This is a genomic window from Gordonia sp. NPDC003504, assembly GCF_053587995.1.
In genome coordinates, this window is sequence record NZ_JBSFPC010000002.1 from 458,039 (window position 1) to 515,709 (window position 57,671).

At 66.8% G+C, this 57,671-nt stretch carries 51 protein-coding genes (2 of these 51 running past the window's edge); 27 read left to right on the top strand and 24 right to left on the bottom strand.

All coding sequences use genetic code 11. From position 1 onward, the window contains the following. Positions 1 to 563: the 5' portion of a dihydrolipoyl dehydrogenase gene (lpdA, locus tag ACWDPV_RS06345; protein ID WP_348805151.1), read on the bottom strand. It extends 823 nt beyond the left edge of the window; the window shows 563 of its 1,386 coding nt (coding positions 1-563); the start codon lies at positions 561 to 563; the stop codon falls past the left edge of the window. A 121-nt stretch (positions 564 to 684) separates the two neighbouring features. Here lpdA and ACWDPV_RS06350 point away from each other — a divergent pair, with 121 nt between their 5' ends. The 4 genes from ACWDPV_RS06350 (at position 685) to ACWDPV_RS06365 (ending at position 6,364) form a co-directional block, all read left to right on the top strand. After that, positions 685 to 1,263, top strand: a complete 579-nt coding sequence (locus ACWDPV_RS06350) for a TetR/AcrR family transcriptional regulator (protein ID WP_348805152.1) — start codon at positions 685 to 687, stop codon at positions 1,261 to 1,263. Beyond that, on the top strand, positions 1,260 to 2,480 hold the full coding sequence (locus ACWDPV_RS06355; protein WP_449742207.1) for an oxidoreductase: 1,221 nt from the start codon (positions 1,260 to 1,262) through the stop codon (positions 2,478 to 2,480). Before ACWDPV_RS06350 ends, ACWDPV_RS06355 begins: the two co-directional genes overlap by 4 nt. A 67-nt stretch (positions 2,481 to 2,547) precedes the next feature. After that, a complete protein-coding gene (locus tag ACWDPV_RS06360; RefSeq protein WP_348805154.1) occupies positions 2,548 to 3,915 on the top strand; it encodes a hypothetical protein in 1,368 nt (455 codons plus the stop codon). An 814-nt stretch (positions 3,916 to 4,729) separates the two neighbouring features. Next, a complete protein-coding gene (locus tag ACWDPV_RS06365) occupies positions 4,730 to 6,364 on the top strand; it encodes an HNH endonuclease (protein WP_449742208.1) in 1,635 nt (544 codons plus the stop codon). A gap of 319 nt (positions 6,365 to 6,683) precedes the next feature. Here ACWDPV_RS06365 and ACWDPV_RS06370 read toward each other — a convergent pair whose 3' ends face one another. Further along, positions 6,684 to 9,233 carry an excinuclease ABC subunit UvrA gene (locus ACWDPV_RS06370; protein ID WP_449742209.1) on the bottom strand — a complete coding sequence of 850 codons (2,550 nt, stop codon included), beginning with the start codon at positions 9,231 to 9,233 and terminating at the stop codon, positions 6,684 to 6,686. Between ACWDPV_RS06370 and ACWDPV_RS06375 the strand changes: the two genes are divergently transcribed. Further along, positions 9,232 to 11,301 (top strand): prolyl oligopeptidase family serine peptidase, encoded by a 2,070-nt coding sequence (locus ACWDPV_RS06375; RefSeq protein ID WP_449742210.1) that lies wholly within the window; start codon positions 9,232 to 9,234, stop codon positions 11,299 to 11,301. The two genes, ACWDPV_RS06370 and ACWDPV_RS06375, sit on opposite strands and share 2 nt — an antisense overlap. A gap of 10 nt (positions 11,302 to 11,311) precedes the next feature. Here the strand turns inward: ACWDPV_RS06375 and grpE are convergent, their stop codons facing one another. Continuing rightward, positions 11,312 to 11,782, bottom strand: coding sequence for a nucleotide exchange factor GrpE (grpE, locus tag ACWDPV_RS06380; protein WP_449742211.1), 471 nt, complete (start codon positions 11,780 to 11,782; stop codon positions 11,312 to 11,314). Between the two features lie 77 nt (positions 11,783 to 11,859). On the opposite strand from grpE, the gene ACWDPV_RS06385 reads away from it, so the two are divergent. From ACWDPV_RS06385 to ACWDPV_RS06400, 4 genes are all read left to right on the top strand, one after another. After that, positions 11,860 to 13,536, top strand: coding sequence for an Hsp70 family protein (locus ACWDPV_RS06385; protein WP_449742212.1), 1,677 nt, complete (start codon positions 11,860 to 11,862; stop codon positions 13,534 to 13,536). Between the two features lie 5 nt (positions 13,537 to 13,541). Continuing rightward, positions 13,542 to 15,539 (top strand): hypothetical protein, encoded by a 1,998-nt coding sequence (locus ACWDPV_RS06390; protein ID WP_449742213.1) that lies wholly within the window; start codon positions 13,542 to 13,544, stop codon positions 15,537 to 15,539. Positions 15,540 to 15,646: 107 nt separating this feature from the next. Next, complete coding sequence (locus ACWDPV_RS06395; protein ID WP_449742214.1) at positions 15,647 to 16,408, top strand: TerD family protein; 762 nt, start codon at positions 15,647 to 15,649, stop codon at positions 16,406 to 16,408. 186 nt (positions 16,409 to 16,594) lie between these two features. Then, positions 16,595 to 17,764 (top strand): lipase family protein, encoded by a 1,170-nt coding sequence (locus ACWDPV_RS06400; protein ID WP_449742215.1) that lies wholly within the window; start codon positions 16,595 to 16,597, stop codon positions 17,762 to 17,764. Here the strand turns inward: ACWDPV_RS06400 and ACWDPV_RS06405 are convergent. From ACWDPV_RS06405 to ACWDPV_RS06435, 7 genes are all read right to left on the bottom strand, one after another. Next, positions 17,682 to 18,425, bottom strand: a complete 744-nt coding sequence (locus ACWDPV_RS06405; RefSeq protein WP_449742216.1) for a rhomboid-like protein — start codon at positions 18,423 to 18,425, stop codon at positions 17,682 to 17,684. The two genes, ACWDPV_RS06400 and ACWDPV_RS06405, sit on opposite strands and share 83 nt — an antisense overlap. A gap of 16 nt (positions 18,426 to 18,441) precedes the next feature. Next, positions 18,442 to 19,263: a Trp biosynthesis-associated membrane protein gene (locus ACWDPV_RS06410; RefSeq protein ID WP_449742217.1), complete on the bottom strand. Its 822-nt coding sequence runs from the start codon at positions 19,261 to 19,263 to the stop codon at positions 18,442 to 18,444. 52 nt (positions 19,264 to 19,315) lie between these two features. Beyond that, on the bottom strand, positions 19,316 to 20,263 hold the full coding sequence (ppk2, locus tag ACWDPV_RS06415; protein ID WP_348805165.1) for a polyphosphate kinase 2: 948 nt from the start codon (positions 20,261 to 20,263) through the stop codon (positions 19,316 to 19,318). Between the two features lie 109 nt (positions 20,264 to 20,372). Next, positions 20,373 to 20,870 (bottom strand): DUF6764 family protein, encoded by a 498-nt coding sequence (locus ACWDPV_RS06420; RefSeq protein ID WP_449742218.1) that lies wholly within the window; start codon positions 20,868 to 20,870, stop codon positions 20,373 to 20,375. 223 nt (positions 20,871 to 21,093) lie between these two features. Next, complete coding sequence (locus ACWDPV_RS06425; RefSeq protein WP_449742219.1) at positions 21,094 to 21,534, bottom strand: SRPBCC family protein; 441 nt, start codon at positions 21,532 to 21,534, stop codon at positions 21,094 to 21,096. A 17-nt stretch (positions 21,535 to 21,551) separates the two neighbouring features. Beyond that, on the bottom strand, positions 21,552 to 22,229 hold the full coding sequence (locus tag ACWDPV_RS06430; RefSeq protein WP_449742220.1) for a DUF4166 domain-containing protein: 678 nt from the start codon (positions 22,227 to 22,229) through the stop codon (positions 21,552 to 21,554). Between the two features lie 145 nt (positions 22,230 to 22,374). After that, complete coding sequence (locus ACWDPV_RS06435; protein WP_449742221.1) at positions 22,375 to 22,980, bottom strand: TetR/AcrR family transcriptional regulator; 606 nt, start codon at positions 22,978 to 22,980, stop codon at positions 22,375 to 22,377. 43 nt (positions 22,981 to 23,023) lie between these two features. Between ACWDPV_RS06435 and ACWDPV_RS06440 the strand changes: the two genes are divergently transcribed. Then, the gene (locus tag ACWDPV_RS06440) at positions 23,024 to 23,500 is read left to right on the top strand and encodes a PaaI family thioesterase (protein WP_449742222.1); all 477 of its coding nucleotides are present in this window, start codon (positions 23,024 to 23,026) and stop codon (positions 23,498 to 23,500) included. A 20-nt stretch (positions 23,501 to 23,520) separates the two neighbouring features. Here ACWDPV_RS06440 and ACWDPV_RS06445 read toward each other — a convergent pair whose 3' ends face one another. Further along, positions 23,521 to 25,239, bottom strand: a complete 1,719-nt coding sequence (locus ACWDPV_RS06445) for a protein kinase domain-containing protein (protein ID WP_449742223.1) — start codon at positions 25,237 to 25,239, stop codon at positions 23,521 to 23,523. Positions 25,240 to 25,600: 361 nt separating this feature from the next. Further along, the gene (locus tag ACWDPV_RS06450) at positions 25,601 to 26,404 is read right to left on the bottom strand and encodes a tyrosine-protein phosphatase (protein WP_449742224.1); all 804 of its coding nucleotides are present in this window, start codon (positions 26,402 to 26,404) and stop codon (positions 25,601 to 25,603) included. Positions 26,405 to 26,582: 178 nt separating this feature from the next. Between ACWDPV_RS06450 and ACWDPV_RS06455 the strand changes: the two genes are divergently transcribed. Then, positions 26,583 to 27,461: a TetR family transcriptional regulator gene (locus ACWDPV_RS06455; protein WP_449742225.1), complete on the top strand. Its 879-nt coding sequence runs from the start codon at positions 26,583 to 26,585 to the stop codon at positions 27,459 to 27,461. A gap of 173 nt (positions 27,462 to 27,634) precedes the next feature. Next, positions 27,635 to 28,480: an SDR family oxidoreductase gene (locus tag ACWDPV_RS06460; RefSeq protein WP_449742226.1), complete on the top strand. Its 846-nt coding sequence runs from the start codon at positions 27,635 to 27,637 to the stop codon at positions 28,478 to 28,480. A gap of 45 nt (positions 28,481 to 28,525) precedes the next feature. On the opposite strand, the gene ACWDPV_RS06465 is transcribed toward ACWDPV_RS06460, so the two are convergent. Genes ACWDPV_RS06465 through ACWDPV_RS06475 form a run of 3 tightly spaced genes read right to left on the bottom strand, consistent with a single transcriptional unit; the run spans position 28,526 to position 30,159 of the window. Continuing rightward, complete coding sequence (locus ACWDPV_RS06465) at positions 28,526 to 28,672, bottom strand: hypothetical protein (RefSeq protein ID WP_449742227.1); 147 nt, start codon at positions 28,670 to 28,672, stop codon at positions 28,526 to 28,528. After that, positions 28,665 to 29,321, bottom strand: coding sequence for a DsbA family oxidoreductase (locus ACWDPV_RS06470; protein ID WP_449742228.1), 657 nt, complete (start codon positions 29,319 to 29,321; stop codon positions 28,665 to 28,667). The genes ACWDPV_RS06465 and ACWDPV_RS06470 overlap by 8 nt, the downstream gene beginning before the upstream one ends. Positions 29,322 to 29,364: 43 nt before the next feature. Beyond that, positions 29,365 to 30,159 carry a tyrosine-protein phosphatase gene (locus ACWDPV_RS06475; protein ID WP_449742229.1) on the bottom strand — a complete coding sequence of 265 codons (795 nt, stop codon included), beginning with the start codon at positions 30,157 to 30,159 and terminating at the stop codon, positions 29,365 to 29,367. 99 nt (positions 30,160 to 30,258) lie between these two features. Between ACWDPV_RS06475 and ACWDPV_RS06480 the strand changes: the two genes are divergently transcribed. After that, entirely contained in the window at positions 30,259 to 30,450 is a 192-nt protein-coding gene (locus ACWDPV_RS06480) for a hypothetical protein (RefSeq protein WP_449742230.1), read from the top strand. A gap of 313 nt (positions 30,451 to 30,763) precedes the next feature. Here the strand turns inward: ACWDPV_RS06480 and groL are convergent, their stop codons facing one another. Both groL and ACWDPV_RS06490 read right to left on the bottom strand, forming a co-directional pair. Continuing rightward, positions 30,764 to 32,389 carry a chaperonin GroEL gene (gene groL, locus ACWDPV_RS06485; RefSeq protein ID WP_348805187.1) on the bottom strand — a complete coding sequence of 542 codons (1,626 nt, stop codon included), beginning with the start codon at positions 32,387 to 32,389 and terminating at the stop codon, positions 30,764 to 30,766. 202 nt (positions 32,390 to 32,591) lie between these two features. Continuing rightward, positions 32,592 to 33,818, bottom strand: coding sequence for an alkaline phosphatase family protein (locus ACWDPV_RS06490; protein WP_449742231.1), 1,227 nt, complete (start codon positions 33,816 to 33,818; stop codon positions 32,592 to 32,594). Between the two features lie 145 nt (positions 33,819 to 33,963). Here ACWDPV_RS06490 and ACWDPV_RS06495 point away from each other — a divergent pair, with 145 nt between their 5' ends. Beyond that, complete coding sequence (locus ACWDPV_RS06495) at positions 33,964 to 34,548, top strand: Hsp20/alpha crystallin family protein (RefSeq protein ID WP_449742232.1); 585 nt, start codon at positions 33,964 to 33,966, stop codon at positions 34,546 to 34,548. A gap of 300 nt (positions 34,549 to 34,848) precedes the next feature. Further along, positions 34,849 to 36,546 carry a protein kinase domain-containing protein gene (locus tag ACWDPV_RS06500; protein WP_449742233.1) on the top strand — a complete coding sequence of 566 codons (1,698 nt, stop codon included), beginning with the start codon at positions 34,849 to 34,851 and terminating at the stop codon, positions 36,544 to 36,546. A 17-nt stretch (positions 36,547 to 36,563) separates the two neighbouring features. Here the strand turns inward: ACWDPV_RS06500 and ACWDPV_RS06505 are convergent, their stop codons facing one another. Continuing rightward, a complete protein-coding gene (locus ACWDPV_RS06505) occupies positions 36,564 to 38,258 on the bottom strand; it encodes a class I adenylate-forming enzyme family protein (RefSeq protein WP_449742234.1) in 1,695 nt (564 codons plus the stop codon). Positions 38,259 to 38,344: 86 nt separating this feature from the next. On the opposite strand from ACWDPV_RS06505, the gene ACWDPV_RS06510 reads away from it, so the two are divergent. The 3 genes from ACWDPV_RS06510 (at position 38,345) to ACWDPV_RS06520 (ending at position 41,969) form a co-directional block, all read left to right on the top strand. Beyond that, the gene (locus tag ACWDPV_RS06510) at positions 38,345 to 39,190 is read left to right on the top strand and encodes a TetR family transcriptional regulator (RefSeq protein ID WP_449742235.1); all 846 of its coding nucleotides are present in this window, start codon (positions 38,345 to 38,347) and stop codon (positions 39,188 to 39,190) included. Positions 39,191 to 39,339: 149 nt separating this feature from the next. Further along, entirely contained in the window at positions 39,340 to 40,305 is a 966-nt protein-coding gene (locus tag ACWDPV_RS06515; protein WP_449742236.1) for a cyclase family protein, read from the top strand. Further along, positions 40,302 to 41,969, top strand: a complete 1,668-nt coding sequence (locus ACWDPV_RS06520; RefSeq protein WP_449742237.1) for a class I adenylate-forming enzyme family protein — start codon at positions 40,302 to 40,304, stop codon at positions 41,967 to 41,969. The genes ACWDPV_RS06515 and ACWDPV_RS06520 overlap by 4 nt, the downstream gene beginning before the upstream one ends. Before the next feature lie 86 nt (positions 41,970 to 42,055). Here the strand turns inward: ACWDPV_RS06520 and ACWDPV_RS06525 are convergent, their stop codons facing one another. Continuing rightward, a complete protein-coding gene (locus ACWDPV_RS06525) occupies positions 42,056 to 43,690 on the bottom strand; it encodes an HNH endonuclease (protein WP_449742238.1) in 1,635 nt (544 codons plus the stop codon). A 210-nt stretch (positions 43,691 to 43,900) separates the two neighbouring features. Further along, complete coding sequence (gene lppU / locus ACWDPV_RS06530; protein ID WP_449742239.1) at positions 43,901 to 44,452, bottom strand: LppU family putative lipoprotein; 552 nt, start codon at positions 44,450 to 44,452, stop codon at positions 43,901 to 43,903. A gap of 150 nt (positions 44,453 to 44,602) precedes the next feature. On the opposite strand from lppU, the gene ACWDPV_RS06535 reads away from it, so the two are divergent. The 5 genes from ACWDPV_RS06535 (at position 44,603) to ACWDPV_RS06555 (ending at position 49,185) form a co-directional block, all read left to right on the top strand. After that, the gene (locus tag ACWDPV_RS06535) at positions 44,603 to 45,823 is read left to right on the top strand and encodes a sensor histidine kinase (RefSeq protein ID WP_449742240.1); all 1,221 of its coding nucleotides are present in this window, start codon (positions 44,603 to 44,605) and stop codon (positions 45,821 to 45,823) included. A gap of 15 nt (positions 45,824 to 45,838) precedes the next feature. Next, a complete protein-coding gene (locus tag ACWDPV_RS06540; RefSeq protein WP_449742241.1) occupies positions 45,839 to 46,627 on the top strand; it encodes a LytR/AlgR family response regulator transcription factor in 789 nt (262 codons plus the stop codon). Then, positions 46,624 to 47,022 (top strand): hypothetical protein, encoded by a 399-nt coding sequence (locus ACWDPV_RS06545; protein WP_449742242.1) that lies wholly within the window; start codon positions 46,624 to 46,626, stop codon positions 47,020 to 47,022. Before ACWDPV_RS06540 ends, ACWDPV_RS06545 begins: the two co-directional genes overlap by 4 nt. Next, positions 47,019 to 48,758 (top strand): sodium/solute symporter, encoded by a 1,740-nt coding sequence (locus ACWDPV_RS06550; RefSeq protein ID WP_449742243.1) that lies wholly within the window; start codon positions 47,019 to 47,021, stop codon positions 48,756 to 48,758. Before ACWDPV_RS06545 ends, ACWDPV_RS06550 begins: the two co-directional genes overlap by 4 nt. Before the next feature lie 127 nt (positions 48,759 to 48,885). After that, entirely contained in the window at positions 48,886 to 49,185 is a 300-nt protein-coding gene (locus ACWDPV_RS06555; protein ID WP_348805203.1) for a GlsB/YeaQ/YmgE family stress response membrane protein, read from the top strand. A 35-nt stretch (positions 49,186 to 49,220) separates the two neighbouring features. Here the strand turns inward: ACWDPV_RS06555 and ACWDPV_RS06560 are convergent, their stop codons facing one another. Further along, a complete protein-coding gene (locus ACWDPV_RS06560; RefSeq protein WP_449742244.1) occupies positions 49,221 to 50,165 on the bottom strand; it encodes a dipeptidase in 945 nt (314 codons plus the stop codon). A gap of 164 nt (positions 50,166 to 50,329) precedes the next feature. On the opposite strand from ACWDPV_RS06560, the gene ACWDPV_RS06565 reads away from it, so the two are divergent. Beyond that, entirely contained in the window at positions 50,330 to 50,719 is a 390-nt protein-coding gene (locus ACWDPV_RS06565; protein ID WP_449742245.1) for a DUF485 domain-containing protein, read from the top strand. After that, positions 50,716 to 52,344, top strand: a complete 1,629-nt coding sequence (locus tag ACWDPV_RS06570) for a solute symporter family protein (protein WP_449742246.1) — start codon at positions 50,716 to 50,718, stop codon at positions 52,342 to 52,344. Before ACWDPV_RS06565 ends, ACWDPV_RS06570 begins: the two co-directional genes overlap by 4 nt. 121 nt (positions 52,345 to 52,465) lie before the next feature. Here ACWDPV_RS06570 and ACWDPV_RS06575 read toward each other — a convergent pair whose 3' ends face one another. Further along, entirely contained in the window at positions 52,466 to 53,581 is a 1,116-nt protein-coding gene (locus ACWDPV_RS06575; protein WP_449742247.1) for a linear amide C-N hydrolase, read from the bottom strand. Between the two features lie 360 nt (positions 53,582 to 53,941). Here ACWDPV_RS06575 and ACWDPV_RS06580 point away from each other — a divergent pair, with 360 nt between their 5' ends. Continuing rightward, on the top strand, positions 53,942 to 55,198 hold the full coding sequence (locus ACWDPV_RS06580; protein ID WP_449742248.1) for a threonine/serine ThrE exporter family protein: 1,257 nt from the start codon (positions 53,942 to 53,944) through the stop codon (positions 55,196 to 55,198). A 224-nt stretch (positions 55,199 to 55,422) separates the two neighbouring features. On the opposite strand, the gene ACWDPV_RS06585 is transcribed toward ACWDPV_RS06580, so the two are convergent. Together ACWDPV_RS06585 and ACWDPV_RS06590 are read right to left on the bottom strand one after the other, a co-directional pair. Further along, a complete protein-coding gene (locus ACWDPV_RS06585; RefSeq protein WP_449742249.1) occupies positions 55,423 to 56,838 on the bottom strand; it encodes an amidase in 1,416 nt (471 codons plus the stop codon). Positions 56,839 to 56,881: 43 nt separating this feature from the next. Further along, positions 56,882 to 57,463, bottom strand: a complete 582-nt coding sequence (locus tag ACWDPV_RS06590) for a TetR/AcrR family transcriptional regulator C-terminal ligand-binding domain-containing protein (protein WP_449742250.1) — start codon at positions 57,461 to 57,463, stop codon at positions 56,882 to 56,884. Positions 57,464 to 57,552: 89 nt separating this feature from the next. Between ACWDPV_RS06590 and ACWDPV_RS06595 the strand changes: the two genes are divergently transcribed. Continuing rightward, a protein-coding gene (locus ACWDPV_RS06595; protein ID WP_449742251.1) for an MFS transporter crosses the window boundary here: on the top strand, positions 57,553 to 57,671 show its start. Its footprint extends 1,180 nt past the window's final position; the window shows 119 of its 1,299 coding nt (coding positions 1-119); the start codon lies at positions 57,553 to 57,555; its stop codon lies beyond the right edge, outside the window.

Sequence of the window (57,671 nt, forward strand, 5' to 3'; positions counted from 1 at the left end):
TTGGCGAGCACGTACCCGAACTCCATGCCGATGGCGCCGGCGCCGACGATGACGATCGAGGAGGGCAGCTCGCGGGTGAGGATCTGCGTCTCGTAGGTCACCACGTTGTCGGACAGCTCCACGCCGGGCAGCAGTTTGACGGTGGAGCCGGTGTCGATGATGACGTTGTCGAAGGTGATCTCGCGATCGCCGACGGCGATGGTCTTGGCGTCGGTGAAGACGCCGTAGCCGTCGATCTCGGTGATCTTGTTCTTCTTCATCAGGAAGTGGACACCCTTGACGATGCCGTCACTGACCTTGCGGCTGCGGTCGAACGCCGAGCCGAAGTCGAAGGAGACGTCACCGGACATTCCGAAGGTCTTCGCCTGATGGTTGAAGATGTGGGCGAGTTCGGCATTGCGGAGAAGCGCCTTGGATGGGATGCATCCGACGTTGAGGCAGACACCGCCCCAGTACTTCTCTTCGATGACGGCAGTTTTCATGCCCAGCTGGGCGGACCGGATCGCGGCCACGTACCCACCTGGACCAGCACCCAGGACAACTGTTTGAAAGTGTTCAGCCACGTCGACCACCCTACGTCGGTGCCTGATCATCGCGCATGACGTCCCCGGTACCGGCCGGTAACCGAAACAGGTTTCAATCAATGATTGAAACGGTGATGGGGATGTGTTTGGATCAGTTGCCATGGCCCCGACACGTTCGGCGACGACCCGAGAGCGACTCCTCACCGCCGCCGAGACCCTGTTCCTGTCCGACGGGTTCGAGACCGTGTCGGTGCGGGCGATCTGCTCGGCGGCCGGAGCCAATCCCGCTGCGGTGCACTATCACTTCGGCACCAGGGACGACCTGGTCACCGCCCTGCTGGAGGATCGTCTCGGCCCGATCTGGGCCGACCCGCTCGATCACCTCGATCCGTCGGCGACGAGCATCGCCGCGATCGTCGAGCTCATCATCGACCCACTGGTGCGCCTGCAGGCCGATCCGACGGGGCACCTGCATCTGCGGTTGCTGACCCGCTTCGTCGACGATCATCCCGAGGCCGGATGGTCGCGCCCGTGGTTCCGGCTCGACGACTGGACCGATCTGCTGCTGGCGATCACTCCCGGTCTGGACCCGCGCGCGGCCCGGCGACGCTGGGCCCTGGCCTTCACCCTCATTCTCACGCGTTTCGGCGGTGCGCAGCCCCTGTCGCCGGACGCGGTCACAGCCCTCGCGGGCTTCGTCGTCGCCGGACTCGGCGCACCCATCGAGGAGACACCATGAATGCCGTTCCCGATCCCTTCGCTCCCGCCACGCTCGGCCCCCTGCGTCTGCGGAACCGGGTGATCAAGTGCGCCACCTTCGAGGGCCGCACCCCCGATGCGCTGGTCACCGACGACCTCATCGATTTCCACCGGGAGGTCGCCGCCGGCGGGGTGGCGATCAGCACCGTCGCCTACTGCGCGATCTCCCCCGAGGGCCGTACCGACCGCCATCAGATCTGGTTGCGCCCCGACGCCGCCCCGGGACTGACGCAACTGACCGGCGCGATCCACGCCGAAGGTGCGTTGGCCGCCGCCCAACTCGGACATGCCGGACCGGTGGCCAACTCGATCTCCAACGGCGCCAAGGCCCTTGCGCCCTCACGGATTCCGGCGCCGATGGGGATGTCGATGACGCACGCGCCGTCCGTCGAGGACATCGCCGGACTGCGTTCGGTGTTCCGACGCGCCGCCCGTATCGCGGTGGACTCCGGCTTCGACGCACTCGAAATCCATTGCGGCCACAACTATCTGATCAGTTGTTTCCTGTCGCCGATGCTGAATCGACGACGCGACGGATACGGTGGTGCGCTGGTCAACCGGGCGCGTTTCGCCCGGGAGGTTCTCGAATCGGTCCGCGAGGAGGTCGGCAGCGAGGTCGCCGTGTGGGCGAAACTCAACATGTACGACGGGGTCGGCGCGGTGGGCGCGCCGGCGCGCAGGTGGCGCGGCTTCAACGTCGACGAGGCCTGTGAGGTGGCCCGGCTCTTCGAGCAGGACGGCTTCATCGACGCCATCGAACCGACCGCGGGCAGTTCACTTCTCAATCCGATGTACCTGTTCCACGGTGAGGCACCGCGGGCCGCATTCGCGAGTGCCTTCCGGGGTCCGATGAAGTGGGGGCTGCAGGCGGCCGGACCGTTCTTCCTCAAACGGTACGAGTATCACCCGGGTTACCTTCTCCCACTGGCCCGGCGGCTGCGCGAGGCGGTGGATCTGCCGATCATCCTGCTCGGCGGCATCACCGACCGGGCGACGATGGATTCGGCTCTCGCCGAGGGATTCGACCTCCTCGCGATGGGCCGCGCCCTGCTTCGTGAACCCGATCTGCCCCAACGGATTCAGGCCGATCCGTCGACCACGTCGCAGTGCATTCACTGCAACCTGTGCATGCCGACGATCTACACGCGCACCGAGTGCCCGGTCCGCGAAACGGCCGGGGGTCTCTCCGCCGGGTGAACCGCCTCTCCGTGACTCATCCGATCCGGATGGTGTGCGCCGATGCACCGCGTGGGATCGTCGACGCATGACCCTGGAGGAGCCACGTCCCCTCGACCCTGACGAACGTGCCGAACTCGAGCGACTGCGGGCTCAGGTCGCCGAGTTGGAGGAGACGCCCACCACGGTTCGGAAGGGACCGTCCGGACTGCTGTGGCGCCGGATCGGTTCGGGCATCCTGCTGCTCCTGGTGGCGGTGTGCGCCATCCTGTCGGTCACCACCCACTTCGTGCGCAGCCAGATCCTCGACACCGATCACTACGTGAACACCGTCGCGCCGCTGGCGTCGAATACCGCGGTGCAGAACCAGGTCATCACCATCGTCACCGATCAGATCAACGATCAGGTCGACATCGAGGGGACGACGACGGCGGCGCTGCAGCAACTCGTCGATCTGACCCCGGCGGAGCGCCCGCACCTCGACAATGCGCTGGTCGGGCTCGCGCCGGTCATCGCCTCGCAGGCACAGTCGTTCGTTCACCAGACCGTCACCGATTTCGTCCGGTCGCCGACCTTCCGGGATCTGTGGGTCTCGGCGAACCGCGCGGCCCATCAGGGTGTGGTGGCGGCCGTGACCGGCAACACGAATCGCGACGCCGTCGAGATCGACCCCGACGGCACCATCAGCATCCAGCTCGGCCCGATCATCACCCAGGTGCAGGACCGGCTCGAGCAGCGCGGTTTCGCCTTCGCCACGAACATCCCGAACGTCGACAAGGAGTTCGTGATCTTCCGGTCGCCGGAGCTGGCCAAGGCCAATCGCTGGGTGAATGCGCTCGACAAGGTGGCGACGGTGCTGCCGTGGATCGGCATCGCCTGCGCCCTCGCCGCCATCGCCCTGATCGGTTCGGGCCGGCGACTGCGGATGACCGCCATCGTGGGTCTCACCATCCTGTTCAGCATGCTGCTGCTGGCGATCGGCATCCTCGTCGGCCGGACGATCTACCTCAACGAGGTTCCCGCCGACGTCCTGGCCCCCGACGCCGCCCAGGCGATCTTCGACACCGTCATCGCGCCGCTGCGATTCGCCCTGCGCGCCGTCGCGGTCCTCGCCCTCGTCGTGACGATCGCCGCGTACCTCGCCGGCGGCTCCCGTTCGGCGCTGGCCACCCGACGCGCCTTCACCCGTGGTGTCGGCGCCCTCGACTCGAAGCGTACGCAGCGGCCCCCCAACGCGTTCGAACACACACTCTGGCAGGCACGAATCCCGTTGCGCATCACGGTGGTCGCCGTCGGCGCCCTGATCCTGATGTTCTGGAACTACCCGACCGGTCTGGTCGTCATCTGGACCGTGGCGATCGCGATACTGGTGCTGATCGTCCTGGAAGTCACGATGCGGCCCGCGCGGCGCGAGCCCCCGAACATCGAGACCACCTCGACCGAGTTGGTCGAGTAGCCGCCTCTTCCCGCTAATCAAGCCGCCTCTTCCCGTTGGTCGAGCCGGTCCACTCTCCGTTGGTCGAGCCGCCCCCTTCCGTTGGTCGAGCCGGTCCGGAGCGATAGCGGAGGACCGAGTCGAGACCTCCGCAACCGACAACGCAACGCACGCAGCAGCTTCCCCGCTGGTCGAGTGCCGACGAGCTTGCGAGTCGGTGTATCCGCCGGGCCGAGCCTGTCGAGGTGGAGGCCACCTTCGCAACCCCCGCTGGTCGAGTGCGCCGCGCGAGCGAAGCGAGCCCGTCACGTATCCGCCGGGCCGAGCTTGTCGAGGTCGAGACCACTTCCGCAACCCGACAGCGCAATACCTCCCCCGCTGGTCGAGTGCGCCGCGCGAGCGAAGCGAGCTCGTCGCGTATCGAGACCACTCCCGCATGCCGAAAGCTCGACCCAAGCAACAGCTTCCACTCACGTGGCCTCGATACGGGGCTCCGCAAGCTCCGACCCACTCGGCCAGCGGTGGGCAACACCCGCTGGCCGAGTGCCGACGAGCTTGCGAGTCGGTGTATCCGCCGGGCCGAGCTTGTCGAGGTCGAGGCCACCTCCGCCACCCCCGCTGGTCGAGTGCGCCGCGCGAGCGAAGCGAGCTCGTCGCGTATCGAGACCACTTCCGCATGCCGAAAGCGAAACCAGCCGAGCGACAACCGAAGCCAACCCTGCGGGAACCGACAGCGTTCATCCCCACCACATTCCACGCCGGAAGAACTTGTCGGTGCCCCTCGCTACACTTGACTCAGTTCAGTTGGAGCGACCGAGCAGAGGAGGTGAACACCATGGCCGACACTATGATTCAGACCAATCAGGTCCCGCAACTGTCGATGACCGCCGACGACGCCACCATGATCGATCACCTCCCCGTCGAGGCGGCCACCGCACTCGCCCGACTGTTGCAACGCCAGGAACGACAAGTGATCGCACGGAAAGTGTTGTCGGCGGCGCGGATCGGGCACACCGTATACGACGAGATGCTGCTCTCGGGCCATCAGACCAACGTGCACACCACCGGTGCCGTCGACAAAGCCGTCACCGGCAAGGTATCGACCACCCTGGGTGTCTCGGTGCCGCAAGCCACCGCGTGGATGACGCTGAGCTTTCTGCTGTCGACGCTCCCGACGGTGACCGCCGCGTTCCTGGACGGTGACCACGGCCTGGAACGTATCCGCATCATCGCCAACGAGATCGGCGTCCTGTCCGACGACGATGTCCGCGCCTTCGCCGAAACCCGTGCACTGCAGCTCGCCGAACGCAATCAGGCGGATACGACATTGCGGGATCAGGTCGTCGAGATGGTGATCGCGCTGGATCCTGACGGTGCCGCCGACCGGCGCGAGGAAGCCGCCGCACGCGATCAGAACGTGCGGGTGCGTCGGGATACCAACGGGCACTGCAGCATCTCCGTCTACGCCCCCGGCGAGATGGGTGCCCACCTGGCGGCGCGGATCGCGAAGATGATCAGTGAGCGGATCTGCCCACGTGATCCGCGTCGTCAGGGTCAGGTGCAGGTCGCGGCATTCGCCGAAATCCAAGGACTGCCCGGCGCGCACCTGTCGTGCGAATGCGGGCGAGGCGACTGCTCCCGGGCGATCCCCTTGCCGGAGGAGCCGAGTGGTCTGACCGACCTCGACATCGACGTCGACGAGACTGATCCGTCCGACGATGTCGATGCGGACGCCGACGTAACCGACGATCTCGAGACGACCGACGATGCACAGTCGGACGCTGATGGTGACGCCGATGTCACCGACGATGCCGAGACGATCACCGACGACGACGCTGACTTCGATGCAACGGATACCGAAGAGGCGCAACCCGACACCGACACCGAAAGCGATTCGCAGTTGTCGCTGTCGTTGATCACCGATCCGTCCGGGCAGCGGGAGGCCCGGTTGGAGTACTTCGGCGTGATTGACAACTCCCACGCCCGATCGCTGATCAGCTCGGGACAGCTGGTCACCGTGAGCGAGTTTCCCACCCTGGACATCCCCACCATCAACACCGCCACCTCACTCGATCGGATACCCGCGGCGTGGCGTCGCCTCGACGATCCGTTCCCCGCGGCACCGATCGACCCCACCGGACACGGCGGACATCTGCTCCCACCATCGGGTGCGTTGACGTATCGGATACCGGCATGGTTGCGGGAGAAGATCATCGAGTTGGATGGCACCTGCCGGTACCCGCATTGCGGCCGCCCGGCCAGTGAATGCCAGATCGATCACCTGGTGAAATTCGTGCACCAGGATCCGATAACCGGTGGCTGGACCGTGGAATTCAACCTGATGCCGCTGTGTACCCCGGACCATCAGAGAAAGCACATGGGATTGTTGATCCCCACCATGCTGTCGGATCGGGCTGTCATCTGGCGCGACCCGGTCACCGGGGAGACCATCACCACCTATCCGCGGTAGGTCACTGCCGTCGGGTGATGTTGCGCTGCAATCGGTTTCCAGCTCCATGTTGCGTGGTCTCGACACGCCACGGGCTCGCAAGCTCGCACGAGGCGGCTCGACCGGCGGGATGGGCCGCTCGACCGGCGGGAGTAAGGTTGCGCTGCAGTCGGTTTCCAGCTTCGGGTTGCGTGGTCTCCTTGCGTTGAGCTCCGTCGAAACGACCTCGACAAGCTCGGCCCGGCGGACACGCCACGGGCTCGCAAGCTCGCACGAGGCGGCTCGACCGGCGAGCGGGTGGCGGCTCGACCGGCCCGACGGCACGTCGGCGGGACTCGGCCTACGGCCCCGTCAGGTGCTGGTACAGGTATCGTCCGGTCACCGAATCCGGGTTCTGTGCAACCTGTTCCGGTGATCCCACCGCGACGATGCGTCCGCCGTCGGTGCCACCACCCGGGCCCATGTCGATGATGTGATCGGCGTTGGCGATCATGTCGAGATCATGCTCGATGACGATGACGGTGGCACCCCGGTCGGTCAGTCGGGTCAGCACCGCCAGCAGGGTGCGGACGTCGAGCGGATGCAGCCCGACGCTCGGTTCGTCGAGGACGAACACGGCATCGTTCTGATTGCGGTGCAACTGATTCACCAGCTTCAGGCGTTGCGCCTCCCCACCGGAGAGCGCCGGGGTCGCCTCGTTGAGCGTGAGATACCCCAGGCCGAGTTCGTCGAAGGCGCGCAGCCTCCTGGTGACCCGCGGCAGTCCCGTCACCACTCCCACGGCGTCCCGGATGGTATGGCCGAGCAGATCCGGTAGCGCGAGGCCGTCACGACGAAAGTCCTTGGCCCGTGGCCCGTAACGGCTTCCGTCGCAGTCCGGGCAGACGATGTCGACATCCGGCAGGAACTGCACGTCGAGCGATACCTGACCGGTACCGTCGCACCGCGGGCACGCCAATGATCCGGTGTTGTGGGAGAAGTCGGACGCGGTCAGCCCCGCAGCACGGGCCTCATCGGTGGCCGCATACGCATCACGCAGATCGTCCATCACCTTCGAGTAGGTCGCGACTGTCGAGCGGACGTTGATGCCGATCGGCGTGGCGTCCACGACATGCACCCGGATCTTCTTGCCGGATACGGGTTCCGGGACATCGAGGCGACGCACGTGGCCCGGCATCCGAGCGGCCTGGCCGGCGGCGTGTGCGGTGAGCGCCGGCACCAGCGAATCCAGGACCAGCGTCGTCTTGCCGGAACCGGACACCCCGGTCACCGCAACCAACCGTCCCACCGGGATGTCGACGGCGAGGTCGTGCACGGTGTGGATGGCCGTCGTCTCCAGATGAAGCGTACCGAGGTCGAAAACCGTATCCGGAGAGCACTTCTCCCGGATCACGACGGGTTCGTCACCGGTCAGGAACCCGGCGAGCCGCGATGCCGGTTCGGCGGCGAGTTCACGCACGCCGCCCTGTGCGATGACCCGTCCACCCTCGGTACCCGATCCCGGGCCGATTTCGATCAGCCAGTCGGCACGACGGAGGATCTGCACGTCGTGGTCGACGAAGACCACCGAATTGCCGTCGACGAGAAGATCATCCATCACACCGAGGAGGCCGTCGATGTTGGCCGGATGCAATCCGATCGACGGTTCGTCGAGGACGTAGAGCACCCCGGTGGTGCGGTTGCGCACGGCGCGGGCCAGCTGGACGCGTTGCCGTTCACCGGTTGACAGCGTGGCCCCGGCACGATCCAGGGTGAGGTAGCCGAGTCCGAGTTCGATGAGTCGCTGCGCCATGCCGAGCAACGTGTCCACCAATCCCTGCGCCATGGCCTGCATCTCGGTGGGCAGCGCCGGCGGGATCGTCGGCGCCCAGTCGAGCAGATCATCGAGAGACAGTGCGGTGATGTCGGCCAGGTTCTGCTCGCCGATGCGCGGGGCACGGGCCGCCTCACTCAGGCGGGTGCCGTGACAGTCGGGGCAGACACCCTCGGTGAGGAAGCGACTGACCCGCGCCAGCCTCTTTTCTGTGTCAGCACGTTTAAGTTCCTCGGTGACGGTCAGCCGCGCGTTGCGGAAGGTGAAGTCCAGGTCGTGGATACCTTTCCGAGAAGCGAAGGTGATGTGCTTCTTCTCCTCCGGGCCGTCGAGCACGATCTCCCGTTCGGCGTCGGTGAGATCGCGCCACGGGACATCGGTGCGCACCCCGAACTCCCGGGCGATGGTCGGCTGGACGTTGAAGCCGAACATGTTCCACGGGACCACCGCGCCCTCGTCGAGGGTCTTCCCCGGATCGGGAACGAGCGCGGCGTCGTCGACGGTGCGGACCACGCCGGTGCCCGAACACGTCGGGCAGGCCCCGCCCGAGTTGAACGCCAGGGCTTCGGCGCCGGGCGCGTCGACCTGCGCCCCACACTCCGGGCAGAAGAACGGGACCTCCGCGGCGACGTCGATGGAGGGCGGCACGTAGTGCCCGTTGGGACACCGGTGCGAGGCCAGTCGCGAGAACATCAGTCGCACCACGTTGAGCAGCTCGCTGGAGGTGCCGAAGGTCGAGCGCACGCCCGGCACGCCGGGTCGCTGCCGCAACGCGAGGGCGGCCGGCACGTGTTCGACGGAATCCACCGCGGCCCGCGGCGCGTGCGCCATCCGCCTGCGGGTATAGGTCGAGAGCGCCTCGATGTACCGCCGCGCGCCCTCGGAGTAGAGCACGCCCAGCGCCAGGGAGGATTTCCCCGACCCGGACACCCCGGCGATCCCGACCATCGTCCGCAGCGGGATGTCGACGTCGACGTCACGCAGGTTGTTGACGCGCGCACCACGTACGGCGATCTCCTCGGGTGCGGCGTGCTCGGCGCGTCGGGTCACCGTGTCCAGAGTAGGTTGGGCGGTCATGAGCAGCAATGAGTTCGATACCGACCCATACTTGTGGCTGGAGGACGTCACCGGCGACGACGCCCTGGAGTGGGTGCGGGCGCACAACGAACCGACGCTGGCCGATCTGACCGACTCCGACCGGTTCCGCGAACTCGAGTCTCAGGCACTGGAGGTGCTCGACACCGATGACCGCATCCCGTATGTCCGGCGGCGTGGCGGGTTCCTGTACAACTTCTGGCGCGATGCGACGCACCCGCGGGGACTGTGGCGACGCACCACCCTGGAGTCCTACCTGACCGACTCCCCGGACTGGGACGTGCTCATCGACGTCGACGCCCTCGCCGCCACCGACGACGAGAACTGGGTGTGGAAGTCCGCGACGATGAACTGGCCGGACTACGACCGCGCCCTCATCTCGATGTCGCGGGGCGGTGCCGACGCCGCGGTGATCCGCGAATTCGATGTCGCCGCCCGCAGTTGGGTCGAGGACGGCTTCGCGCTACCCGAGAACAAGTCGTCGATCTCCTGGATCGACCGCGACACCGTCTACGTCGGAACCGATTTCGGCCCGCAGCCCGACGGCGCGGGATCGCTGACGACGTCCGGGTATCCGCGGATCATCAAACGCTGGACCCGCGGCACCGCACTCGACGACGCACCGACGGTGTACGCCGGGGAGGTCACCGACGTCGCCGTCAGTGCCGTCTACGATCATACCCCCGGTCACGAACGTCACTTCGTGGGCCGCGCCACCGACTTCTTCAACGAGCTCGCCTACGAGTTGCGAGAGACCGAAACCCATGGCGCCGAAAACCATGGAACCGAAACGATTCTCATCGACATCCCCACCGACGCACACTTCGTCGTGCACCACGACGCGATGTTCGTGCGCCCCCGCACGGACTGGGAGGTCGACGGCGTGGTGCGCGCCGCGGGCACTCTGCTGGTGTTCGACTACCCGGCCTTCCTCACCGGAAACCGCACGCACACAGTGCTGTTCACCCCGGACACGCACACCAGCCTGCAGTCGTTCACCTTCACCCGCTCACACCTGATCATGCTCACCCTGCATGACGTGCACACCGAGGTCACCGTCCTCACCCTGGGTGACTGGACGCCCGTCGAGCAGCGAGGACTGCCGGATCTGGCCACCGTGTCGGTCCTCGACACCGACCCCGACCACAGCGACGAGGTGTTCTGGTCGGCGACGTCGTTCACCGAACCACCGAGCCTGCTGCACGGCGAGTCCGGCGGCGAGACCACCGTCATCAAGCACACTCCGGCCTTCTTCGACGCGGATAAGGTTGTCGCCGAACAGTTCTTCGCCACCTCCGACGACGGCACCGCCATCCCCTACTTCGTCGTTCGCCGCACCGACGTCACCGCCGGACCGACCCTGCTCTACGGCTACGGGGGCTTCGAGAACTCGCTCACCCCCGGCTATCTCGCGCTGGCCGGACGCAGCTGGATCGCCCGCGGCGGCATCTACGTCATCGCCAACATCCGGGGCGGCGGCGAGTACGGGCCGTCGTGGCACACCCAGGCACTCAAGGCCGGACGCCACCTGGTCTACGAGGACTTCGCCGGCGTCGCCAAGGATCTGGTGTCCCGCGGCCTGACGACACACGAGCAGTTGGCCGCGCAGGGTGGCTCCAACGGCGGATTGCTGATGGGTGTGATGCTCACCCGGTACCCGGAGTTGTTCGGTGCCCTTGTCTGCCAGGTCCCGCTGATCGACATGCGTCGCTATCACCTGCTGCTCGCGGGCGCCTCCTGGATGGCCGAATACGGCGACCCCGACAACCCCGACGAGTGGGCCTATATCAGCGAGTACTCGCCGTATCAGAACCTCGCGAAGGACCGCACCTATCCACCGATCCTGGTGACCACGTCGACCCGCGACGATCGGGTACACCCCGGACACGCCCGCAAACTCGTTGCGCGACTGGAGGAGTACGGCCACACCGTGTCGTACTACGAGAACATCGAGGGCGGCCACGGCGGTGCCGCCGACAACAAGCAGTCCGCCTTCAAGACCGCCCTGGCCTACGAATTCCTGTGGCGCACGATCGGAACCGCCGAGTAGGCAACGGGACTCAGCGGTACACGACGACCGCCGCCGGCCGCACCGACCGCTCCCCGACACGCAGTCCCGGACGCAGCAGTTGCGCGACGGTGCGCGACTGCGCGTCACCCTCGGTCGGGACGGTGTCGACGGCGTCCATGGTGGCGACGTCGAACGCATCCCCGACGCGCGGCACCACGACGAGGCCGCCGCGGCCGACGATCAGCCGATCGAGCCCGTCACGCAACGCGGTGAACGCCGCCCGATCGGTCTCGCCGTCGGCCCCCTCGGCGCACGCCGCGGCATCGGAGTACAACGCCAGCAACTCGACGAGCAGCGGCAGGTCCGCAGTGGCGGCGCCCGCCCGTTTCGCGTCGGCGTCGACGAGCCGCTCGATCGTCTGCGCCTGACGCGCGATCACCCGGGCCAGATCGGACACCTGCTCGTCGAGACTGCGGAGCTGCTCGGCGAGCCCGCCCCCGTCTTCTGCTCCTGTGGTCATCCGCGTAGCGTAATCACACCGCCCACCCTCGCTCGACCACCCTCGGGGCGCCTTGGTCGCTGTTACGATCGCCGACCGTGGGCGTATACGGGATCGACCTGGGGACGACGAACTCTGCCATCGCGGCGATGGATGCCGACGGCAGGCCGTCGGTCGTCGCCGACTGGAACGGTTCGCCGACCACCCCGTCGGTGATCCTGCTGCCCTCGGCACACGACCACATCGTCGGCGAAGCGGCCCGCCGGCAGGCGCGACTCGACCCGGACAACGTGTGCACGCTGGTCAAACGGCGGATGGGCGACGCCGACTGGCGGTTCGTCGCGCACGGTCAGAGTTGGTCGGCGCCGGCCATCTCTGCGTTCATCCTCAAGTCGCTGGCCAGTAGCGCGGAGTTCGCCGGTCAGAAGGTGGAACGGGCCGTCATCACCGTGCCCGCCTACTTCGGCGACGAGGAACGCCGTGCCACCATCCAGGCCGGCACCTATGCCGACATCGAGGTGGCCGGCGTGTTGTCGGAGCCGATCGCCGCGGCCCTGTCGTACGGATTCAGTCGTTTGACCGACGCCCTGGCCAAGGGCACACCGGATGAGACCGTCCTCGTCTACGACCTCGGCGGCGGCACCTTCGACGCCACCGTCATCGAACTGGCCGACCGCCGGATCTCGGTACTCGCCGTCGACGGTGATCACCAACTCGGCGGCGCCGACTGGGATGAACGCCTCGCCCTGCACCTGTCCCGGGCCTTCTGCGCCGAACACCCCGATGCCGAGGACCCCCTGGACGACTCGGCCGGTTCGCAGTCGCTGATCCTGGCCGCCGAACGCGCGAAACACGAACTGACCGAGGCGGAGTCGACGTCGGTGATCGTCTCTCACGACGGCCAACGGTCGGTCATCACCGTCACCCGCGCCGAACTCGAGGACCTCACCGCAGGGCTGCTGGCCCGCACCATCGATCTCACCAAGGCCTGTCTGGCCGCTGCCCGCGACCGCGGCGTCACCCGCGTCGACCGCATCCTGCTGGTCGGCGGTTCGTCCCGGATGCCCGCGGTGGCACGCGAACTCACCACCGCGCTGGGCATCGTCCCGGAACTGTCCGATCCGGATCTCGCGGTGGCCAAGGGCGCCGCCATCTACGGCGAGAAACTCGAGATCGAACGTCTCGTCGCCGCCGACCTGCAGACCCGCGGGCGCCTGCCCGCGCACGGTGGCATCTTCGACGCCGACCCGGCCGATGTCGACGCCGCCGCATCACGGGTGGCGCGTGCCTTCGCGATGCCGGTGGCCGGCGTGCGGCGGATGCTGGAGATCTCCGTCGACACCGTCGTGTCCCGGGGTTTCGGCATCCTCGCCGTCAGCGGCCGCAGCGGTGACCTCGAGGTGACGTGGCTGGTGCACCGCAATCAGCCGCTGCCCATCCGGGTCCGACGCTCCTTCGGCACCGTGCGTGCCGATCAGCGACGCATCGAACTGACCGTGATGGAGCAACTCGGGCAGCAGGCCTCCCCACTCCCGCAGGATGCGAAGGTGCTCATCGAGGGCGCCATCGACGACATCCCGTCGGGCTACGACGAGAACAGCGAGGTGCGGGTGACCTTCGAGATGGGATTCGACGGTGTCCTGATCGTGACGGCCCACCACATCGACGCCGACCTCCCGCTGCGTCTGACCGCGAGAACCGGTGCGACGCTGTCACAGTCGGAGGTGGCCCGCGAGCTCGACCAGGTACACCGCAGCCGGCGCCGGGACGGTTGAGCGGTATGCAGCCGTTCGTCGGGAACGACTACCGCAAACGCGTCCTGGCCGCGGTCGAACGCCGCGGCGGAGTGGACGAGTCGGATTCCTTTGAGCTGTACGACCTTCCGCTCGAGCAGGCCGCCGATCTCACCGACGACGCGGTCCGCATGCGACTCGACGAGGTGTGGGCGTTCTGGCAGAAGCATCGCGATCACCCCAAGTACCGGGTCCTCGTCGAGCAACTCGTCGCCGAACATCCGCAACGCAGCGCACCGCTGCGGGAATCCGCGTCCCGGCTCGCCGAGGCCCGGATGATCACAGACCGTCGTCGGCGCCGCGACGAGGATCGATATGCGTTGCTCGACAACGCGATCGAGCGCCTGATCGGCCGCTACGGCGGCATCCCGACCAGCAAACGCGGCGGGCTCGACGAGATCGGTGCGATGGGCGGACTCAGTGCCGACGAGGTGGCCACCCGTGTCCGCCGGCATCGGGTCATCGACGATTCCCCGGCAGCTCCGCCGGAGACCACCGCGCCCGCCGCCCCGGCCCTGTCGGCGCACCGGCTGGCCCAGATCACCGAACTGCTCGCCGAGTTCAGTCGACGCGGCAGCGGCCCCGCCTCACACACTCTGCTCGCCGTGCTCGGTCTCGACACCGACGACGCCACCAACCTCACCGAGATCACCCTGCGCGCCGAGGCATTGCAAAGCCGTGCACGGGAACTCCCGGCCGGGCGGATGCGGGCGCTGATCGACGAACTGCTGATCACCATCAACGATGTGTTGCTCGGCGGCCCCGCGCTCGCCGACGCCTACCTGGCCTCGGTACGGGAATCGGTGGGCGCACACCTGCGACCCCGGATTCGCGCCGCCATCCTCGTCGAGGATCGTCTGCACCCCGACGACCGTCAGTACATGCTTGAGGAGGCCCGCGACCTCGGCCTCGGCACCCGGGATGCGCGGCGCCTCATCGACGACATCACCCGGGAGTTCGGCGGTGAGGTTGACACCGCCGGCGAAGCACCGCCACCACCCCCGACACCGAAACGACCGGCACCAACACCGACACCGACACCGACACCGACACCGACACCGACACCGCCCCAGGGTGACTGGCAACGGTCCCTCCGCTCCGCACGGCAGGCCCTGCGCAAGGGCAACCTCGACGATGCCCGCACACGATGCGATCAGGCCCGGTCGTTCGCCGGTGACGACGACGCCGCGCGACGCCAGATCGAGGCCGTGGCCGACGAGATCGCCCGCGCGTCACGCGCGCCCGCAGCACCGGCTCCCGCGACTCCCTCTGCCCCACAAACGAATCCGGCCGACGTATCCCCCACACCACCGTCGAATGTGCACGCGGCCTTCGCCAACGGGGCGGTCGTCGTCGCATGGGAACCGTCGCCGACGCCGGGTGCGACCTACCGCGTCACCCGTGTCGATCGCACCGGCCGCCGACAGGTGGTGGGCCGCACCGCGACCACCGAACTCGAGGACGGTGGCACCCGCCCGTCGGAGGGGCTGCCGAGCTACGAGGTCACCGCCTCCGTCGACGGGATGCACTCGGCACCGGCGGTGTCGTCGGCCCGCGCACCCGAAGACCGATCCGCGAATTCACCCGCCCCCGCCCACACCGCACCGACCACCCGCACACCCCCATCCCGCATCCCACCACCACCCGCGCCGCCGTCGCCGACCCCACCACCGGCCCCGACCGCCGATCTCCCCGACATCACCGACGTGGCGGTGACCGGTGATCTGCTGACGTTCACGTGGCCGGCGGGTGTCACCGAGGTGATGGTCGTCATTCGGTCGGATGCACCTCCGGAGAACCCGCGGGACCCGGCCGCGGTGAGCAAGAAGGTCACCAACACGCGATACGAGATCGACGGCGGCTACCGGATTCCGGGCTCCGCCGCACGTCCCGCGCATGTCGCCGTCGCCGCCTGCCGTCGTGTCTCACCGGAGACCCTGACTGTGGCCGCACACTTCGGCCCGGCGGCACGGGCACGGCTCTGAGCCGACCCCCACTCCGCGTTCACCGCGTTTCGCTAGGCTGGGCCACACTCAAATCGGACAGCAGTGATCATCGAGGATTCGACGACGATAGGGGTCGAGGGACTTCCATGGGTATCGACTACACCAAGCGACCGAAGGCGCAACCTGCCGCGCAACCATATCCGGCACAGCCGGGCCAGCAGCCGTATCAGCAACCGCCGCAGGCACAGCCGTATCAGCAGCAGCCGCCGGCACAGCCGTATCAGCAGCAGCCGCCGGCCGCACCGCCGGTCTCGCTGTCCAAGGTGACGCTGACCAAGTCGGCGCCCAGCGTCTCGCTGACCAAGCAGGGATCGGCGACCGGGCAGGTGCGGATCAACCTCAACTGGACCTCCAGCAAGGGCGGACTCTTCCGTCGCGCGGCCGGCGTCGACCTCGACCTGGCCTGCATGTGGGAGTTCACCGACGGCAGCAAGGGCATCGTGCAGGCACTCGGCAACGCCTTCCAGGCGCCGTACGAGGGCCGCCCGATCATCTGGCTCGACGGCGACGACCGCTCCGGGTCGAATACCGGCGGCGAGAACATGTACATCGACCTGTCGGCGTCGAATCAGATCCGCCGCATCCTGATCTTCGCCTACATCTACGAGGGCGCTCCCAACTGGGCCGCCGCCAACGGCGTGGTCACCCTGTTCCCGGCCAACGGCCCGCAGATCGAGGTGCATCTCGACGAGGCCGATCAGAGCGCGATCTCCTGCGCCATCGCGATGCTGGAGAACCGCGGCGGCGAACTCGTCATCAACCGTGAGGTGCGCTACATCCGCGGGTCGCAGTCCAAGGTCGATCAGGCCTACGGATGGGGCCTGAACTGGAAGGCCGGTCGCAAGTAGCCCTACCCGACGCACCCCGGCAGTTATGCCACCACTCACACCGGGGTGCGTCGATGACCACCGATCACGTAGCGTGAGCGGTTGTCATCGCACTCAATCGGGGGATTGTGCACCGTGTCTGCTGTTGGTTCGTCTGTTCGCTTCTCTGTTCGTCGTTGTCTCGCTTACACTTTCGCGCTCATTACGGTGGCCGTCGGGGCACTTCTGATCCCGGGTCCGGCGCATGCGGCGGCCGATCCGTTCTACGCCACCGCGCCACCGCCACCCGACGCCCGCCTCGGCTCGATCGTGCGGATCGAACCGACGCCCGGGGCCGGCATCGCCGAGAAGGTTCCGGGTACTCGCAGTTATCGGCTGCTGTATGTCACCACCGGCCCGCGCGGGGGCCGCACCACCGCGAGTGGCTCGTTCTTCATCCCGCCGGACGCCATGACCGCGAGCACTCCCGACGGGCACCGCTCCCTGATCGGCATCGGGGTCTCCGACGAGAGCATGGGCGCCTACTGCCGGCCGACCACCACACTCACCCGTGATTCCGTGCTCGACCGCGCCGTCGGCATCGCACCGGTCAACTCGACGGTGGCGGCGCTGCGGGCCGGCCACGCGGTGTTCGTCGCCGACCTCGCCAGTGACGGCGTCGCACCGGCCCCCACGTTGCTGCCCCGGTTCGACGGGCACTCGATGCTCGACGGTCTGCGGGCCGCCCTACAGATCCCCGGGTCGGGACTGACCGCGTCGAGCACCATCGGCATCTTCGGGCCGTCGGGCGGTGGCAGCCAGGCCGCCGCGGTGGCCGCCGAACAGGCCGCGACCTACGCCCCGGAACTGCACATCCCGGCGATCGTCATCGGGCAGATGGTGCCCGATCATCGAAACTTCATCCGCGCCAACGACGGTGGGGTCGGTTCCGGTTTCGCCTTCGCCGACCTGCTGGGCCTCGAGGTCGGGCATCCCGAGATGCGCATCGACGAAAAACTCACCCCGGTGGGTCGCGGCATCGCCGAGGTCTTCCGCTCCGGATGCGCGACACCGACGTACATGACCCTGGGTGGGGTGCCGTTGAGTGCGCTGTTCCTGTCGGGCCATTCGCCGTATGACGACCCGGACTTCCAGCCCGCCTTCGCCGCCGCGGCGTTGGCGACGCCGACCTCACCGTCACCGACGGCGGCGCTACGGATGACGCGGTGCGATTCCAACGTCTCACCGATCGCGGTCACCCCGGTGGACGATCTCCGGCGGGCCGTGGACACCTACCGGGCGGCGGGCGTCGAGGTCAGTGATCGGGTCGCCGTGTGCCTGGGCGGTCCGCGCGACATCTACGCAGCGGACCTGCCGTGGCTGCTGGCCCGCGTCTGAACCGCCGCAGGCTCACCACCGGATCCCATTGTGCGCCAGGGCGTCCCCGGGTGATCGGATACCACGCGAGACCGATGAGGACCGACGAGGCGTGCCCGATCCCGGTGAAGGTGATCTGCTCGGCCAACGGCAGCCCGTAGACGAGCGCCACACCGGCGAGGTACACCCATCGCCAGGGCCGCACGATTCGGTAGGCCAGCACACCCACGATCGCGGCCAGGAAGTAGCTGACCCCGACGTCGAGCACGTTGACCATCGACGGGCTGCGCAGTCCGGCGTCGATGGCGCGGTCCAGTGCGCCTTCGCTGAGGAAGGTCGCGGCGACGTGGGCGCTGAATCCGACGACGAACCACCGCACCGACCCCAGCCATTGCTCGGCGGGCCGATGAAACACCAGGAACAAGATCAGGTACGGGAACCACCACTGTCCGTCGATCCAGAACAGGCTGGCGACGAGGACGTGGAAGGCCTCCAGCGGATCGCTCGTGAGGTGCGCGATGTTGGTCGAGCGGTCACCTAGGGCGTCGTCGAGTTCTCTGGGGGTCAACGAATGCTGGATGGACGTGGTGACGAACAGGATGATCAGCCAGCCGAACGTCAGCGGAGCGCCGCGGACCTGCCGCCACGCCGCGCCCGCGACTCGCCTCGTCCATGCGCTCACGTCTCACCCCGCAGGTCTACATGCGGGCGGGGCCGCGGAACGCGACACGGGCGATGAGACCGAGGACCATCACCACGGCCCCGGCGATCGCCGCGATCACCGACCACTGTGTGAGGTCATCGGCGAGGGCGTCGGTGGTCAGGCGTACAACGGTGTTGTCCGACCCGGACGAGGAGACCTGCCGGTCGACGATGGTGGTGGCGTTGAGCGCCACCAGCCAGCAGGCCAGCGCGGCCAGCAACGCACCGATGCCCAGCCAGATCAGCACGGTACCCCGACGTCGCGCGATGATCAGCGCGAGCACTCCGGCGACCACCGCGACCGCCACGGAGACGTATCCGATGGTGGTGATCTGGGTGCCGATGAGGTGATATCGCCCGGCCTCGAGGCCGCGCTCGGTCATCTCCACCTGGATCGGTCCGTCGACGCTCACCGTGAACGGCAGGTTGGCGCCCTCGAGTGCCCGGTTGACCATCGCGGTGATGTCCAGCTGCATCGTCTGGTCGGCCGAGCCGCTCGGCGCCGGGTCGAAGAGCCAGTCATGTTCCTGGCGGACCAGGTCGGTGAAGTCCGCCGGGAACTGCGCACTCTTGGTGTAGTTCTGCGCGACCGGCGCGATCACCGCCGACGCCCCGGGGAAGCTCACCCGCGAGGACACCTGCGCGGTGATCTCGTCGGCGATGTAGTCCTGAACCTCGGCGTCGTGGGCCAGCGGCGCCACGACGGAGACGAAACCGTCGTCGTCGACGATCCGCTGCGACACCCACATCGAGGGCAACGCGACGACGATCGCGGCCATCGCGATCAACGTCAGCAGGGCACTGAGAAACGTTCGCACCGGGACGAGGCTACCGGTCGGCGCGGACCGTCACCGGCGAGCGCACGCCGCGTCACTCATCGACGAGGTCACGTGCCCGCCCGACGATCCGCGGGTCCGGGGTGCCGACGAGTTCATGGTTTTTGCCCTTGTACTCGAACAGGCTCAGGACGTGACGCATCGCGTTGATACGGGCACGTTTCTTGTCGTTGCTCTTGACCACGGTCCACGGGGCGATGTCGGTGCTCGTCTTCTCGAACATCGCCTCCTTGGCCGCGCCGTAGGAGTCCCACTTGTCCAGCGATGCGAGATCCATCGGCGACAGTTTCCACTGCCGGACCGGGTCGATCTGGCGGATGGCGAACCGGGTGCGCTGCTCGAGCGGGCTGACCGAGAACCAGAATTTCACCAGGTTGATGCCGTCATCGACGAGCATCTTCTCGAAGGCCGGGACCTGATCCATGAACTGGTCGTACTGCTCGGGTGTGCAGAAACCCATGACGCGTTCGACGCCGGCGCGGTTGTACCAGGACCGGTCGAAGAAGACCATCTCGCCGGCGGCCGGCAGATGCTGCACGTACCGCTGGAAGTACCACTCGGTGGATTCCCGCTCCGATGGCTTCTCCAAAGCGACGACGCGGGCGCCGCGCGGATTGAGGTGTTCGTTGAACCGCTTGATGGTGCCGCCCTTGCCGGCCGCGTCGCGTCCCTCGAACACCAGCAGGTGGCGTTGCCCGGTCTGCTTGGACCACTTCTGCAGCTTCAGTAGCTCGATCTGCAGACGCCGCTTGGTCACCTCGTACTCGCGGCGACTCATCCGCTCCTCGTACGGGTAGTCCTCACGCCAGGTGTCGACGACGTTGCGTTCGGGCAGCGTCAGGAGTACCGGGTCGTCGTCATCGTCGTCGTTGACCTCGAAGTTGGTCGTGTCATGCAGATCGACGAGCTGTTGAAGGGCCTCGCGTCCGTTCAGCTTGCTGAAGTCGGGTCCCAGGGTTTCGAGATCGGTTAACTCGGTCACCACTCAACGATATGCCGCACGCACGAACGCCGTGTATCGAAGGGGTGAACTGCAGTTCTTCGGCGCCAATTGGGCAGGTTTCTGCGCGTCATTGGGCAGTTTCTGCGCGTCAATTGCGCAGGTTGATCGACCCGTATTTGAGGCATACCCGGCCGGTGGTGGAGTCGGCCGCCGCGGCGAATCCCCCGCTGCACTGCACGCCGGGGGCACCGGCGTAGGCCTGCCCGCCGACACCGCCGACGGCCACCGAGTACCCGCCCGCACGTGCCTGCGCGACCGACAGCGCCTTGGGGCCGGTGGTGATGGAGTACGACGTCCCGCCGGTGGTGGCGCCGGCCAGTGCCGACGACCCGGGCTGCTGGTTGATCGCGGTGGCGCGTCCGCCGCGGTCGGCCACCGCCACCGCGGTGCCCCCGCCGGTCTCCTGTGCGCTCGCGGTGCTGCCCGCACCGGCCCGCGCGCCACATCCGCTGGTTCCCTGAATGCGTTGCACCTCATGGCCATTCGATGCCTGGCAGGTCACTGCGGAGGCGTCACCGCCACCGTGATGCATTCCCCAGATCACGCCTGCACTCCCCGCAGCCACCACCAGTGCACGCGCTGTCAATCCGTGGAATCGCACAGTGAATCGGCCTCCTCGCCGTATCGGATGTGTTGGACCAGATGGCCAGACCTCGATCAGCCTACTCCCGCTTTTCGGCCAACCGATCGGTGCCGTGGTCACGGAACGACAACAGTTGTCCACACCCGGTACAGTCGCCTCCCGGCCGATACGCCAACGGGACCAGGAGAAACGAAATCCCCTGGCCCCGTTGGCATATGGAACACACTCAGGCCTTAGCGCGACGCTCCGACTCGGCGGTCAGACCCTTCTTCGCCGTCTCCACCGCGGTCTTCTGCCCACGCTTGACGATCAGCCCGGGAAGTTTGACCTTGAGGTCGATCTCCAACTCGAACTCGACGTGGGAACCGTCGCCCTTCGCCGTCACGGTGTAGATGCCCTGCTGCTCGGCGAGCATCTTCGATTCGACGAGCGTCCACGCGCAGGTGTTGTCGGTCCAGGTGTAGGTGACGGTCTGATCGTCGTTGATGCCCGCCGCCGACACAGTCATCGCGACCTGCTCGGGCGCGCCGTCGGCGTAGGAGGTGACGATCGAGGCCGCCTTGTGCGGTGCGGACCAGTCGGGCAGGGATTCCACATCCAGCAGCACCTCCATCACGACCGACGGGGGCGCAGCAACATCGAACTCGGTTTTCGCAGTGACAGCCATGTGACAGAACCTACCCTTCAGGCCTCGCGATCGACGAGTTTCAGCGGCCACGCTTCGTCGGGGATGTCACGCAATCCGCAGGCGACGTCGGTGACGGTGAACCACCCACGAAAATGCAGGATCTCGCCGATGACCGGGTTGCGGACGGTCGCGTCGCACCGGAACCGTTGGTGTTCCTCGTCCCACCCCTCGATGTACTTCATCTCGGAACGGAACAGACCCCGCATGCCGACCTTGGGCCCGCGACCCAGCCACCGCAACGGGCCGCTCTCCAGCAGCAGTTCACCCGCTTCGGTCACCGACGGTTCGATCGGATAGAGCAGTTCGGGACCGTCGCCGAAGTAGTCGACGAGGCCCGATGCCCCCGACACGAGCAGAGAGTTGAGTTTGCGCGATCCCGACGTGTAGTCGAAGGAGCGCAGGACCGCCAGACATTCGCGGCCGAGTTCGTCGCGGTAGCAGTAGTGGCCCTGGGTGAAGGGGACCATCCGGCTCGACTTGGACGGCAGTGCGTTGCGTTTGCCGTAGTACCAGAAGAACGGCGGCGGCAGCGCGGAGGTGATGTACACCGACTCGAGAATGCCGGTGCCGAGCTGGGCGACATTCGAGGTCGAGTCGATGCTGTAACGCCAGGCCACGTTGGGATGCAGTCGGTCGAAGTCGGAACCGAGGGCGTCCTGATAGACGGGCGTCACGAGGACACCACCTCCTCCGGTGTGATCGGCGCGACAGTCGTTGGCGAAGAACCTACTACGCCGCATCCGAACAGGGACTACGAGGGGTTTGTCTCGGGTTTTCCCGATTCCTGCCGGGTTGTCCGGGCCTATCTTGAGCGGGCCGCTACAGCCGGGCCGCTCCGTCACACAGTCGGGCCAGCTCCCCGATCACCCGGTCGAGCGGTTCGACGCTGCGCTGGGTCTGGCACAGTCCGACGGCCCCTTCGATCGCCGAGACGACGAGGATGGCCAGCGAGTCGGCGCGGTCGGGATCGACGCCCTCGGCGACCAGCCGGGTGGCGATGAGCCGGATCCAGTTGCCGAAGATCTCCTCGGCCTCGTCGGCGACGGCGGGCTCGGAGCGGCGGGCGAGCCCGCCGGCGAGCACCGGGCATCCGAACTGATAGTCGGTGTTGACCAGCATCCGACGCCACACGTCGCCGACCCCGATGACGGCCTCGGACGGGGAACCGGGATGCTGCGACCCGATGCGGGTGGCCACGAACTCCCCTGCATAGCGGACGGCCTCGGTCATCAGCTGCGTCTTTCCGCCGGGAAAGTGGTGATAGATGGAACCACGCGGGGCCGAACTCGCCGCGATGACATCGCCGATCGAAGTGGCCGCCACACCGTCGCGACCGATCAGGTCGGCGGCGTGCACCACCATCCGCTCCCTCGGTCCACGCTCCCGGGTTGCGGTCGTGAGGATTTCGGTGGACTGATCGTCCATCGAGCATCAGCTCCTATGCGCACCTTCATAATCACGCTGCTTTATGCAACCATACATAATCATGACGACGACGAACACTCCCGACAGCGATCCCGCGCAACTGTCCGGACTGGAGTTGCTGCGCGCGTGGCAGTTCGGTTCCGACGAACGACCCAGCATCGGCCGACTGCTCGGTATGCGGCCGGTCCGCATCGACGAAGGGGACGTCGAGTTCGTGGTGACCCCCAAACCCGACTTCTCCAATCCGCTCGGCACCGTCCACGGCGGCATCTGCGCCACCCTCCTCGACTCCGTCATGGGCTGCGCCATCCACACCACCCTGCCCGCCGGTGTCGGCTACACCACCCTCGAACTGAAGGTGAACTACATCCGATCGGTTCCTCTCGACGCCGACGACCTCACCGGGATCGGCACCGTCATCCACGTCGGCGGGCGAACCGCCACCGCGGACGGGAAGGTGTTCACCGCCGACGGCAAACTCGTGGCCCACGGTTCGACGACGTGCATGGTATTCCGCTGAGCCGGATTGCTGCGGCGTGATCAGCCGCGTAGCGGGGTCCGCAGCCACGGGCTCGCCGGGTCGGTGAGCAACCGACCGAGTACCGGACGGGTGCGGGCGCACGACTGGTCGGCGAGTTCGATTGGGCGCGCGCCATTCTCGGCGGACGCCAACGCCCGCCCCCACTCGAAGGCAACCGCATACGCAGTCCAGTCGGGGTAGAACGCGGCGGCCCGCTCCCCCATCGACAGCACCAGTTGCCAGACCCAATCCTCGTCGCCGAAGCCGACATGTAGGCACATGCGCGCGAGCTCGACGCACTGGCCGATCTCCCACGCCGCGGTGGTGACCGGCACCGCGAGCGGTAGCGCACGGGAAACGGTGGCCACCTGCACACAGGTGATGATGCGGTGGCCCGGAATGTGCCGATGATGGGCCGAGAACGCCGCCAACTGCGCCGAATCGACGCGAATATGATTGCGTGGCAGTCCGTTCGACGCAATGAAAGCGAGAACGGCGTCGTAGTCGGGAGTGATGAGACCCTCGGCGATCGACTCGACCATGTCGAAGGCGGTCTGCGAATCGGTGATCGCCCAGGACTTTCGCAGCGCGCGGCGGATCGCGCGCGGCGTGTCGTGGATCTCCAGGGCGTCGACGGCGTCGGCGCCCGAGGTCAGCGCGAAGAAGGCGCCACAGGCCAGGCCACAGCGTTGCTCGGGTGTCAGCGGTCGGCCCGTCCAGCGGATCGGTGACCCGAGCTCACCCTGGGTGGTGTACTGCGGGGAGGGGCTATGCGGGAAGGGGTTGTGCGGGAAGGGGTTGTGCGGGGTGGGCGCGGCTGAGATCGGGAGCGGCGGTGGTGTCGAGACCTGGGTCGGAGCGTTATATGAATGCTGCAGGGGCACAAAGTTATCGAGCTCATCCAATGCGGCGGTGAGCGCGCCGGCAAAATCGGCACAGCAGGCGAATCGTTGTTCCGGCCGCTTGGCCATGGCCCGCGCGAAGATCCCGTCCACCGCTCGCGGGACCTCCGGGCACCGTTGCGACGCGAGCGGCGGTGGCGTGCTCACGTGGTGATGGACCGCGGACGCAAGATTCGACGCGGGAAACGGTGTTGTGCCGGTAAGCATCTCGAATGCGGTGCAGGCCAGCTGGTACTGATCGGCGGCCGCGGTGATCTCCTCGGTGGCCAGCACCTGTTCCGGCGCACAGTACGCCAGACTGCCGACCAGCAGACCCGTTGCGGTGAGCGACATCTGCGAGTCCTGTGGCTTGGCGATCCCGAAGTCCGCCAGATAGATTCGTCGTCGTCGGTCGCACGTCACCAGGATGTTGGCCGGTTTCACGTCACGGTGGAGCAAACCCGTTCCGTGCGCGTGATCGAGCGCATCGGCGATCGCGGTCACGGTCTCACCGACCACGGCCGGTGGCAGCCGGTGAGCCGGACTCTCGCGCAGCATCGACGCTACGTCGGACCCGTCGATGTAGGCCATCGAGATCCAGAGCCGCCCCTCGGATTCGCCTCGGTCATAGGTTGGCACGATGCTCGGGTGCAGCAGCCCGGCGGCGATGTCGGCCTCGCGGTTGAACCGTTCACGGAAGGTCACGTCGTGCTGTAGCGCCTGCGCAAGGACCTTTACCGCGTCCTGTCGCGGGAGACGGGGATGCTGGGCGAGGTAGACCTCTCCCATGCCGCCGACCCCGATCTGACGGAGGACGCGATAACCCGCGAATTCGTCGCCCACCGCCAACGTCGCCATGACGGTAGAGAGTACCCACTCGCGTCGCTCAGAAGGGTGGTGGTTCGTCCGCGCCACCGACACCCCGAGAACCGGGAGTGATTCCCACCAGTATCCGGGACCGGCTCGCCGCCGAATGTGAACGGCGAGGCCGTGAACGCGAAGGCGGGGATGACGCATTCGCCGTGGCGGATGCGGATGAACTCATCCAATGCCGTCGACAGCCGGTACGGATCCACCCCGAACAGAACGAGCTGGGTAGACCCGGCCACGGCGACGACCCCTGCCGCAGCAACGCATCTCGCCGAGAATCGGCCCCCGGAATCTGTGGATCGACAAACCCGTGGGGATGGGGGCCGACCACCACATGCCCGGGCCGGCGTCAGACCGAGTAGCGCTCCCGTAGCGCATTCTGCTGTGACTCGTCGATGCCAAGACCCTGCGCGAAGTAGCCGGCGATGTCGCCGTACTCCTTCGTCACGGTGGCGAAGGCGCTGTCGAGGTAGACCGCGTCGACACCCAGGATCGGCATCAGAATGTCGGAATCGCCGCCCTCCGCAGCGAATTCGTCGAACAAGGGCTTGAGCGCGGGGATGAGACGATCGTTGGTCAGCAGGTAGTCGTGGTAGACATCCTCTTTGGACACACCCATCAGGGTCAGAAACGACGCCGCCGCCCAGCCGGTGCGGTCCTTGCCGGTGGTGCAGTGAAACAGTGACGGCTCGGAATGCCCGCCGAGCAGCCCGAGATAGAACGTCCGGTAGCCGGCTAGCGCGCTCGGAAGTTTCACCAGTTCGGAGTAGGTTCCGGAGATCAGCTCCTGGGCCTTGCCGCCCTTGAGTTCCGCGGTCGCCATCGCCACCGTCTTGGGGTCGGAGAGGAACTTTCCGATATTGGCCGGAATGGCCATGCCGGCGTCGGCGAGCACATCGAGGTGCACGTCGGTGACGTCGGGGAGATCCGGGTCCGGCAATGCCGTCCGTTCCACGGTCGAGCGCAAGTCGTAGATGGTGCGCACGCCGAGCTTCTCGAACTCGGCGAGATCGGCCGAGGCCATCGAGGAGAAATCGGTCGACCGGTACAGCACTCCGGTCCGGACGCTGCCGGCGCCGGCGGGATAGCCGCCGAGGTCGCGGAGGTTGGGCAGGGTCGCAATCGGACTGGGGGCACCGGGCGTCGTCGTCACGATCTGATTATCGCAGCGCGGTGATCAGGCCAGCGGGCCGGAGTGGGATCCGCCTGCGAAATGTCTCAGTCCGGGCCGGCGGTCGACACAGAATTGTCGTCGCCGACACTCATCCGCTCCGACCCGCCGAAATCGGTCAGTGCAACCAGCAGTGTGGTGTTCGGATATTCTGAACACCATGCCCGGGTCCGACGAGTCCACCTCCGCCCAGATCAGCTCCCGCATCCGTGCAGCTCGAGTCTCTCGTGGCGTGTCGTTACGTGAGTTCGCCCGCCAACTCGGCATCAGTGCGGCGACCCTCAGCGCCACCGAGACCGGCGGGACCGGCATCAGCGTCGACCGTCTCGCAGCCATCGCCGACGCTCTGGGAGTGGCACCCGCCGAACTTCTCGGCACGCAGTCGCGCGTCTCCGAAAGTGCGCTTACAACAACCACTCTCGATCGTTCCGGTCCACCGTCCCGCTGGCGCGTCTACGAAGGGACCGACGTCACCGACCCGGTTCTCGCCGCCGCATTGCGGTGCATCGTCGAGCGCGGCTATCACGGATGTTCGATCCGCGACATCGCCGAGAACGCCGGGTTGTCGATCGCGTCGCTCTACCATCACCATGCGAGCAAACAAGCCATGCTCGTGGCCCTGTTCGATCTGGCGATGGCCGACCTCCTCGATCGCGTCGGCGGCGCCCGTGACGAGGCGGGAGACGATCCGGTCCGAGCCCTGCGCCTGATGACCGAGAGTCTGGTGCTGTATCACAGTCACCGGCGCCGACTGTCCTTCCTCGCGTCCACCGAGATGCGCAGCCTCGTCGAACCCGACCGCCGGCGCATCGCCGATCGGCGTACCTCGCTGCAGCGAATGTTCGACGTGGAAGTGGAACACGGAGCCGCACAGGGACTATTCCTGGTCGCTCGCCCGCGTGAGGCCGCACGCGCGGTAGTGGGTTTGTGCATCGCGGTGGCCGACTGGTTCGACCCGGAGGGCTCATCGACTCCCGAGGAGTTGGCAACGACCTACGCGGGCTACGCCCTGAACCTGATGGACGTGCGTCGTCCGTAGAACGAAGTGTTCGGATATTCCAAACGCTCTGTCATGTCGTTTCGGACCGTCCAGAGCTGCTATCGCTATATGCAACGGGTATTGACAACTACTGCCCGGTTGGCCACTCTGAGATACCCGATCGATCGTTCGCTTTTGCGCCGATCACTCATGACCGACGAGAGGACCTCAGAGTGAGCACACCGTCCACCTCCTTGCGCGGGCGCACCGCGATCATTTCCGGCGGAAGCCGCGGTATCGGCGAGGCCATCGCCGTGCGATTGGCCCGAGCGGGTGCGAACGTCACGTTGCTGGCCAAGACCGCGGAGCCCCATCCGAAACTGCCCGGCACCATCTACACGGCCGCGCAGGCCATCGAGGAGGCCGGCGGAGCGGCCCTGCCCATCGTCGGCGACGTTCGCGACGATCGGCAGGTGGCCGACGCCGTGGCGCAGACCGTCGACCGCTTCGGCGGCGTGGACATCGTCGTCAACAATGCGAGCGCGCTCGATCTGACCGCGACCGAGCAGATCGACATGAAACGCTATGACCTCATGCAGGACATCAATGCGCGCGGATCATTTGTGTTGACCAAGAGCGCCATTCCCTATCTGCGCAAGTCCGATCACGCGCACGTGCTGACGCTGTCACCACCGATCACGCTCGACCCGCAGTGGTTCGATTCGATCGGCACGGCCTACACGGTGTCCAAGTTCTCGATGACCCTGGTCGCGCTGGGTCTGGCGCGCGAGTTGGCCGCCGACGGTGTCGCGTCGAACACCTTGTGGCCGCGCACCACCATCAGCACCGCTGCGGTGCGAAACATCCTCAGCGAGAAGCTGATCGAGCGCAGCCGGAGCACCGAGATCATGTCCGACGCCGCGTACGCGATCCTGTCGAAGTCGCCGGACACGGCGACCGGCCAGTGCTACATCGACGACGATGTCCTTGCCGCCGAGGGCGTCACCGACTTCTCCCGCTATCGCACCGTCGACAGCGACGACGAGCTCGAGTTGGACTTCTGGATGACGCGACGCTGACCGGCGATCCGCAGATCTCGGGGGCCGGCATGGGTCCCGGCTACGTCACGAGGCGGCGTCATCGACGTCGGGAATCGCACACACCCCGTCGACGCACACGGCTCCCGATTGCCCGAGCATCTCGAATTTCGTTGTCGGCGTCAGTGTTTCGTCGTTGGTCGTCTCGGTCCGGTCCGGTGTCTCGTCAGGCATCGACGTTCTCCTGCGCCACCTTGCGGAGCACGTCGGCGAATGTCTCCGGTGACTGGGCACCGGAGACGCCGTACCGCCCGTTGATGACGAAGAACGGGACGCCGCTGATGCCGTAGGCGCGGGCCTGTTCGATGTCGGCGCCCACCGCGTCGGCATACTCACCGGATTCAAGCGACGCGCTCACCTGGTCCCGGTCGAGGCCGATGTCGTCGGCGAGTTCCGCGAGGTCGTCGATGCGTCCGACGTGGCGTCCCTCGGTGAAATAGGCACGAAACAGGCGCTCGACCATGTCGAGTTGGCGGCCCTGCGCCTTCGCGAGATGCAGCAGTTCGTGCGCCCTGAGCGTCTTGGTGTGCTGGAGGGCATCGAAGTCGTAGTCAAGTCCCGACTCGGCGGCGATCGTGGTCACCTGCGCGAGCATCTGCTCGACCTGAGCGCGGGGCATACCCTTGTACTCGGCCAGGAACTCGATCTCGGTGCCGTCGAAGTCGACGGGCGTGTCCGGGGCCAGTTCAAAGCTGTGATAGGTCACCACAACTCGGTCCGCGAGACCGGAATCGGCCAGTCCCGCTTCGAATTTCCGCTTCCCGATGTAGCACCACGGGCAGGCGATGTCGGACCAGATGTCGACGGAGATGGAGTCAGTCACGACGCTTTCCAACGCGTGGTCCCGGTGAACAATTCCGCGACACTCACTCAACCAGGAAGACGTCGCGGAGTTGGTCCTGGGTGTCGGCGTCGATGCCGAGTGCTTCGGCGAAGTAGTCATCGACGGTGCCGTACTGGATGGCCACCTCGTCGAAGGCGACGGTGAGGTATGTCGGTGACACCCCGAGCAACGGGCGGAGCAGGTCGGCGTCGCCGCCCGCGGATTCGAATCTCTCGAAGATGCCCGCCATCGTCGGCAGGAAGAGGTCATTGGTCGCAAGGTAGTCCTGGTAGACGTCGTCGCGATCGACGCCCATCAGGCTGAGAAACGCCGCCGCCGCCCATCCGGTGCGGTCCTTGCCGTGGGCGCAGTGGAACAGCGTGGTGGGCCCGGCCAGCAGCCCGGTGAAGAAGGCGCGGTACGCGCGTTTGGCACTGGGCAGATTCACCAGCTGCCGGTAGGCGCCGATCATGCGCTCGACGCCGCTCCCCTCGGCCAATCGCGCATTGGCGGTCGCCACCGCCTCCGGATCGTCGACCAGTGCGTCGAGGTCGGCCGGGGCGCCGTCGTGCGCAGCGTCGGCGAGCACATCGAGCAGCACCGCGGCCGCGTCACCGATGACCGGGTCGGGCGCGGCGTCGGCCTCGACGGGCGACCGCAGGTCGACGATGCTCTGCAGTCCGAGATCCACCAGGACCGCACGGTCGGCCTCGGAGGCCTTGTCCAACGCTGCGGACCGGAACAGTCGGCCGGTGGCGACCGTGCGTCCGTCCCTGGTCGTCGGTCCGCCGATGTCACGGAAGTTGGGGACAGTGGGCAGCTGCGGCAATTCACTCACACCGTTGATTGTGCGGTCTCGGTGGGGATGCGGTGAATTCGGTTGGTGATGGGGCTCGTCACAGCCCGGTGGCCAGACGTGAGTCGGACAGTGGCGGACATGCCCGACCTCGCACTTTCCCGCGGCATCGCGTCGGCCGGCGCCGTCGACGACGACCTCTTGCCCGAGTCGCTCGCCCGTGCCGGTGACATCGAAGAAGCGATCTTCTGGCTCCCTCGCGTAAGCGAGCAAGGAAAGCAAGCAACTGCCCGACGAGCAGGCGCGGGACATCGTCGACGCTTCCCGCGCTGAGCGACGCGGTGACCGCGGTCAACCGACTGCCGAGGTCCGTCTGAAAACCGTTCGCACCGATAGGCCTGCACGCATGGAGATGAATGCTCGACCTTGGCGCCCACTCGACGCGTAAGAACGCCACCGACGGGAAAGAGCGCACACTCGACGGGAAAGAGCGCACACTCGACGGGAAAGTGCGCACACTCGACGGGAAAGAGCGCACACTCGACGCAGACGCCGAAGGCCGGCCACCCTGTCGGGTGACCGGCCTTCGGTTGAGAAACGCTATGAGAGTTGAGGTTTCGAAAACCTCAACCAGCGGGAGACGGGATCAGAATCCCATTCCGCCCATCTCGTCGCCACCCGGCATTGCCGGGGCCGGGTTCTTCTCCGGCTTGTCGGCGACGACGGCCTCGGTGGTGAGGAACAGGGCCGCGATCGAGGCTGCGTTCTGCAGCGCCGAGCGGGTGACCTTCACCGGGTCGTTGATGCCGGCGGCCAGCAGGTCCTCGTAGTTGCCGGTGCCGGCGTTGAGGCCGGTGCCCTTCGGCGAGTTGAGGATCTTGTCGGCGACAACGCCCGGCTCGAGGCCCGCGTTGAAGGCGATCTGCTTGGCCGGAGCCGAGAGCGCAACCTTGACGATGTTGGCACCGGTGGCCTCGTCGCCTTCCAGCGAGAGTCCGTCGATGACCGGCTCGGACTGCAGCAGGGCCACGCCACCGCCGGCGACGATGCCCTCTTCGACGGCAGCCTTCGCGTTGCGGACGGCGTCCTCGATGCGGTGCTTGCGCTCCTTGAGCTCGACCTCGGTGGCCGCGCCGGCCTTGATGACCGCAACACCGCCGGCCAGCTTGGCCAGACGCTCCTGCAGCTTCTCACGGTCGTAGTCGGAGTCGCTGTTCTCGATCTCGCTGCGGATCTGCGCCACGCGACCGGCGATCGCGTCGGCATCACCGGCGCCGTCGACGATGGTGGTCTCGTCCTTGGTCACGACGACCTTGCGGGCGGTGCCGAGCAGCTCGACGCCGGCGCCCTCGAGGGACAGGCCGACCTCTTCGCTGATGACCTCGCCACCGGTGAGGATGGCGATGTCGGCCAGCATGGCCTTGCGACGGTCACCGAAGCCCGGGGCCTTGACGGCGACGGACTTGAAGGTGCCACGGATCTTGTTGACGACCAGGGTCGAGAGGGCTTCACCCTCGACGTCCTCGGCGATGATCAGCAGCGGCTTGCCGGCCTGGATGACCTTCTCCAGCAGCGGCAGCAGGTCCTTGACGGTCGAGACCTTGCCCGACACGAGCAGGATGTAGGGATCTTCGAGGACGGCTTCCTGGCGGTCGGCGTCGGTCACGAAGTAGCCCGAGATGTAGCCCTTGTCGAAGCGCATGCCCTCGGTGAGCTCCAGCTGCAGCCCGAAGGTGTTGGACTCCTCGACGGTGATGACGCCTTCCTTGCCGACCTTGTCCATCGCCTCGGCGATGAGCTCGCCGATCGAGGGGTCGCCGGCCGAGATGCCCGCGGTGGCAGCGATCTGCTCCTTGGTCTCGACCTCCTTGGCGCTCTTCAGCAGCGACTCGGTGACGGCCTCGACGGCCTTCTCGATGCCGCGCTTGAGACCCAGCGGGTTGGCGCCGGCAGCGACGTTGCGCAGACCCTCACGCACGAGAGCCTGGGCGAGCACGGTGGCGGTGGTGGTGCCGTCACCCGCGACGTCGTCGGTCTTCTTGGCAACTTCCTTGACGAGCTCCGCGCCGATCTTCTCGTACGGGTCCTCGAGCTCGATTTCCTTGGCGATGGAGACACCGTCGTTGGTGATGGTGGGGGCGCCCCACTTCTTCTCCAGAACGACGTTGCGGCCCTTGGGTCCCAACGTCACCTTGACTGCGTCGGCGAGGCTGTTGAGACCCCGCTCGAGGCCGCGACGGGCCTCTTCGTCGAACGCGATTTGCTTGGCCATGGGTAAGTGATCCTCCGATAGGGGGTGACACTAGGTTTCGTATGGCCGGAACTCGGTGCCCGCGACGGACGACCGGCGTGTCAGGTGCCGATCTCACCGTCCCGACCTGGCACTCGCAGTACGTGAGTGCCAACGTCCGTTTTAGCACTCGGCCCTGGTGAGTGCAAGGTGTGACTGCCGTCCGGATACACCGGCGCCGTGTTCAGCCAGAGGCCACCAGGAGCGGCACCAATTGCTCGTCGGCAGTCCAGGCGCCGTGGTGGCCGATCATCTTCGCCTCGGACGGTTCGGCCTCGCTGCGGACCAGCACCGTCGTCCCTTGTCCGACGGCGACGATGTCGCCGATCCGGGACGCGATCCGCGGGGGCACGGCGTGGCCGAACCAGCCCTCGTCGAGCACCTGCTCGCGTGTCGCCGTACGCGCATCGTCGTCGCCGACCACCTGCGCCCACGCCGCGAGCACGTCGTCGCGCGCACCGTCCTCGGTGTACAGATGCCGCACGCGCGGCTCGCCGGCGATCATCGCGACCCCCGCGGTCAGTGCGTCCTCGACATCGAGGTCGATGCGACGCCCTGCCGCCAGCATGCCGTGATCGCCGGTCACCGCCAGGGAGGCGTCGGCGGGAAGGCTCGAGGCGATGTCGGCGACGAGGCGATCCACCGTGCGCAGCGCCCCGAGCCACTCGGGCGATCCCGGGCCATACCGATGCCCCGCGGCGTCGAGGTCGGACAGGTAGGCGTAGACGAACCGGGGTCGTTTGCTGCGGCGGACGAGGGTGTTGACGACCCCGTCCAGAACGGAGTCCGACGAGTTGGCCGGCCAGTAGCGTCCGGTCGCGCGGAACGCCACCTGGGTCAGGCCGGTGCCGCGGAACTCACCGGGCATCACGTAGGAGATCTCCACGCCCGCATCGGCGAGGCCGGCCAGCGCTCCGGCCAACGGCGCCACCAGGTTCGGCGGGTACGTCACCAGCGCCGACGGGCCGTCGGAACTATCCATCGTCCAGCGCAGGGCGTTGAGCAGCCGCGGGGTTCCGCGGGTGCGGGAATCGTCGTCAGGCCGAAAGGCGTATCCGATGATGCCGTGCACCCCGCAGGGCGCGCCGGTGGTGAGGCTGGTGATCGAGGTGGCGGTGGTCGACGGGAACCCGGCGCGCAGTCCGGCCGCGCGCAGGCGGGCGAGGGTCGGCGCGTCGTCGGCGTGCCGCTGCAGCAGTCGGTCACCGAGGCCGTCGACCATCAGCAACACCACCGTCGACGCGGCGAGGTCGGGCATCCCTTCCGTCGCGGCGCCGGGGTCGAGCAGCGTCGTGCCGATCCACGGCAGCACGTCGGCGAGCGTGCGGGGATGGGCTCCCCAGTCGGCCGGCGGGAGCTCCTCCATCACGACGTCTGCCGTTGCGGGCTGTGCCGAAGGGGCGCGATCCATAGCTCCGCATTGTGCCGCACCGACGGCGACGCGTCGGCCTTCCGGTCCACTCCGAGCCCGGCGAATGCCAACGGAATAAAAGTTGATTGTCATGCGCTCAACTTGACATAAGTATTCACACGCAAACTAAATGATAGGACTCGCCATGGCAACCACCCGCCTCGTTCCCGCCCGTCGTCGTGTCGCCGCGCCGCTGTTCACACCGTTCCGCCCCTTCGACGACCCGCGCGGTCTGCTCGACGTCGTCGACGCCGCCTTTGCCGGTCTCGACTCCTCCCGCTTCCCCGACGCCTGGACACCGGCGGTCACCGTCGAGGAAACCGACGGCGCCTACCGCGTCGAGGCAGAACTGCCCGGCATCAAGCGTGAGGATGTCACCGTCGAACTCGACGAGAAGATCCTGCACATCCACGGTGAGACAACCGAGACCGAGCGGACCGGCAAGGTCCGCCACCAGACGCGTCGCACCGGGAAGTTCGACTACCGGCTCCGCCTCCCCCAGGAGGTCAACGCCGACGCCGTGACGGCAACCCTCACCGACGGCGTATTGACCCTCGAACTCGCCAAGGCGGTACCCACCGGCGCCCGTCAGATCACCATCTCCGACGAGTCGCCCGCCGCGCAGGCGGACACCACTGCGGCCGAAACCACTCAGGTGGAGACCGCATCGGCCGGCGCTCCCGAGACCCCGCTGTCCGGGGCCACCGAGAGTGAGGTCACCGAGGGCTGATCCCCCGGTTCCGTTCGGGTCGGAGAATGCGCACGATGCCGCCCCACGCATGTCGTGGGGCGGCATCGTGGTGTCTGAGGCGTGTTCGGTCTCCGCGATCCCGCGGTCGGGCGGGTGGGGGTCGCCACACACGGACGCCGATTTGCGCGCGGATGCGTCCCATCGCCAGTGCGGAGGCCGCACAGTCGCGCGAATGACCTGTTCCCCGCGCTACATACGCGATCGTGACCTCATGGTGCTACTTTCGCCACGACATGTGCGTGCCGTCGGCACGCCGTCGGGGTGTGGGAAGGGTGAATCATGCGCGGGTCGCCGGATGCGCAGATCGCCGGACACCGACTGGCCGAGATCGTCGGCCAGGGCGGGATGGGGACGGTCTACGCCGCACACCATCCGCGTCTGCCACGGATGGTCGCGTTGAAGGTGCTCAACGCGTCGGTGTCCGCCGACCCGGCCTTCCGTCGGCGTTTCCAGCGCGAGGCCCACCTCTCGGCCGGTCTCGAACACCCGCACATCGTCTCGGTGTATGACTGCGGCGAGGATCACGGCAATTTGTGGATCAGCATGCGACTGGTGCGCGGCACCTCCGTGGCGGCGTTGGTGGCCGGCGCACCGCAGGGAATGCCCATCCCGACCGCGCTGGCCATCCTCAACGACACCGCCCGCGCACTCGACTTCGGGCACCGGCGCGGGGTGGTCCACCGCGACGTGAAACCCGCCAACATCCTCATCGACACCGAGATCGATCAGACAATGCTCACCGACTTCGGTATCGCCCGGCAGATCGGCACCGACGACGGACTCACCGCGGCGGGAACGTTCATCGGCACCTTCGACTACTGCTCGCCGGAACAGATGTCCGGCCACGATCTCGACGGCCGGTCGGATCAATACAGCCTTGCCTGCATGGCCGTCCAGATGCTCACCGGGTGCAAACCGTTCCAGGGACCGACCGTCGCGACCGTCATGAAGCAGCACCTCGTCGATCCCCCGCCATCGGTGTCGGCCATGCGACAGGGACTTTCACCCGCCGCCGACCCGGTGATCGCGCGTGGCATGGCCAAACATCCGCAGGAGCGTTTCGCCTCCTGCGTCGAGTTCGTGCAGGCGCTCGGCGCCGCCCTGTCGACACCCGAGTCGGTGCGGTCCGAACCCGCGGAACATAGTGCTGCGCAGCAGGACACACCGGACTCCGGTGTCGGCGATGCGTATTCTGAGACGGTCGTCGCACCGGCAACCCTGGCACCGGCACCCGACCTGCACTACGCATTCGTCGGAGACGAACAGCAATTCACCTACACGCTGGTCGGGGTCACCCATACCGTCACACTGCGACAGATCCGGGCGACCCGCGACCTACCGCAACACCGGGTGAATTCCGGCGATCTGGGTGGGTGGGTCGCCTCGGAGACGAACCTCTCAGATCAGGCATGGGTGGGCGAGGACGCCTGGGTGGTCGGCGACGCCCGGGTCCGCGAGAACGCGAGCGTGCGTGACAACGCCTTCGTGGGCGACCGCACCGACATCTCCGGCACCACACGCGTCGACGGCAATGCCTCGGTGTTCGGCGATGCCACGGTATCGGGTACGGCACGCATCTCCGGTGACGCCGAAATCAACGGCACCGCATCGGTTTCCGGATCGGCCTGGGTGTACGAGGAGGCCGTGATCGGGGACGCGTCGATCATCGACGGAAACTCGCGAATCTGTGGTCGAGCCAAGATCGGCGGCCACGCCCGCGTCGACGAGTTCGCGATCGTGAGTGACCGGTGCCGCATCAGCGATCGGGCAACCGTTCGCGGCCACGCGCGGGTGGGCGACGCCGCGATCGTCTCCGGATCGGCCGTCGTCGACGGGCGGGCCCGTATCCACGGCCACGCCGAGGTCGCCGGGTCGGCCCAGATCAGTGACGACGCAGCGATATCCGGCAACGCGCGGGTCGCCGGGCAGGCCGTGGTCCGCGACGATCAGAAGGTGGATTCGGGCACCCGGGCGTGAGGTGAGCGCCGTTCGGGTCACCTCAGCTTGCGGCGCAGCAGTTTTCCCGTCGCCGAGCGGGGGAGTTCACCGACGATCTCGATCTCCCGCGGATACTTGAAGGCGGCGAGACGGTCGCGGCAGTAGTCGATCAGCCCGGCCTCGGACACCGAATCCGGTTCGGCGAGAACGACGAACGCCTTCACCGACTCGCCCCGGTACTCGTCGGGGATGCCGACCACGGCGGCGTCGACGACCGCCGGATGGGTGCGCACGACACGTTCGACCTCCGTGGGCCACACCTTGTACCCGGACGCGTTGATGAGTTCGCTCTTGCGGTCAATGATGTAGAACCAGCCGTCGTCGTCCATGAATCCCAGGTCGCCGGTGCGTAATTCGCCGCCAACGAAGGTATCCGCACTGGCCCGGGGGTTCTGCCAATAGCCGTCGACCACCTGCGGCCCGGACACCACGAGTTCACCGATCTCACCGGCGGGCAGATCGGCACCGGACTCGTCGACGACTCGTACCGACGTGTCGAACACCGGCACCCCGACCGACAGCACACCCGTTTCCGGGTCGACCGGGGCATCCCTCCCGAGGGGCACCATGTGGGTGGGTGAGGTGGTCTCGGTGAGTCCGTAGACGTTGTGGATGTAACCGCCGAGCCGATCGGCGATCCGCTGGGCGGTCTCCGGATCGATCGGGGCGCCGCCCGACAGCCGCAGTCGAAGCGGCTCCAGTTCGGTTGCGGTGATCGTTGATTCGTCGGCGAGTGCGATGTAGGCGGTGATCACCGCGACCATGAAACCGGGGCGGTGACGCCGGATGGCGTCGGCCATCACCTCGGGATGGAAGCGGTGGGTCAGCACCAGGGTTGCGCCGAGCAGGGTGGCGAGCATGACGCCACCGATCAGCCCCGTCACGTGGAAGACCGGCGACGCACCGAGGACCGGTTCGCGCGTCGCACCGGTCCAGTCCCGGTACACGTGGGCACTGAACACGAGGTTCGCATGGGTCAGGCGCGCCCCCTTGGGTGGTCCGGTGGTTCCCGACGTCGCCATCAGCACCGCGGTGTCGAGCGGACCGACCGGTCGTGCCGGCACCGCCCGGTCCGTCGGCCACCCGGCGATCAGCGCGTCGAGATCGATGGTGTCGGCGGGCGCGTTTCGTCCGAAGTCGGCATCGGGAAACAACCTCGCATCCGGATCACCCACGCCGCTGATCGGCGACGCGGTGAGCACCACCCGTATCCCGGAGTGCCCGTCGCCCAACAGGTTCCGAAGTCGGTCCTCGTAGATGTCGTCGAGGACCAGCAGCGCCGTCGGCGTGTACTCACCGAGCCGTGCGGCGAGTTCGTCGGCGGTCGACATCGGGCTGAGGGTCGCGGCCACTCCCCCGGCGCGCCAGGCCGCGATCAACCCGATGACGAACGCCGGATCATTCTGCAGGATCAGGGCCATCCGGTCGCCCGGTGCGAATCCCCGGGCGATGAGCAACGCGGCGACGGCGCCGGCCGCGTGGTCGAGTTCCGACCACGTCAGCACGCGGTCGAAGTAGGCGATCGCGATGTCGTCGGGATGGGCGGCGACCGTCGCGTCGAACATGTCGAGCGCGGTCGCAACACCGATCCGCAGGTGCGCCCCACGTCCCGGCGCATAGTGGGCCAACCACGGACGTCGGTCGTAGACGTCGACGCGGTGTTCGGAGTCCGGTGCTGCGGGTGTGTTCATCGCGTCCGCGAGTGTACGAACGCGTGACCTCCCGTGTCCGGCGAACGCGCGGACAGGCAGCGCACCAATGGCCTACCGTGTTCAGCATGGCTGAACGAAGTGCGGTCGGATCGGCGGTTCGGCGCACCCGTGAACACGCGGGGATCACCCTGCGTGCGCTGGCGAGCGCGCTCGGCGTCAGCGTCGGCACCATGAGTGCGATCGAGAACGACAAGGTCGCCGTCACGATCGACCGCCTGAACGCGATCGCCGCTGCACTCGGCGTGCCGAGTTCCACGCTCCTCGATTTCGACGCCGGCGCACCGGTGGCCGACGCCGCACATCCCGCCTCCGGCGACTGGCGCCACTTCGCCGACCTCGATCTGGACCCGGTGCTCTCGGCCGCGGTGGAGGTGTTCACCGAGACCGGCTATCACGGCGCGACGATGCGGCTGGTGGCCAACGCCGCGGGCATCAGCGTCGCCGGGATCTATCACCATCACCGTAGTAAGCAGCAGATGCTCGTCGCGCTCTGCGATCTCACGATCGCCGACATCACCTGGCGGATGGCCGCCGCATCCGATGAAACCGATTCTCCGGTGGAGGGTTTCGCGAAGATGGTGGAGGCACTCGCACTGTGTCACACCCACCGCCGCGACCTGGCCTTCATCGTGGCCACCGAGATGCGCAGCCTCGAGGAGCCCGACCGGTCCCGGATCGCCGACAATCGCCGTCGCATCCAGCAACGCCTCGACCACGCGGCCGCCCGCGCCGTCGCGACCGGCGCGTTCACCACCGACACACCCCACAACACCGGCCGCGCCATCGCCACCATGTGCATGGCACTGCCCTACTGGTTCTCGCCTCGCGGGCCGCAGTCCCCCGACGAGGTGGCCGCCGAGTACGCCCGGCTGGCGCTGACCATGATGGGCCATCGGGTTCAGCCCGACTGAACATCAGCGAGCTCCGACCGCCGCCGACAAGCCTGCGGCGGCGGGGGTTGACGCACGCCGGGTCCGTCTGTGATCCTCATCTCACTGAACCCGGTCCGAACGATCGCTCGGACTGTTCAGACCTGACGAATCGATGGAGGCGACCACCCATGACATCCGCACCACAGGCTCCCGACCTCACCGAGCTCCTCGACGGCGCACCCAGCAACTGGGGGAAGTGGGGTCCCGACGACGAGGTGGGCAGTCTCAACTACCTGACCGCCGAGCAGGTACTCGCCGGTGCCGCGCTGATCCGCAAGGGCGCCCTGTTCACGCTGCAGCGACTGATCGGTGACCCCAACGGTGACCCGGTGTGGCCCGGACGCAGCCCGGCGACCCGGGAAATGATCCTCGACGAGTCGCACTGGGACGAGGGTGGCGACGGACCCGCATTCCCCGGCGGACTGCATTACGCCGACGACAAGATCAACGCCTTCCTGCAGGGCTCCACCCAGTACGACGCACTCGGACACGTCTGGTACGGCGGCAAGATCTGGAATGGCTACGACGCTCGCACCACCGTCGGCGGACTCGACAAGGCCAGCGTCGAACCCATCGCCGAACGGGGCGTCGCCGGGCGCGCGGTGCTGCTGGACATGGCCCGCTTCCGTGGTGTCGACTGCCTCGGCCCCCGCGAGACCTTCGACCACACCGACCTCGAGAAGTGCGCCGCCGCACAGGGTATCGAGATCAAGCCACGCGACATCCTACTGATCCGCACCAACCATCTGGAATTGTTCTTCCGTCAGGGCGACAAGTTCTACGACGACTTCTGCGAGCCCGGCCTGGTGTACTCCCCGGAACTCGTGGAGTGGTTCCAGGGCAACGAGATTCCCAACCTCGTCACCGACACGATCGCCAACGAGATCACCACCGACCCGCACAACGGTGTCGCCCTGGTGCTGCACAACGCCCTGATGCGCAACCTCGGCGTCGCCTTCACCGAGATCTGCGACATGGAGAAACTCGCCGCCGATTGCGCCGCCGACGGTGTGTACGAATTCTTCTATGTCGCGGCGCCGTTGAAGATCCACAATGCGACCGGATCCCCGGTGAACCCGGTGGTGCTCAAGTGAGCAGCCCCACCTACGCCGACCGGCCGTGGCTGGCCCTGTACCCGCCGGGATCGCCACCCGACATCGACGTCGAGTACCGCACCGGACTCGACATCTTCGACGCCGCGGTCGCCGATCATCCCGATGATCCGTTCCTGCTCTACTTCGATGGCTCACTGAGCTTCGGCGATGTCGACAAGGCGTCACGCGCTGTGGCTGTCACGTTGCGCGAGAGGGGATTCAACGCCGGCGACCGACTTGCCCTGTACGTGCAGAACAATCCGGCGTTCGTCATCGGTCTGATCGCCGCCTGGCGGGCCGGTGGTGCCGCCGTGGCGATCAACCCGATGAACAAGGCCCGGGAGTTGACCTATCTGCTCACCGACTCCGGCGCGGTCGCCCTGCTCACCCTCGACGACCTGTACGAGACCGTCGCCAAGGAGGTGATCGCGGCCGGCAGTACGTCGGTGCACACGGTGATCACCTGCTCGCCGTTGGACTTCCAGGGTCGTAACGACGAGCGTCTCTTTGCCGGACTCACCCGGACGAAGCCGGAGGGAACGCTGGACCTGCTCACCATCATCGACGATGACATCGGCGCGGAGTTGCCGCCAGTGACGTTGAGCCCCGACGACGTCGCGGTGCTCGCCTACACCTCGGGTACCACCGGTAATCCCAAGGGCGCTATGAACACTCATGGGAACCTGGCGTTCAATGCGCAGACGTATCGGGATTGGACCGGCCTCAAGCCGGGTGAGGGTGTGCTGGGCGTGGCACCGCTGTTCCACATCACCGGGCTGGTAGGGCATGTGATGTTCGCGATGATCGCCGGGTCGCCGCTGGTGCTTGCGCATCGTTTCGAACCGTCGGTCATGCTCGACGCCATCCGGGAGCACCGTCCGGTGTTCACGGTCGCCGCGATCACCGCGTTCAACGCCCTGGCGTCGGCACCGGGAGCCACCCGCGACGATTTCGAGAGTCTGCGAATCCTGTACTCGGGTGGCGCTCCGATCGCACCGGCCGTCGCCGACCGCCTCGAGGAGGTCTTCGGCGCCTACATCCACAACATCTACGGGCTCACCGAGACCAACTCCCCGTCTCATGGTGTGCCACTGGGTGTCCGGGCTCCGGTCGATCCGGCGTCGGGAGCGTTGTCGGTGGGCGTGCCGGTGTTCAACACCGTGGTGCGCGTCGTCGACGAGACCGGCAACGACGTCGCGCCCGGCGAGGTCGGCGAGTTCGTCACGTCCGGTCCACAGGTGGTGGCGGGGTACTGGAACAAGCCGGAGGCGACGGCGAGTTCGATCCCCGGCGGTGCGCTACACACCGGCGACGTCGGTTTCATGGACTCCGACGGCTGGTTCTATCTCGTCGACCGCAAGAAGGACATGATCAACGCGTCCGGATACAAGGTTTGGCCACGGGAGGTCGAGGACGTCCTCTACACCCATCCGGCCGTCCGGGAGGCGGCGGTCGTCGGGGTACCGGACGACTACCGCGGTGAAACGGTGAAAGCCTATGTCTCCCTGCGCGAAGGTGAGTCCGTCGACCCCGACGACCTGATCGCCTTCTGCAAGGAACAGATGGCGGCCTACAAGTATCCGCGCACGGTGGAGATCGTCGGCGAACTACCGAAGACCGTCACCGGCAAGATCCTGCGAAGGGAGTTGCGGGACAACGGCTGAGGACCGTCATGCAGCTCGGCCGGCGGTGACTTCCGCCGGCCGAGTTGCCCCACCCAGCCGGTCGAGTGCCGGCAGAGCTTGCGAGCCTACCGCGGATAGGTGGTGATGGTTTCCCCGGTGACGGGATCGCGCCAGATGACCGCCCGATCGGCGAGCATGGTGGGGATCAACAGCCCCATGTGTTTTCGTTGGTGGTCCGGGGTACACAGCGGCATCAGGTTGAACTCCACCGTCCAGCCACCGGTGATCGGATCGCGGTGCACGAACTTCACCAGGTGATCGATCTGGCAGTCACCGGCCGGCCGGCCGCACTGCGGATACCGGCAGGTGCCATCCAACTCGATGATCTTCTCCCGCAACCACGCCGGTATCCGATACGTCAACGCACCCGGCGGTGGGAGGAGATAGCCGCCGTGCCCGGACGGGTCGACCGGGGTTGCGGGGAACGGGTCGTCGAGGCGACGCCACGCCGCCGGTATCCGTTCCAGCGAGGTGGCGGTGCTGATGGTGGATATGTCCAGGGTGGGACACTCGGTGACGGTCACCAACTGTCCCGAATTGATCAGCGTTCGGGCGTGAGCTTCGTCAATCACGCCGAAGTATTCCAGCCGGGCTTCCCGCTGCCCGGATGGGTCGGTGATCAACGACAGCGACAACTGCGAATCACTGTCGGTATCGGGTTCGGTGTCTGTGTCGGTGTCGGGTTGCGCCTCGACGGTATCCGCTGCCACACAGTCAGCGTCGCCGTAGGTGACCGTCTGGGGATTGTCGGTCGTCTCGGGTTCGGTGATCTCATCAGGCTCACCACGCTCGGTTTCGACATCGTCGAACAGATCAGCCGCGTCGTCGTCGGGGTCGATGTCGCGGTCGGTCAGACCACAGGGCTCATCCGGCAACGGGACCGCCCGCGAGCAGTCACCCCGCCCGCACTCACACGACAGGTACGCACCGGGTAGGCCCTGGATTTCGGCGAATGCCGCGACCTGCACCTGACCCCGACGACGCCGATCACGCGGGCAGATCCGCTCACTGATCATCGTCGCGATCCGCGCCGCCAGATGCGCACCCACCTCACCCGGTGCGTACACCGAGATGCTGCAATGCCCGTTGGTGTCCCGACGAACCCGCACATTCTGAACCCGAGCAGCGGCCTCCTCGCGACGGTCGGCAGCACCGTCGGGATCCAGCGCGATCACCATCTCGGCAACCTGATCCCGCAATGTCGTATCCGCCTGATTACGCATCGCCAGTTGCAGTGCACGGGTTTCGGCGAACGCGCGCACATCGTCATCGGACAGGACGACGATCTCGTCGGCAATGATGCGGATATGTTCCAGCGACTGGTCACCGGCCAAGAACGCCGCGGTTACCGTCGGGAGTGTCGACAGCAGGAAACTCAGCGTCATCCACGCCGTGGCGTGCGGCACCGACACACCCAACGCGGTCGAGACCTTGCCGGTGGCGGCTTTGTCGACGGCGCCGGTGGTGTGCATGTTGGTCATGTGGCCCGAGAGCAGCATCTCGTCGTACACGGTGTGCCCGATCCGGGCTGCGGAGAGCACCTTCCGGGCGGTCATTTGTCGTTCTTGGCGTTGCAACGATCGGGCCAGAGCGGTGGCCTGCTCGGCGGGGAGGTGATCGATCATGGCGGCGTCGGCGGCGGTCATCGACAGTTCCGGCGCGGTAGTCGTGCGAATTGTGGTGTCGGCCAAGATGTTCACCCCCTTGATCGGACGCATCAACTGAACTGACGCAAGTATATCGAGGGGGTACGACAAAACTGATCGGTGCCGAATCTACTGGGTACGAGAACTATCCGCCTCCTCAACGTTGGGTTCGGTTGGGGGTGGCCTGGTTTCGCTCCCGGTTAGCGGAGGTGGCCTCGACCTCGACCAGCGGGAGGTCACCAACCGCTGGTCGAGCGAAGCCCGTCAGCCCTGCAACTTCTCCACGCAGACGACCTTCTGGCGCTCATCGTAGGTGTAGTAGTTGGTCGTCGCGTCCGGGCACTGACTGTCGTCGGTGGTACCGGGGACGATCTCGAGGACGCGCAGCGCGTCGGAGTCGGAGGACGTGCATTCGACGTGCGCAGGGTCGCCGTAGCTCGGCACGGTCATGCACTCGCCGACGGTCCAGTCGGTGTCGAGGCACAGCGCACCGGTCTGCGTCGAACCGCGGGTGACGTAGTAGGTCTGGTCAACGTCGGACGGGCAGGCCTCCTTGTTCGGAGCCTTGGCCACCACGACGTAGTTCGCCGGGTCCTGCCCACAGGTCGCGTGATCGATGTCGGCGTCCAACGTCGTGCCGGACAGGTAGACGCAATCGCCGATGTTCGCGTCGAAGTCGACGTCACCGCCACCGTCCTGACTCTCCGTCACCGACGACACGGTCGACGAGTCGCCGAACGGCAGTGCTCCACACCCGGTCAGGGTCGCTGCAGCCAGCAACCCTGCCCCGATTCCACCGATGACTCGCGCCGACATCCCGCGCACTTCCCACCTCCGCATCCATGGGCCACTTTCCCCGGCCCCGACATGTCCCCAGAACGCTACGACACATCCCCCATTCGACTCATACCGGACCATTCGAACGCGCGACAATGACACCTGTGAGGTCGACATCCGGGAGTTGCCATGTCTAGCGGTCTGGCGATCGCACTCGCCATCGTCGCGGTGGCCGTCGTCGCCGGGCTGATCGTGCTGGTCCGGACCCGCCGGGTCGTCGCCACCCCCACCGAACGAGCCGTGCACACGGCATTGCACACCGCGTCGCTGGCGGCTCGGTCGCTGCGCGGCGGTCTCACCGCCGACGCCGCGCGGGATGCCCTCCCGCCGCTGCGTTCCCTGACCGCCGCCGACGGCATCGCGCTCTACGACGCCGAACCGTCACTGCTCGCTCATGACGTCACCGACATCGTCACGTGGGATGAGCTGCTGATCGCGGCCGCGGACACGGCGGCCACGTCCGCTCTGACCGACCAGCGCCGCGTCCTGGTGAACGACCCGTCCGGCCCCGAGTCGCCAGTACGGACGCTCATCGCCCAACCCCTGATCGCCGACGACGTGGGTGCCGGTGCGCTGGTCGTCGTCACCGTCGACCACCCAACCCCCGGCAAGCTCGGCGCCATCGCCGAGGTCGCCCGCTACGTCGCCGATCAGGTGGAATTGGCCGAACTCGACGCGTCACGCACCCGCCTGGACCGCGCCGAGGTCCTCGCGCTGCGCGCCCAGATCAGTCCGCACTTCATCTACAACGCGCTCAACACGATCGCCTCGTTCGTGCGGACCGACCCGGACCGCGCCCGGGAACTCATCATCGAGTTCGCCGACTTCACCCGCTACTCGTTCCGTGCCGCCGGCGAGTACACCCTGCTGTCGGACGAACTGCGCAACATCGACCGCTACCTGACGTTGGAGCGGGCCCGCTTCGGCACCGCCCTGGACGTGCGGTTACAGGTGGCGCCGGAGGTCCTCGGCGTCGTCGTACCGTTCCTGGCCCTGCAGCCACTCGTGGAGAACGCGGTCCGGCACGGACTGGCAGGCAAAGGCGGCGGCACCATCACGATCATCGCCCGCGACGAGGGCGCCGACTGTGTGATCACCGTCGAAGACGACGGTGTCGGAATGGACCCGGAGCTGTTGCGGTCGGGTGAGATCGACGCGCTCGATCCGCCCGGACCGTCCGCTCGGGAACGCGGCGAATCCGCGGGCGCCCACGTGGGGCTCACCAATGTCGATCATCGGCTGCGGGCGGCGTTCGGCAACGACTACGGTCTAGTGGTCGATACCGGCATCGGCGCCGGAACAAAGGTCGGTATGCGCGTCCCGAAGTTCCGTGCCGGCGTGCAGGTGTGATGAAGCAGCAATGAGATGGGATTCGCCGTGCCCCTGAGCGTTCTGGCCGTCGACGACGAGCGGCCCGCCCTCGACGAACTGGTGTTCCTGCTCTCCCGGGAACCGGGCATCGGCGAGGTGCGCTCGGCCTCCGATGCCACCCAGGCGTTGCGCACCCTCAACGACCACACCATCGACGCCGTCTTCCTCGACATCAACATGCCGGGACTGTCCGGCATCGAACTGGCCACCGTCCTGGGCAAACTGAGTGATCCGCCGGCGATCGTGTTCGTCACCGCCCACGACGATCGCGCCGTCGACGCCTTCGACGTTGGCGCCCTCGATTACCTGCTGAAACCCTTGCGCGATGAGCGATTACGGCAGGCCATCGAACGGGTGGAGGCCGCGGTCGCCGGACACCGCGACGCGGAGCCGGAGTCCGGGCGCGACGATGACGTCATCCCCGTCGAACTCGGTGGGGTGACCTCGCTGGTGCGTCGCGACTCGATCTCCTGGGTGGAGGCGGTCGGCGACTACGCACGACTACATTCGGCCACCGGTGCGCACCTGGTCCGCATCCCGCTGAGCACACTGGAATCACGCTGGCAGGACAAGGGTTTCGCCCGCATCCACCGTTCGTATCTGGTGGCGTTGCCGATGGTGACCGGCCTGCGGTCGGCCGGCTCGACGACAGTGGTGTGCGTGCGCGCCAACGGATCCGCCGACGCTGCCGAACTCCCGGTGAGCCGCAGGCAGGTTCGGGAACTCAAGGACCGACTGATCCGGGACCCCATGCGCGCGTACCGATCCGGGGACGAGCAATGACCGGCCCACCGCACCGCGAGCGGGTGGTCCTCGCACAACGCCGTGGCGCCCGGATCGTCCGCACCCGCGTGGAGGTCCATGAGCAGACCGAGGTCGGCGACGCCCTCGTGCGCGGACTGATGCGCGCACAACTGGGGCTGGCCCTACGCCTCGGCGTCAGCATCGTCGCACTGATCGCGCTGATCCCGTTGCTGGGCATCATCTTACCCAGTCTCGCCGATTTCGACGTGTTCGGCATCAGACTGTCGTGGCTGGTGCTCGGCGTCGCACTGTATCCGGTCCTCTACGGTTTCGGACGCCTCTACGTCCGGCTGGCCGAGCAGGCCGAAAGCGACTTCATGGGCGTCGTCGACGACGACGCCCGCACCTCCGAGGCCACCGATGGCCGACGATGAGTGAGTCGGTGCTGACGGCGACCGCCCTGGTGGTCGCGGCACTGGCCACCATCGTCATCGGCGCCTACGGCGGCCGGTTCGCCCGCACCACCTCCGATTTCCTGGTGGCCTCCCGCAGTGTTGGATCACGCTGGAATGCGGCCGCGATCTCCGGCGAATACCTCTCGGCGGCATCCTTTCTCGGTGTGGCGGGACTCGTCGCCAAATATGGCGCCGACGCCCTGTGGTATCCGGTGGGCTTCACCGCCGGCTACCTCGGCGTGCTGTTGTTCGTCGCCGCGCCGCTGCGCCGGTCCGGCGCCTACACCGTGCCGGACTTCGCCGAGTTCCGGCTCGCATCCCGCCCGGCCCGCCAGACCGCGATGATCGTCGTGGTGGTGATCTGCGTGTTGTACCTGATCCCCCAATTCCAGGGCGCCGGACTCACATTGAACATCCTGCTCGGTGTGCCGGTGTGGGTGGGTGCGGTGGCGGTCGGCGTCATCGTCATCGTCAACGTGGTCGGCGGCGGCATGCGTTCGATCACCTTTGTGCAGGCCTTCCAGTACTGGCTGAAACTCACCGCGATCGGCGTTCCCGCACTCGCCCTGGTGATCGTGTTCCTCGGCGATCGCCACGCCGTCGGCGAACCCGCACCACCGCGGGTCGACGTCGCGACCACCGTGGACGTCACCACCGACACCGTCGTCGCGGTGCCCGCGGTCGCGGGCGTGCGGGTCAGCGGCGTCGTCGACGGCCACGAGATGCACGACGGCCGATTCCCGGCCCCCGGTGAGTACACCCTGCGGTCGGGCACCACCATTCACCTCGACGCCGGTGCCGCCACCCCGGTGGTCGCCGGGGCGCCGACGACGGGGGCGGCGTGGCTGTCCACCGGAGGCGGTCTGGGTGGCGAACATCCACTGTTCCAGGTGTATTCGATCATCATCGCGACGTTCCTCGGCACCATGGGATTGCCGCACGTGCTGGTGCGCTTCTACACCAATCCCGACGGTCGCTCGGCCCGTCGCACCGCACTCACCGTGATCGCGCTGCTCGGACTGTTCTACCTGTTTCCCCTCCTGCTGGGTGTGTTCGCGCGGCTCTACGTGCCGCAGCTGCTGATCACCGGGACCGCCGACGCGGCGGTGTTGTTGTTGCCGTCGGCGGCGGTCGGTGGACTCGCCGGACAACTCCTCGCCGCACTCGTCGCCGCGGGTGCGATCGCGGCCTTCCTGGCGACCTCGTCGGGGCTACTCGTCAGCGTCGCCGGCGCGGTATCCACCGACGTGCTGTCCGGCCGGATCCGCGACTTCCGTATCGCGGCGGTGATCGGCGGGACGCTACCCATCGTGTTGTCCCTGGCGACCACGTCATTGGAACTGTCGCGAACCGTCGGCCTGGTGTTCGCGGTGGCCGCATCCACTCTCTGTCCTCTGCTCATCCTGGGTATCTGGTGGCGTGGGCTGACTCCGATGGGCGCGATCTGCGGCATGGTGATCGGCGGCGTGTCCTCGGGAACCGCAACATCTTTGGCGATCGCCGGGGTTATCGACGACGAGGCTCTCGGCGGGTGGCCCGCGGTGATCATCGGCTATCCGGCCGCGGTCACCGTGCCGTTGGCCTTCGCCACGATGGTGTTGGTCAGCCTCGGCACGCGACGCCGCGTGCCCGGCGACCTGTCCCGCATCTTCGCCCGCATGCACGTACCCGAACGGCTCGGCATGGGTGTCGAACGCGTCCCGGGCGAGCGCTGAACCCGGGGCATGGCAGCCGCTTCCGTCGTGAACCACGCATGCGTCATCGCGGATACACCTCGATAGATCGGTGTCGACGGGCTACGGTCGAGAGGTTCGCCTGACCGCCCACCGACGGGAGTTCACCATGATCACCTTGGCCGCCACCGAGATTCTCGCCCGATCGACCACCCTGACCAATGTGGGGTGGATCAGCTACATCTTCATCGGCGCCATCGCCGGCTGGATCGCCGGCAAGATCGTCAAGGGCGGCGGCTCCGGACTCCTGATGAACATCGTCATCGGCATCGTCGGCGCGCTGATCGGCGGTTTTCTGCTGAGCTTCTTCCTCGACACCGCGGGTGGCGGATGGTGGTTCACCCTGTTCACCGCCATTCTCGGCTCGGTGATCCTGCTGTGGATCGTGGGTCTGGTCCAGAAGCGGTAAGCGAGAGTCACCAGCTGACCCTCACCAACTCACCCTCACCAGCTGACCGCGGCCACACGCGCGAAGTTGCCGCCGAGCACCGCGATGACGTCGGCGTCGGCCCAGCCGCGCGCACGCAGATGGTCCCCGAGCGTCACGAAGATCTCCGGCGCCATCCACTCGATGGGACCCCAGCGCGTGTACGACTCGTCGAAGGCCTCCGGATGGCTGCGGATCTCGTCGAGGAAGTCCGCGGCGTCGAAGGAGTGATCCGTGCTGACGCCGACGTGATCGATGCCGACGAGTTCGACGGCGTACTCGAGGTGGCGGATCATCGCCTCGATCGACGGAGTATTGGGGCCCAGGAATATTCCGACGCCGGTGATCCCGACGACCCCGCCGGTGGCCGCACACGCGCGCGCCTGATCGTCGGTGATGTTGCGCGGATGCTCCCAGACGGCGCGCATGCAGGAGTGGCTGTAGATCACCGGCTTGGTGGACACCTCGCACATGTCCAGGCCGGTGCGGGCGCTGCAGTGTGAACCGTCGGGCACCATGCCCGCGGCGTTCATCTCGGCGACCAGCTCCCGCCCCCAGCCGGTGAGTCCGGTGTCGTCGGTGTCGAGACATCCGCAGCCGGCCCGGTTGGCGTGGTTGTAGCTGGGCAACATGGTGCGTACGCCGAGTGCGGTGAAGGCGGCCACGTTGTCGAGGTTGCCGTCGAGCGGGTGGGAGTCCTCGAGATCGAAGGCGATCGCGATCCGGGTGGGGTCGCCGGCCGTGATGTCGTCGACCCCGCCGGCCAGCCGCAGCCGCGGGTGCGCCTCGATTCCGGCGCGAAAACGGTTCAGCAGACGCATGGAATCGGCGCAGGTTTGCGGTGAGTACCCGACGTTGACCGAGACATACGTCGGGCCGGGCCGCGCGAACCGTGTCAGGGGATTGACGTCGGCGTCGGGCTGCAGCGGCAGGCAGGCGTGCTGGTCCCAGAGCAGGGTCATGGTGCCAGTAGTACACGCAATCTCCCCGACCGTTCATCGGCACGCACCGACCGCCCACCGCATAGATGAACGGCTTCGTCGTGTGACCCATGCCACCCCGTTGTGTGTGATGTCGACCTCACCCACTCTGTGATGCATCGACCATCACAGTTGGGAGGGACATCTTGTCCACTGTCGATCAACCCGCGTCGGCCCAGCCGCCCGGCCATCCACCGCACGAACATCATCAGCTGCACCCGTCCGGCGAGCAGTTCATCGCCATGCAAGCCAGCCCCGAGTTCCAGAACCTCAAGCGGACCCTGCGCCGCTTCGTCTTCCCGATGACCGCGTTCTTCCTGATCTGGTATGCGCTCTATGTGGCCCTCGGCGCCTTCGCGCACGACTTCATGGCAACGCCGGTGTGGGGCAACATCAACGTCGGTCTCATCCTCGGTCTGCTGCAGTTCGTCACGACGTTCCTCATCACCGGGCTCTACGTACGCTTTGCCAACCGCGAACTCGATCCGCAGGCCGCCGCGCTGCGCGACAAGATGGAAAGTGAGATCGAACGATGACCACCGCTGCAGCCGCGGCCGTCGGCAATCCGGTCGCCAACATCGCGATCTTCGTGGCGTTCGTCGCCATCACCATGTTCGTCGTCATCCGGGCGAGCCGGAACAACTCCTCGGCCGCCGACTACTTCACCGGTGGCCGAGCCTTCTCCGGTCCGCAGAACGGTGTCGCCATCGCCGGTGACTACCTGTCGGCCGCAAGTTTCCTCGGTATCGCCGGCGCCATCGCGGTGTATGGCTACGACGGCTTCCTCTACTCCATCGGCTTCCTGGTGGCCTGGCTCGTCGCCCTGCTGCTGGTGGCCGAATTGCTGCGCAACACCGGCAAATTCACCATGGCCGACGTGCTGAGCTTCCGGCTCAAGCAGCGTCCGGTGCGCCTGGCCGCGGCCATCTCGACCCTGGCCGTGTCGCTGTTCTACCTGCTGGCCCAGATGGCCGGTGCCGGCGGTCTGGTCGCCCTGCTGCTCGACATCGAGTCGCGGGCCGGGCAGTCGCTGGTGATCGCCGTCGTCGGCACCCTGATGATCGTCTACGTCCTCGTCGGCGGTATGAAGGGCACCACCTGGGTGCAGATCATCAAGGCCGTCCTGCTGATCGCCGGCGCGGCGTTCATGACGGTGATGGTGCTCGCCAAGTTCGGGCTCAACGTCTCCGACATCCTCGGCAATGCGCAGCAGGCGATCGCGGGGTCGTCGAGTGAGAAGGTCGCCGCCCGTGACGTTCTCGCACCCGGCGCCAAGTACGGCGGATCGTTGGAGTCGCAGATCAACTTCATCTCGCTGGCCATCGCCCTGGTGCTCGGCACCGCCGGTCTGCCGCACGTGTTGATGCGCTTCTATACCGTCCCGACCGCGAAAGAGGCTCGGCGCTCGGTGGTCTGGGCCATCGCTCTGATCGGCGCGTTCTACCTGTTCACCCTGATCCTCGGCTACGGCGCCGCGGCCATCGTCGGCCCGGACCGCATCCTCGCCGCGGCCGGCAAGGAGAACTCCGCGGCACCGCTGCTGGCCTTCGAACTCGGCGGCACCGTGCTACTCGGCATCATCTCCGCGGTCGCCTTCGCGACGATCCTCGCGGTGGTCGCTGGCCTCACCATCACCGCGTCGGCGAGCTTCGCCCACGACATCTATGCCAGCGTCATCAAGCGCGGCAAGGTGAGCGAGGACGATCAGGTGCGTGTGTCCCGTTACGCCGCAATCACTCTCGGCGTGCTGGGTATCGTCCTCGGCATCCTGGCCAACGGCCAGAACGTCGCCTTCCTGGTGGCGCTGGCCTTCGCGATCGCCGCCGCAGCCAACCTGCCGACCATCGTGTACTCGCTGTACTGGAAGCGATTCAACACTCGCGGAGCCCTGTGGAGCATCTACGGTGGCCTCAGCTCGACGCTGCTGCTGATCGTGTTCTCCCCCGCCGTCTCCGGCAAGGCCACATCGATGATCCCCGGCGCAGACTTCGCCTGGTTCCCGCTGGAGAACCCCGGCATCGTGTCGATCCCGCTCGCGTTCGCGCTCGGCATCATCGGCACCCTGACCGCGCCGAACGATCGCGGTACCCCGGAACGCAATGCCGAGATGGAGGTGCGTTCGCTGACCGGCATCGGTGCCGAGGAGGCGGTCGCGCACTGACGTCCCGATAATCTCCGGAGGAGAACTTGGGTCCTGTTGGAGAAGCTGGGTGGCACACCACCCAGCTTCTCTGACAGGACCCAATTACGTTGTTACAGAAGGCGTTATCTGGAGTGTGGACTCAGGTCGCGTCGACGAACTCCGCGAGCTTCGCCTCGACCTTGTCCTGAATGTCCTTGACGCGCTGCTCGATGGGCTTCGTGGCGTCGAGGCCCTTCTTGGCCTTCTCCACCAGCTCCCCGATCAGCTTGGCCTGCTCGATGGAGACGATGTGGAACTTGTGATGCTTGAACTTGTGGCCGACGTTGCCCGACAGTCCCTGCTCGACCTCGAGACCGTTGACGAGGTCGAGCTTTGCGTCTCCCGATCCCTCGCTGAAGTCGAGATCCTTCAGGTCGACCCACACGGTGTTCGGGCGGGTCGTGGACTCGAAGATGTAGCGCGGGTTGGTCAGGTCGATGACGACCTGCCACAACGTCTGTGACGCATCGGGCTTGCCCGGGTCCGCGGTGCGGAACGGTTGTGCCGCATTGCGTATGATGCTGCCCATCGCGGCGGTGGCCTGCAGCCGCGAGGTGGGCTGCGGCTGATGGTTTACGTAGTACGACGCACGAGCGAAACGGTCGGCCGCGTCGCAGGTACCGGGGAGCGCTTCCGAGCCGCCCAGACCCTCGAACTTCTTGACGAGCTCCAACTGCTTGTCGTAGGTGGGCGAATTGGTCATCACCCAGTAGTCCCGGCTGTGGTACACGTCGAGCTTGCCGTCGATGTACTCGAAGATCGCCGAATCGCCGGTGGCATCGTCGAGAGCCAGATGAATCGCCGGGTTGCTACCGCCGGTCGGATCCGCCATCGGAATCACTTGCGGATCATTGTCCTGGGTCCACCGCACGGCCTCGGCAACCGTGGCGAAGTTGTCGAGGTAGTACTGCAGCCACACCGACATCGCCAGTTGCGGACGATTCGGATCCGGGGTGCCGTACTCCGACTCGGCGAGCCACAGAATGTGACCCGCCAGCCCTTTCTCATTCACCCCATCGGTCGACAGGATGTCGTATACGCCGGCAATTACACTGCCGTATTTCGAGGTCCACTTCAGCTTGCCCTCGACGCGATCATTGCGTTTGACACCGCGCGGGAGCTTCCAGAGGTTGGTGTGGAGATCCTGATGGAAGTCCATGTTCCGGCCGACGATGACAGATCCGTTGGCGTCCGGCCACATCACACGCGTGCACACAGAATTCTCTTTTCGTTGTCGACGATTCTGCCGAGAACATTATCTCAATGCGAGAGAACATCGCAGCAATAGGTTTACCGCGGGCGACACCGATGATTCGGGACACGATCCGAGCGATTCCGTGCCAATGTTTCCGGAAATCACCCGTGACGGCCACGGTTCCTCTATAAGTCATCGTCAGCTGTCGGCGATGACGCGACGATGGATCTCATCAGGTGGCGTCGAACAGATCCGCTCTCGCGCGGTGGCTTCCGCATCGAAGCGCCGGTCACCCCGGTGTAGGTTGATCCGAGCTGTGTCGGCAGTCCGACCACATCGGTTGGTCCGCATGGTAATCGAGACTCGCTGTGAGGTGCAGGCATGTCAGATGACGCAGTGAAGCGGCCCGAATCGGCAGATCCGGACGACATGCTGTCCCTCATCACCGAGGTCGGTGAGGCGCTCAACAGTTCGTCGTACCCGGTTCCCCTCACACAGCAGGTTCTTCACGAGATCTGCACGACGTACGACTACGACGCGACGACCGAGGTCTTCGCGACCTACATCATCGCGCTCGATCGTCAACGGGGTCGGGCGGCGATGGCGAACAGCAGTACGCCCTACCGATTCGACCAGATCGCGGACACCGAGACGCTGGTGCACCGGCTCCGGCGGGAACCGATTCCGGTTCCCGATGCGCTCCACAAGCTGCGCGCGATCGCCGATGCCCCGCCACCGATTCATCCCTTGGCCCGGATTGCGGGCTACATGCTCATGGCGTTGGGGTTCGCCATGTGTTTCCGGATGAGCCCGTTGGCGTCGGTCGCTGCCGTCGTCCTGTCGATTCCGATTGCGGCGGTGCTGTTGTGGAGTGGCACCAAACCGGCGATCGCCGCCCTGATGCCCGTCCTGTTGACGTTTCTGGCCGCATTGCCCATTGCACTGTGGTCGGTGCACGGCGGATTCGACGACCCGGTGCGACTCGCCGTCATCCCGGTGGTGACACTGATTCCCGGAGCGGCACTCACCACGGCACTGATCGAACTCACCACCGGCGACATGATCGCCGGCTCGACCCGCCTGGTCTCCGCGCTGATCGTGCTGCTGTCGATGGCATTCGGATTCGCGTTGGCCCTCGACGTCGCCGGCCTGACGTCCGTTCACCTGCAAGATCTGACAAGTGAACAGGCGCCGTCGTGGGTGCTGTGGCTCGCCGGACCGGTGTTCGCGGTCGGCAACATCCTGTATTTCTGTACGCCCCAACGGTTGTGGGTGTGGACCATCGGGTTGACATTCGGAACCTTCTGGCTCAACAACGTGACACGGCTGGTCATGCTGCCCGCGTTCGCCGGCGGTATCGCGTTGGGCGTCACGCTGCTTGTCGCCTGGGTCGTCAGCGACCGCGCAAAGGGACATCCGAGCACGCTGGTGATGTACCTGCCGCCGTTCTGGTTGATGGTTCCGGGATCGATGGGTTTCGTCGCGATCAGCGGAGTCATCACCGAAGATCACGAACTCTCCGGTCTCGGGACGAATGCCGCCCTGTCCCTGCTGAGTATGGCCATCTGCATGATGATCGCCACCGTTCTGGCACCCCTGGTGATCCGGCTGCTGAACTCGTGGCGGCCACGGCCGTAGCGGGATCGCCGGACGGGGAATCAGACCCAATTCTCTGGGAGACCCTGATCGTTGTCCGTCATGTCGCCCCCACGATCTCGGCTTCGGTATCCCGGAGGACGCCACCACCCCGGCAACCGCGACGACCGGTGCGGGCCGCCCACTGTGCGAGCGGAATCACCGGCGGCACAACGGGACCGGACAGCTCACCGGCTGCCTCCCGGGCCTGCAGGCCGAGGAATGCCTCAGCCCGCGTCCTGAATGCGTGCGAACGGCCGAGCGGCCTCGAGTTCGTAGGCGAGTTCCAGCAACGTCCGTTCGTCACCGAGATCGGCCGAGAAGTGCATGCCCAGCGGCAAAGCGTCCGACGTCTGCGCCAGCGGCAGGCTGATTCCCGGGGTGCCCGACGTGTTGTTGGCCGGAGTGAAGGCCACGTACCGGGTCAGCCGATCGAAGGCCTCGTCGAAATCCACCCCCGGATCGAGGTAACCGATCTTCGGCGTGGTGTGCGCCAGCGTCGGCGAGAGCACCGCGTCGAAACGCGAAAAGGTCTCGCGGAGTTGAACCGTGGATCGTTTGAGGCCGCGGATCACAGCGGGTGTGCGCCACATCCGACGCAGATACATCCGCGATAGCCCGCGAGTGAACGGATCGAGTTGCGAACGGTCGAAGCCTTTGTCGATCATCCGCTTGCCGAAGTGATCGATACCGAACGCGAGCATCGCCCAATACGAGGTGAACTCAGTGATATACGAACGGTCCACCGGGACCGGCACGAATTCCGTTCGGTGACCCAGACTTTCGAGAAGTTCGGCGGTGGCGGTCAACCCGGCCTGGGTGTCGTCGTCGAGGAGTTGCCCGGTCAGCGGTTCGGTGAGCATCGCGATCCGCAGGCGCCGCTCCGACGGCCCGTCGACGCGACCCACCAGCGGCAATCCCTTTGCCGGGCTGAAGGTCTCGGCATCGGCGAGGAAGCGTGCGGTATCCCGGACGGTGCGGCTGACGATACCGTTGGAGATCAGGTCGATCGGCATCGACTTCCCCTCGGGCGAGGCGACGACGCGATCGCGGGTGGGTTTGAGTCCGACGAGCCCGCAGGCCGCGGCCGGGATACGGATCGACCCGCCACCGTCATTGGCGTGCGCGATCGGCAGCGCCCCGGCCGCCACCAACGCCGCCGACCCACCCGACGACGCGCCACAGGAGTAATCGGTGTCCCAGGGATTGCGGGTGGGCTCGCGGTCGACGAATTCGGTGGTCGCGGTCAGCCCGAAGGCCGGCAGGGTCGAGGCGCCGACGATGTTCACGCCGGTGGACAGCAACTGATCGGTGAAGGGTTCGTTCTTCGTGGCCACCCGCTCGGGTACCGCGGCCGAACCGTGCGTCGTCGGGATTCCGGCGAACAGTGTGTTGTTCTTGATGATCGAGGGCACCCCGGCGAACGAGCCGCCGCAATACCCGCCGTCGACGGCGCGCTTGCGGGCGCGCTCGCGGTCGTCCACCGCGACCGCGTTGAGCGTCGGGTTGACCGCGTCGATCCGGGCGAGGGCCGCCTCGACCGCCTCGGCGGCCGAGATGTCGCGTCGCGTGATCGCCTCGGCGACGCCGACCGCGTCCCATTCCCCCAGCGCGTCGTCACCGAACGCGTGCACATGCCTCATGCGCGCCGAGCCTAGTACGTCCCGGGCACCGGATTCGTCAGGATCAGACCATTCGCATGACATCGGCGGCCAGGCGGGTGGCGAACTCGTCGTCGATGTGTTTGGCGAAGACCGCGTGGTGATAGAGCGGCGCGATGATGTGGTCGAGGATCTGCTCCACCGACGGTGTGGCCTCGAGGCGGCCGGAAGCCCGCCCGACCATCTCGGCGGCCTGACCGCGGCGGATCTCCCAGCACGGGCATTCGTCGATGAGGTCGTCGCGCGCGGTGACCATCGCGCGCAGGTAGGCGCGACGCGACGGCCGCGAGATGTCGGCGCCGATGATGCGCGCCCACTCGGCCAGATCCCCGGCCAGCGTGCCGGTGTCCGGCAGCGCCTCGCCCTGGGTGAGCGCGGCCACCGCAACTTCCTCGAGGAGGGCGGTGATCGATCCCCAGCGTCGATAGATGCTGGTCGGGTTGACCCCGGCGAGGTCGGCGACCTGCGGGATCGTCATGCTCTCGCGTTCACCGCGGGCGACGAGTTGGCCGACCGCGTCGTACACCGCGTGTTGCACCCGCGCACTGCGTCCACCGGGTCGGCGACCCGCCGTGACCTCGGTGTTGTCAGCTGTTACCGCACTCATGGAATCGATTATTGCAAATCGCGTTGCTTTAGAGGTCCACGTCCAGCTAGGTTGGCCCTAACGCAAACCACTTTGCTTTTGGAGGTTCGATGTCGCGTCTACATCCGCACCGCGCATTCTGGGTGATCGCCGCGACCGTGGTGATGGTCCTATTCGCCTCCGCCGCCCCGTCGCCCTTGTACCCGGTCTACCAGCAGCTCTGGGGCTT

Coding starts and splice junctions, on each gene's coding strand:
- ACWDPV_RS06350 (WP_348805152.1), top strand. CDS start 685: ATGGCCCCGACACGTTCGGCGACGACCCGAGAGCGACTCCTCACCGCC.
- ACWDPV_RS06355 (WP_449742207.1), top strand. CDS start 1,260: ATGAATGCCGTTCCCGATCCCTTCGCTCCCGCCACGCTCGGCCCCCTG.
- ACWDPV_RS06360 (WP_348805154.1), top strand. CDS start 2,548: ATGACCCTGGAGGAGCCACGTCCCCTCGACCCTGACGAACGTGCCGAA.
- ACWDPV_RS06365 (WP_449742208.1), top strand. CDS start 4,730: ATGGCCGACACTATGATTCAGACCAATCAGGTCCCGCAACTGTCGATG.
- ACWDPV_RS06375 (WP_449742210.1), top strand. CDS start 9,232: ATGAGCAGCAATGAGTTCGATACCGACCCATACTTGTGGCTGGAGGAC.
- ACWDPV_RS06370 (WP_449742209.1), bottom strand. CDS start 9,233: ATGACCGCCCAACCTACTCTGGACACGGTGACCCGACGCGCCGAGCAC.
- grpE (WP_449742211.1), bottom strand. CDS start 11,782: ATGACCACAGGAGCAGAAGACGGGGGCGGGCTCGCCGAGCAGCTCCGC.
- ACWDPV_RS06390 (WP_449742213.1), top strand. CDS start 13,542: ATGCAGCCGTTCGTCGGGAACGACTACCGCAAACGCGTCCTGGCCGCG.
- ACWDPV_RS06395 (WP_449742214.1), top strand. CDS start 15,647: ATGGGTATCGACTACACCAAGCGACCGAAGGCGCAACCTGCCGCGCAA.
- ACWDPV_RS06425 (WP_449742219.1), bottom strand. CDS start 21,534: ATGGCTGTCACTGCGAAAACCGAGTTCGATGTTGCTGCGCCCCCGTCG.
- ACWDPV_RS06435 (WP_449742221.1), bottom strand. CDS start 22,980: ATGGACGATCAGTCCACCGAAATCCTCACGACCGCAACCCGGGAGCGT.
- ACWDPV_RS06440 (WP_449742222.1), top strand. CDS start 23,024: ATGCAACCATACATAATCATGACGACGACGAACACTCCCGACAGCGAT.
- ACWDPV_RS06445 (WP_449742223.1), bottom strand. CDS start 25,239: ATGGCGACGTTGGCGGTGGGCGACGAATTCGCGGGTTATCGCGTCCTC.
- ACWDPV_RS06455 (WP_449742225.1), top strand. CDS start 26,583: ATGCCCGGGTCCGACGAGTCCACCTCCGCCCAGATCAGCTCCCGCATC.
- ACWDPV_RS06465 (WP_449742227.1), bottom strand. CDS start 28,672: ATGCCTGACGAGACACCGGACCGGACCGAGACGACCAACGACGAAACA.
- ACWDPV_RS06480 (WP_449742230.1), top strand. CDS start 30,259: ATGCCCGACCTCGCACTTTCCCGCGGCATCGCGTCGGCCGGCGCCGTC.
- groL (WP_348805187.1), bottom strand. CDS start 32,389: ATGGCCAAGCAAATCGCGTTCGACGAAGAGGCCCGTCGCGGCCTCGAG.
- ACWDPV_RS06490 (WP_449742231.1), bottom strand. CDS start 33,818: ATGGATCGCGCCCCTTCGGCACAGCCCGCAACGGCAGACGTCGTGATG.
- ACWDPV_RS06495 (WP_449742232.1), top strand. CDS start 33,964: ATGGCAACCACCCGCCTCGTTCCCGCCCGTCGTCGTGTCGCCGCGCCG.
- ACWDPV_RS06500 (WP_449742233.1), top strand. CDS start 34,849: ATGCGCGGGTCGCCGGATGCGCAGATCGCCGGACACCGACTGGCCGAG.
- ACWDPV_RS06505 (WP_449742234.1), bottom strand. CDS start 38,258: ATGAACACACCCGCAGCACCGGACTCCGAACACCGCGTCGACGTCTAC.
- ACWDPV_RS06510 (WP_449742235.1), top strand. CDS start 38,345: ATGGCTGAACGAAGTGCGGTCGGATCGGCGGTTCGGCGCACCCGTGAA.
- ACWDPV_RS06515 (WP_449742236.1), top strand. CDS start 39,340: ATGACATCCGCACCACAGGCTCCCGACCTCACCGAGCTCCTCGACGGC.
- lppU (WP_449742239.1), bottom strand. CDS start 44,452: ATGTCGGCGCGAGTCATCGGTGGAATCGGGGCAGGGTTGCTGGCTGCA.
- ACWDPV_RS06535 (WP_449742240.1), top strand. CDS start 44,603: ATGTCTAGCGGTCTGGCGATCGCACTCGCCATCGTCGCGGTGGCCGTC.
- ACWDPV_RS06540 (WP_449742241.1), top strand. CDS start 45,839: ATGGGATTCGCCGTGCCCCTGAGCGTTCTGGCCGTCGACGACGAGCGG.
- ACWDPV_RS06545 (WP_449742242.1), top strand. CDS start 46,624: ATGACCGGCCCACCGCACCGCGAGCGGGTGGTCCTCGCACAACGCCGT.
- ACWDPV_RS06550 (WP_449742243.1), top strand. CDS start 47,019: ATGAGTGAGTCGGTGCTGACGGCGACCGCCCTGGTGGTCGCGGCACTG.
- ACWDPV_RS06555 (WP_348805203.1), top strand. CDS start 48,886: ATGATCACCTTGGCCGCCACCGAGATTCTCGCCCGATCGACCACCCTG.
- ACWDPV_RS06560 (WP_449742244.1), bottom strand. CDS start 50,165: ATGACCCTGCTCTGGGACCAGCACGCCTGCCTGCCGCTGCAGCCCGAC.
- ACWDPV_RS06570 (WP_449742246.1), top strand. CDS start 50,716: ATGACCACCGCTGCAGCCGCGGCCGTCGGCAATCCGGTCGCCAACATC.
- ACWDPV_RS06580 (WP_449742248.1), top strand. CDS start 53,942: ATGTCAGATGACGCAGTGAAGCGGCCCGAATCGGCAGATCCGGACGAC.
- ACWDPV_RS06585 (WP_449742249.1), bottom strand. CDS start 56,838: ATGAGGCATGTGCACGCGTTCGGTGACGACGCGCTGGGGGAATGGGAC.
- ACWDPV_RS06590 (WP_449742250.1), bottom strand. CDS start 57,463: ATGAGTGCGGTAACAGCTGACAACACCGAGGTCACGGCGGGTCGCCGA.